Annotated in this window: 51 protein-coding genes and 5 pseudogenes (1 of these 56 running past the window's edge); 21 read left to right on the forward strand and 35 right to left on the reverse strand. The window is 68.3% G+C overall.

The features are described from left to right. Positions 1-17: 17 nt before the first annotated feature. Positions 18-587: an ASCH domain-containing protein gene (locus ACRXBZ_RS40845; protein ID WP_433883642.1), complete on the reverse strand. Its 570-nt coding sequence runs from the start codon at positions 585-587 to the stop codon at positions 18-20. Between the two features lie 141 nt (positions 588-728). On the opposite strand from ACRXBZ_RS40845, the gene ACRXBZ_RS40850 reads away from it, so the two are divergent. The 3 genes and pseudogenes from ACRXBZ_RS40850 to ACRXBZ_RS40860 all read left to right on the forward strand — a co-directional run bounded on the left by ACRXBZ_RS40850 (position 729) and on the right by ACRXBZ_RS40860 (position 2,083). After that, entirely contained in the window at positions 729-1,451 is a 723-nt protein-coding gene (locus ACRXBZ_RS40850; protein ID WP_168588803.1) for a 3-keto-5-aminohexanoate cleavage protein, read from the forward strand. Positions 1,452-1,494: 43 nt separating this feature from the next. Then, positions 1,495-1,713, forward strand: a pseudogene (locus tag ACRXBZ_RS40855) (PaaI family thioesterase); the annotation flags it as partial. Positions 1,714-1,756: 43 nt separating this feature from the next. Then, positions 1,757-2,083: an ArsR/SmtB family transcription factor gene (locus tag ACRXBZ_RS40860; protein WP_433883643.1), complete on the forward strand. Its 327-nt coding sequence runs from the start codon at positions 1,757-1,759 to the stop codon at positions 2,081-2,083. 389 nt (positions 2,084-2,472) lie between these two features. Here ACRXBZ_RS40860 and ACRXBZ_RS40865 read toward each other — a convergent pair whose 3' ends face one another. After that, positions 2,473-6,123 (reverse strand): AAA domain-containing protein, encoded by a 3,651-nt coding sequence (locus ACRXBZ_RS40865; RefSeq protein ID WP_433883644.1) that lies wholly within the window; start codon positions 6,121-6,123, stop codon positions 2,473-2,475. After that, complete coding sequence (locus tag ACRXBZ_RS40870; protein WP_433883645.1) at positions 6,120-6,506, reverse strand: hypothetical protein; 387 nt, start codon at positions 6,504-6,506, stop codon at positions 6,120-6,122. The genes ACRXBZ_RS40865 and ACRXBZ_RS40870 overlap by 4 nt, the downstream gene beginning before the upstream one ends. Before the next feature lie 306 nt (positions 6,507-6,812). On the opposite strand from ACRXBZ_RS40870, the gene ACRXBZ_RS40875 reads away from it, so the two are divergent. Then, positions 6,813-7,208, forward strand: coding sequence for a helix-turn-helix domain-containing protein (locus tag ACRXBZ_RS40875; RefSeq protein ID WP_433883646.1), 396 nt, complete (start codon positions 6,813-6,815; stop codon positions 7,206-7,208). A 211-nt stretch (positions 7,209-7,419) separates the two neighbouring features. Then, positions 7,420-7,749: a putative quinol monooxygenase gene (locus ACRXBZ_RS40880; protein ID WP_433883647.1), complete on the forward strand. Its 330-nt coding sequence runs from the start codon at positions 7,420-7,422 to the stop codon at positions 7,747-7,749. A 50-nt stretch (positions 7,750-7,799) separates the two neighbouring features. Here ACRXBZ_RS40880 and ACRXBZ_RS40885 read toward each other — a convergent pair whose 3' ends face one another. Continuing rightward, entirely contained in the window at positions 7,800-7,922 is a 123-nt protein-coding gene (locus ACRXBZ_RS40885) for a hypothetical protein (protein ID WP_256413592.1), read from the reverse strand. 138 nt (positions 7,923-8,060) lie between these two features. Between ACRXBZ_RS40885 and ACRXBZ_RS40890 the strand changes: the two are divergent. After that, positions 8,061-8,348: pseudogene (locus tag ACRXBZ_RS40890) on the forward strand (ArsR/SmtB family transcription factor); the annotation flags it as partial. Next, on the forward strand, positions 8,349-8,735 hold the full coding sequence (locus tag ACRXBZ_RS40895; RefSeq protein ID WP_433884121.1) for a VOC family protein: 387 nt from the start codon (positions 8,349-8,351) through the stop codon (positions 8,733-8,735). Positions 8,736-8,928: 193 nt separating this feature from the next. On the opposite strand, the gene ACRXBZ_RS40900 is transcribed toward ACRXBZ_RS40895, so the two are convergent. From ACRXBZ_RS40900 to ACRXBZ_RS40910, 3 genes are read right to left on the reverse strand one after another with little or no spacing between them, the layout of a single operon-like run. Continuing rightward, on the reverse strand, positions 8,929-9,444 hold the full coding sequence (locus tag ACRXBZ_RS40900; protein ID WP_433883648.1) for a cupin domain-containing protein: 516 nt from the start codon (positions 9,442-9,444) through the stop codon (positions 8,929-8,931). 31 nt (positions 9,445-9,475) lie between these two features. Beyond that, a complete protein-coding gene (locus ACRXBZ_RS40905; RefSeq protein WP_433883649.1) occupies positions 9,476-10,684 on the reverse strand; it encodes a cytochrome P450 in 1,209 nt (402 codons plus the stop codon). After that, on the reverse strand, positions 10,684-11,790 hold the full coding sequence (locus ACRXBZ_RS40910; RefSeq protein ID WP_433883650.1) for a type III polyketide synthase: 1,107 nt from the start codon (positions 11,788-11,790) through the stop codon (positions 10,684-10,686). The genes ACRXBZ_RS40905 and ACRXBZ_RS40910 overlap by 1 nt, the downstream gene beginning before the upstream one ends. A gap of 1,387 nt (positions 11,791-13,177) precedes the next feature. On the opposite strand from ACRXBZ_RS40910, the gene ACRXBZ_RS40915 reads away from it, so the two are divergent. Continuing rightward, positions 13,178-13,456 carry a hypothetical protein gene (locus ACRXBZ_RS40915; RefSeq protein ID WP_433883651.1) on the forward strand — a complete coding sequence of 93 codons (279 nt, stop codon included), beginning with the start codon at positions 13,178-13,180 and terminating at the stop codon, positions 13,454-13,456. 311 nt (positions 13,457-13,767) lie between these two features. Continuing rightward, positions 13,768-13,884: pseudogene (locus ACRXBZ_RS40920) on the forward strand (hypothetical protein); the annotation flags it as partial. Positions 13,885-13,944: 60 nt separating this feature from the next. On the opposite strand, the gene ACRXBZ_RS40925 reads toward ACRXBZ_RS40920, so the two are convergent. Both ACRXBZ_RS40925 and ACRXBZ_RS40930 read right to left on the reverse strand, forming a co-directional pair. Continuing rightward, entirely contained in the window at positions 13,945-14,910 is a 966-nt protein-coding gene (locus ACRXBZ_RS40925) for a leucine-rich repeat domain-containing protein (RefSeq protein ID WP_433883652.1), read from the reverse strand. Continuing rightward, positions 14,907-17,903: an alpha-mannosidase gene (locus ACRXBZ_RS40930; protein WP_433883653.1), complete on the reverse strand. Its 2,997-nt coding sequence runs from the start codon at positions 17,901-17,903 to the stop codon at positions 14,907-14,909. Before ACRXBZ_RS40930 ends, ACRXBZ_RS40925 begins: the two co-directional genes overlap by 4 nt. 177 nt (positions 17,904-18,080) lie before the next feature. Between ACRXBZ_RS40930 and ACRXBZ_RS40935 the strand changes: the two genes are divergently transcribed. Next, positions 18,081-18,341 carry a Prokaryotic metallothionein gene (locus tag ACRXBZ_RS40935; RefSeq protein ID WP_433883654.1) on the forward strand — a complete coding sequence of 87 codons (261 nt, stop codon included), beginning with the start codon at positions 18,081-18,083 and terminating at the stop codon, positions 18,339-18,341. Positions 18,342-19,716: 1,375 nt separating this feature from the next. Then, a complete protein-coding gene (locus tag ACRXBZ_RS40940; protein ID WP_433883655.1) occupies positions 19,717-20,487 on the forward strand; it encodes a putative protein N(5)-glutamine methyltransferase in 771 nt (256 codons plus the stop codon). Positions 20,488-20,497: 10 nt separating this feature from the next. On the opposite strand, the gene ACRXBZ_RS40945 is transcribed toward ACRXBZ_RS40940, so the two are convergent. Continuing rightward, the gene (locus ACRXBZ_RS40945; RefSeq protein WP_433883656.1) at positions 20,498-20,662 is read right to left on the reverse strand and encodes a hypothetical protein; all 165 of its coding nucleotides are present in this window, start codon (positions 20,660-20,662) and stop codon (positions 20,498-20,500) included. Positions 20,663-20,828: 166 nt separating this feature from the next. Here ACRXBZ_RS40945 and ACRXBZ_RS40950 point away from each other — a divergent pair, with 166 nt between their 5' ends. Further along, complete coding sequence (locus tag ACRXBZ_RS40950; RefSeq protein WP_433883657.1) at positions 20,829-22,058, forward strand: DUF4241 domain-containing protein; 1,230 nt, start codon at positions 20,829-20,831, stop codon at positions 22,056-22,058. Positions 22,059-22,119: 61 nt separating this feature from the next. Here ACRXBZ_RS40950 and ACRXBZ_RS40955 read toward each other — a convergent pair whose 3' ends face one another. The 3 genes from ACRXBZ_RS40955 to ACRXBZ_RS40965 all read right to left on the reverse strand — a co-directional run bounded on the left by ACRXBZ_RS40955 (position 22,120) and on the right by ACRXBZ_RS40965 (position 23,881). Then, positions 22,120-22,629 carry a gamma carbonic anhydrase family protein gene (locus tag ACRXBZ_RS40955; protein ID WP_433884122.1) on the reverse strand — a complete coding sequence of 170 codons (510 nt, stop codon included), beginning with the start codon at positions 22,627-22,629 and terminating at the stop codon, positions 22,120-22,122. 17 nt (positions 22,630-22,646) lie between these two features. After that, positions 22,647-22,862 carry a GntR family transcriptional regulator gene (locus tag ACRXBZ_RS40960; RefSeq protein WP_433883658.1) on the reverse strand — a complete coding sequence of 72 codons (216 nt, stop codon included), beginning with the start codon at positions 22,860-22,862 and terminating at the stop codon, positions 22,647-22,649. 365 nt (positions 22,863-23,227) lie between these two features. Continuing rightward, positions 23,228-23,881, reverse strand: a complete 654-nt coding sequence (locus ACRXBZ_RS40965; RefSeq protein WP_433883659.1) for a helix-turn-helix domain-containing protein — start codon at positions 23,879-23,881, stop codon at positions 23,228-23,230. A 110-nt stretch (positions 23,882-23,991) separates the two neighbouring features. On the opposite strand from ACRXBZ_RS40965, the gene ACRXBZ_RS40970 reads away from it, so the two are divergent. After that, the gene (locus ACRXBZ_RS40970) at positions 23,992-25,161 is read left to right on the forward strand and encodes an NADH:flavin oxidoreductase/NADH oxidase (protein WP_433884123.1); all 1,170 of its coding nucleotides are present in this window, start codon (positions 23,992-23,994) and stop codon (positions 25,159-25,161) included. 80 nt (positions 25,162-25,241) lie between these two features. Here the strand turns inward: ACRXBZ_RS40970 and ACRXBZ_RS40975 are convergent, their stop codons facing one another. Next, positions 25,242-26,774 (reverse strand): DUF6924 domain-containing protein, encoded by a 1,533-nt coding sequence (locus ACRXBZ_RS40975; RefSeq protein ID WP_433883660.1) that lies wholly within the window; start codon positions 26,772-26,774, stop codon positions 25,242-25,244. A 522-nt stretch (positions 26,775-27,296) separates the two neighbouring features. On the opposite strand from ACRXBZ_RS40975, the pseudogene ACRXBZ_RS40980 reads away from it, so the two are divergent. Next, a pseudogene (locus ACRXBZ_RS40980) lies at positions 27,297-27,590 on the forward strand (alpha/beta fold hydrolase); the annotation flags it as partial. A 1-nt stretch (position 27,591) separates the two neighbouring features. Here the strand turns inward: ACRXBZ_RS40980 and ACRXBZ_RS40985 are convergent. The 4 genes and pseudogenes from ACRXBZ_RS40985 to ACRXBZ_RS41000 all read right to left on the reverse strand — a co-directional run. Continuing rightward, positions 27,592-27,729, reverse strand: a pseudogene (locus ACRXBZ_RS40985) (IS982 family transposase); the annotation flags it as partial. A 362-nt stretch (positions 27,730-28,091) separates the two neighbouring features. Then, on the reverse strand, positions 28,092-28,250 hold the full coding sequence (locus tag ACRXBZ_RS40990; protein ID WP_433883661.1) for a hypothetical protein: 159 nt from the start codon (positions 28,248-28,250) through the stop codon (positions 28,092-28,094). A 307-nt stretch (positions 28,251-28,557) separates the two neighbouring features. Beyond that, the gene (locus tag ACRXBZ_RS40995; RefSeq protein WP_433883662.1) at positions 28,558-28,749 is read right to left on the reverse strand and encodes a hypothetical protein; all 192 of its coding nucleotides are present in this window, start codon (positions 28,747-28,749) and stop codon (positions 28,558-28,560) included. A gap of 724 nt (positions 28,750-29,473) precedes the next feature. Beyond that, a complete protein-coding gene (locus ACRXBZ_RS41000; RefSeq protein ID WP_433883663.1) occupies positions 29,474-29,620 on the reverse strand; it encodes a hypothetical protein in 147 nt (48 codons plus the stop codon). A 232-nt stretch (positions 29,621-29,852) separates the two neighbouring features. On the opposite strand from ACRXBZ_RS41000, the gene ACRXBZ_RS41005 reads away from it, so the two are divergent. Next, the gene (locus tag ACRXBZ_RS41005) at positions 29,853-30,767 is read left to right on the forward strand and encodes an aminoglycoside phosphotransferase family protein (RefSeq protein ID WP_433883664.1); all 915 of its coding nucleotides are present in this window, start codon (positions 29,853-29,855) and stop codon (positions 30,765-30,767) included. A 57-nt stretch (positions 30,768-30,824) separates the two neighbouring features. Here the strand turns inward: ACRXBZ_RS41005 and ACRXBZ_RS41010 are convergent, their stop codons facing one another. The 4 genes from ACRXBZ_RS41010 to ACRXBZ_RS41025 form a co-directional block, all read right to left on the reverse strand. After that, entirely contained in the window at positions 30,825-31,370 is a 546-nt protein-coding gene (locus ACRXBZ_RS41010; protein ID WP_433883665.1) for a DUF1697 domain-containing protein, read from the reverse strand. A gap of 379 nt (positions 31,371-31,749) precedes the next feature. Then, a complete protein-coding gene (locus ACRXBZ_RS41015) occupies positions 31,750-32,211 on the reverse strand; it encodes an STAS domain-containing protein (protein ID WP_433883666.1) in 462 nt (153 codons plus the stop codon). A 401-nt stretch (positions 32,212-32,612) separates the two neighbouring features. Next, positions 32,613-32,849: a transketolase C-terminal domain-containing protein gene (locus tag ACRXBZ_RS41020; protein ID WP_433883667.1), complete on the reverse strand. Its 237-nt coding sequence runs from the start codon at positions 32,847-32,849 to the stop codon at positions 32,613-32,615. Continuing rightward, entirely contained in the window at positions 32,804-33,073 is a 270-nt protein-coding gene (locus tag ACRXBZ_RS41025) for a thiamine pyrophosphate-dependent enzyme (protein WP_433883668.1), read from the reverse strand. The genes ACRXBZ_RS41020 and ACRXBZ_RS41025 overlap by 46 nt, the downstream gene beginning before the upstream one ends. A gap of 312 nt (positions 33,074-33,385) precedes the next feature. Here ACRXBZ_RS41025 and ACRXBZ_RS41030 point away from each other — a divergent pair, with 312 nt between their 5' ends. Further along, positions 33,386-34,273, forward strand: a complete 888-nt coding sequence (locus ACRXBZ_RS41030; protein ID WP_433883669.1) for a nitroreductase/quinone reductase family protein — start codon at positions 33,386-33,388, stop codon at positions 34,271-34,273. Between the two features lie 46 nt (positions 34,274-34,319). Here the strand turns inward: ACRXBZ_RS41030 and ACRXBZ_RS41035 are convergent, their stop codons facing one another. From ACRXBZ_RS41035 to ACRXBZ_RS41060, 6 genes are all read right to left on the reverse strand, one after another. Then, positions 34,320-36,707: an ATP-dependent Clp protease ATP-binding subunit gene (locus ACRXBZ_RS41035; RefSeq protein WP_433883670.1), complete on the reverse strand. Its 2,388-nt coding sequence runs from the start codon at positions 36,705-36,707 to the stop codon at positions 34,320-34,322. Between the two features lie 79 nt (positions 36,708-36,786). Continuing rightward, on the reverse strand, positions 36,787-36,909 hold the full coding sequence (locus ACRXBZ_RS41040; protein ID WP_433883671.1) for a hypothetical protein: 123 nt from the start codon (positions 36,907-36,909) through the stop codon (positions 36,787-36,789). A gap of 282 nt (positions 36,910-37,191) precedes the next feature. Then, positions 37,192-40,803: a DUF4132 domain-containing protein gene (locus ACRXBZ_RS41045; RefSeq protein ID WP_433883672.1), complete on the reverse strand. Its 3,612-nt coding sequence runs from the start codon at positions 40,801-40,803 to the stop codon at positions 37,192-37,194. Positions 40,804-41,285: 482 nt separating this feature from the next. Next, positions 41,286-41,561, reverse strand: coding sequence for a hypothetical protein (locus ACRXBZ_RS41050; RefSeq protein WP_433883673.1), 276 nt, complete (start codon positions 41,559-41,561; stop codon positions 41,286-41,288). Positions 41,562-41,959: 398 nt separating this feature from the next. Beyond that, positions 41,960-42,613 (reverse strand): phosphoribosyltransferase, encoded by a 654-nt coding sequence (locus ACRXBZ_RS41055; RefSeq protein ID WP_433884124.1) that lies wholly within the window; start codon positions 42,611-42,613, stop codon positions 41,960-41,962. A gap of 104 nt (positions 42,614-42,717) precedes the next feature. Beyond that, positions 42,718-44,475: an ABC-ATPase domain-containing protein gene (locus ACRXBZ_RS41060; RefSeq protein ID WP_433883674.1), complete on the reverse strand. Its 1,758-nt coding sequence runs from the start codon at positions 44,473-44,475 to the stop codon at positions 42,718-42,720. 375 nt (positions 44,476-44,850) lie between these two features. On the opposite strand from ACRXBZ_RS41060, the gene ACRXBZ_RS41065 reads away from it, so the two are divergent. Further along, entirely contained in the window at positions 44,851-45,624 is a 774-nt protein-coding gene (locus tag ACRXBZ_RS41065) for a lysozyme (RefSeq protein WP_168590488.1), read from the forward strand. Positions 45,625-45,692: 68 nt separating this feature from the next. Here the strand turns inward: ACRXBZ_RS41065 and ACRXBZ_RS41070 are convergent, their stop codons facing one another. Together ACRXBZ_RS41070 and ACRXBZ_RS41075 are read right to left on the reverse strand one after the other, a co-directional pair. After that, on the reverse strand, positions 45,693-46,835 hold the full coding sequence (locus tag ACRXBZ_RS41070) for an LCP family protein (RefSeq protein ID WP_433883675.1): 1,143 nt from the start codon (positions 46,833-46,835) through the stop codon (positions 45,693-45,695). A gap of 175 nt (positions 46,836-47,010) precedes the next feature. Then, the gene (locus ACRXBZ_RS41075; protein ID WP_433883676.1) at positions 47,011-48,267 is read right to left on the reverse strand and encodes an aspartate aminotransferase family protein; all 1,257 of its coding nucleotides are present in this window, start codon (positions 48,265-48,267) and stop codon (positions 47,011-47,013) included. 116 nt (positions 48,268-48,383) lie between these two features. Between ACRXBZ_RS41075 and ACRXBZ_RS41080 the strand changes: the two genes are divergently transcribed. Further along, positions 48,384-49,865 carry an NAD-dependent succinate-semialdehyde dehydrogenase gene (locus ACRXBZ_RS41080; protein ID WP_433883677.1) on the forward strand — a complete coding sequence of 494 codons (1,482 nt, stop codon included), beginning with the start codon at positions 48,384-48,386 and terminating at the stop codon, positions 49,863-49,865. 64 nt (positions 49,866-49,929) lie between these two features. On the opposite strand, the gene ACRXBZ_RS41085 is transcribed toward ACRXBZ_RS41080, so the two are convergent. The 4 genes from ACRXBZ_RS41085 to ACRXBZ_RS41100 all read right to left on the reverse strand — a co-directional run bounded on the left by ACRXBZ_RS41085 (position 49,930) and on the right by ACRXBZ_RS41100 (position 52,782). Continuing rightward, positions 49,930-50,622, reverse strand: a complete 693-nt coding sequence (locus ACRXBZ_RS41085) for a GntR family transcriptional regulator (protein WP_433883678.1) — start codon at positions 50,620-50,622, stop codon at positions 49,930-49,932. Positions 50,623-50,636: 14 nt separating this feature from the next. After that, complete coding sequence (locus ACRXBZ_RS41090) at positions 50,637-51,386, reverse strand: maleate cis-trans isomerase family protein (protein ID WP_433883679.1); 750 nt, start codon at positions 51,384-51,386, stop codon at positions 50,637-50,639. A 131-nt stretch (positions 51,387-51,517) separates the two neighbouring features. Beyond that, complete coding sequence (locus ACRXBZ_RS41095; protein ID WP_433884125.1) at positions 51,518-52,276, reverse strand: maleate cis-trans isomerase family protein; 759 nt, start codon at positions 52,274-52,276, stop codon at positions 51,518-51,520. Between the two features lie 11 nt (positions 52,277-52,287). Beyond that, positions 52,288-52,782, reverse strand: a complete 495-nt coding sequence (locus ACRXBZ_RS41100) for a DUF3830 family protein (protein ID WP_029535028.1) — start codon at positions 52,780-52,782, stop codon at positions 52,288-52,290. Between the two features lie 267 nt (positions 52,783-53,049). On the opposite strand from ACRXBZ_RS41100, the gene ACRXBZ_RS41105 reads away from it, so the two are divergent. Both ACRXBZ_RS41105 and ACRXBZ_RS41110 read left to right on the forward strand, forming a co-directional pair. Next, positions 53,050-54,027: a D-2-hydroxyacid dehydrogenase gene (locus tag ACRXBZ_RS41105; RefSeq protein ID WP_433883680.1), complete on the forward strand. Its 978-nt coding sequence runs from the start codon at positions 53,050-53,052 to the stop codon at positions 54,025-54,027. Then, positions 54,027-55,445, forward strand: coding sequence for an amidase (locus ACRXBZ_RS41110; RefSeq protein ID WP_433883681.1), 1,419 nt, complete (start codon positions 54,027-54,029; stop codon positions 55,443-55,445). Before ACRXBZ_RS41105 ends, ACRXBZ_RS41110 begins: the two co-directional genes overlap by 1 nt. 11 nt (positions 55,446-55,456) lie before the next feature. Here ACRXBZ_RS41110 and ACRXBZ_RS41115 read toward each other — a convergent pair whose 3' ends face one another. Beyond that, positions 55,457-56,422, reverse strand: a complete 966-nt coding sequence (locus ACRXBZ_RS41115; protein ID WP_433884126.1) for a YeiH family protein — start codon at positions 56,420-56,422, stop codon at positions 55,457-55,459. Between the two features lie 181 nt (positions 56,423-56,603). On the opposite strand from ACRXBZ_RS41115, the gene ACRXBZ_RS41120 reads away from it, so the two are divergent. Continuing rightward, a protein-coding gene (locus ACRXBZ_RS41120) for a LysR family transcriptional regulator (protein WP_433884127.1) crosses the window boundary here: on the forward strand, positions 56,604-56,717 show its start. It continues 801 nt past the right edge of the window; only the first 114 of its 915 coding nucleotides appear in the window; it begins with the start codon at positions 56,604-56,606; its stop codon lies beyond the right edge, outside the window.

Genomic DNA, 56,717 nt, shown 5'->3' on the forward strand with positions numbered 1-56,717 from the left:
GTCACAGGGCTCCGTTTCTAGGGACTGCCGAGGTAGGACTTTCCGCGCGGGGACAACCGGAATCCGGCCTCGTGGGGTTCGACGAGGCCAAGCTCGCGCAGCTGCCACACATCGGATTTACAGCGCGACACCGGCCGTCCATGGTCGGCTGCGAGTTCGGCGGCGCGCAGGCCAGGGCACCGCCGCAGTGCTTCCAGGACGGTCCTCGTCCACGGTCCGCGCGGGGCGGAGACGTCCAGCTGCGCCAGCTTCCGGTCGATCGCGGCCCGTTCGCGCGGACGCAGATCCACCGGTTGCGGCCGCAGCTCGGGTGCGGGGCCGCCGTAGCTGAGGACGAGGCGGTAGACCACGCCGCGGCCGTGCTTGTCCAAAGAGGACCGCAGTCCCGCGGCGGAGGTGAAGCCCGCGCGCTGGGCGTCGGCGTCGGTGATCCGGCCCGGATCGACCTCGGTGACCTCGCCGATGCCGATCAACCCGACCGCGGTGCGCAGCCACGATCCGGCCTGCGCCCGCGGGCTGGGCCAGCGCTGGAACGCCAAGGTGATCTCGCCGCTGGCCACGCCCCGCAGGATCCGGTTGCTCAACACCACACCACCACGCTAGTACCCCCGCCACACCACCAGGTGCCCGTGGTGTCGCCCATCCGGGCGAGGCGAAGTGGCTGTCGATGATCACGAATCGGGGTCGCCAACTTCCGCGCGCCCGCCGGATCGGGGGAGAATCGGCGCATGTTGCAGGTCTGCCTCAACGGCGCGCGCTCCCCGCGCGAGCACTTCCACTTGCCCGTGCGCCCGGAGGAGCTGGCCAAGGCCGCCGCGGACAGCATCGCAGCCGGCGCCAACGACATCCACCTGCACCCCAAAGCGCCCGACGGCACCGACAGCCTCGATCCGCACCTGGTCGCAGCCACGTTGCGCGCGGTGCGGGCCGCCGCCCCCGCAGTTCCCGTCGGGGTCACCACCGGCGCGTGGACCGCACCGGACCCGGCGGACAGGATCCGGGCCATCCGGGCGTGGACGGTGCTGCCCGACCACGCCTCGGTCAACTGGCACGAACCCGGCGCCGACGACGTCGCCGCCGTGCTGCTGGAGCGCGGTGTAGGCATAGAGGCGGGCATCTTCTCTGGCACCGACGGCGACCGCCAGTTCCTGCGTTCCCCGCACCGCGCCCGGGTGCTGAGAGTGCTGGCCGAGGTCACCGACCTGACCGCCCGGGGCGCGGCGACCACCGCCGAAGCGCTGCTGGAGCGGCTGCGCCCGGCGGCGACGCCGATCCTGCTGCACGGCGAGGCCGCCGGGGCGTGGCCGGTGCTCACCGTCGCTGCCCGCCGCGGCTTGGCCACCCGCATCGGCCTGGAGGACACGCTGCTGCTGCCCGACGGGCAGGTCGCCGCCGACAACGCCGAACTCGTCACCGCCGCAACCCGGATTCTCACCAAGGAGGCCCCGTGACCGCCGTCGACCACCAGCAGCTCGCCGCGCTCATGCCGTCGGCGCGGTCTGCGCGTTCCTGAACCTGCCCGAGGGCGCGCACACGGCCACGATCGAGTCGAAGACGAACTTCTTCCGCGCGCTGCGCGAGGGCGCTTTGCACGCGGTCAGCCGTCCGCTGCACGTCGGCCGCACGAGCATCGCGGTGCAGACCGAGCTGCTGGACGACTCCGGGCGCCGCATCGGGCACACCACCCAGACCCAGGCCGTGCTCACCGCCTGAGCCACCCACCGAAAACATATTTCCGGTCGGCTATATTGACGAGGTGGCAAGTACCTTCGAAATCCTGGCCGAACCGCACCGCCGGGACATCCTCGACCTGCTGCGCACCGGGGAACGAGCCGTCGGCGACCTCGTCGACCGCCTGCCGCTGAGCCAACCCACGGTGTCCAAACACCTCAAGGTGCTACGCGAGGCCGGGCTGGTCGAAGTCCGCCAAGACGCCCAACGCCGCTGGTACCGACTGCGCCCCGAACCACTGGCCGAGATCGACACCTGGCTGGCGCCCTACCGGCAAATGTGGCACGACCGGCTCGACACCCCGCAACACCACCTCGACAACATGTCCGACCCAGAGGACACCCAGCCATGAACACCGACACGACCCTCATCATGATCGGCGACCACCCGGTGCTGCGCCTGCAACGCCTGCTGCACCACCCACCGGAGAAGGTCTGGCGGACTACGCACAACACCTGCGCGACACCCCATGAGCTGAGGCGGGCGTCTGTAACGGAAACATCGTTCCCGTTACAGACCCCCGATCGGTCGTGCCCCAACGAAGTGCCAGTTCGCGTTAGGTGCGCGGGTAGTTCAGCGCCTCTCGTGCGATATCGGGAGGTTCGTCGGTACGCGGGCGATACCGCCTGGTCGATGAGAAGCAACAGGGAGGCCTTGCGGGTACGGTTGATCTCAGCTGAGTAATTGTCTTCCTTCCGAGGTCGGCCTGCTCGTGCCGGTGCACCTCTGTTTCAGTAGCGATCAGCTTGTGCGCAGCTCTTCGACAAGTCCGGGCAGGTCGTCGAAGCAGCGCCAGATCGGTATCCGGACGACCTTGCCGTTGGTGGCGTCGTCCATGAGTTCTTGGGCGGTGCAGAGCTGGCGGAGATTTCTCCCCAACGTGCCGGCGGAATCGGTGCCGGTTCCGCTTCGGTCGAGAAGCACCGCGACTGGCCCGTTGGCTGAGCGGATCATCAGGTCGGCGCGGTGGCCGCCGACGTCGGCACCTGTTTCGACCGGTACGCCCGCCACGATGAGGCGTTGGTACAGCTTGGCGAGCGGTTCGTCCATGTCGGGAACGGAAGCGTCTTGGATCTCGGCGTTCTCTGCTTGGGCGAGCAGACTCCGCAGCAAGCCACTGGTTTTCCGCCACAGGTTCGCATCGCCTACCACGATCAGCCGGGATATCGCACGGGTGAAAGCCACGTTCCAGAGATTCTGGTGGCTCGCGAGCCGTTTGACGGACTTCGGCACGGCGCCCTGCGAGAGGGTAGGAGAAAGCAAGATCACGTCACGCTCCCGGCCTTGGAAGGTGTGGACCGTGCCTACTTGCACCTCAGGGACACCGCGAAGGAGGTCGCGGATCCTCGCCCGCTGTGCTGCATACGGGCTGACAACACCGATGGATTTGGTTGCGTTCCCGGCGCGTATCTCGTTCACGACGGCCAGCACCCGCGCAGCCTCGTCGTCATTGACCCACGACCCGTCCGGAGTCCTTTCGCAGTTGCTGCTGAGGTGATCCCACCGCACAGGCTTGTCGTCGCCTGTCATGAGATTCGCCGGATTCGTGAGCACCCGGAGCCTGTTCCCGTAGACCCGTTCGTTCACCGTCTGGACGATTTCCGGGTGGCACCGGTAGTGCTCGTCGAGCCAGAGCACTTCGCCGGTCGCGGCGGCAGCAGCGTGATAGGCGGAGAACCGGCCGTGGTCGAACTGCCGACTTTGCAACCACTCGTCGGTAAGCCCGGCTTCCGCCGCGGCTCGGTCAAGGTGCCCCAACTCCAGCTTGGTGATGTGGCTGAGTTGGTGCGGATCGCCGATGATCAACGCCCGCTTGGCCCGGAAGAGCAGCGGGAGCACCTGCGCCACGGGGCACTGGCTCGCCTCGTCGATGATCACCAGGTCAAACAGGCCCGGCTTCGGCACGATGCTGGGCCGTGTCGCGAGCGTTGTGGTCGCCCAGGCAGGAACGAACTTAAGCAAGCGTTGGAAGCCCGCCCAGGGCTTCGCCTCCTGGCCGGAGAGGGCAGTGGCCCGATCAAGGATGACATCTTCACCAGCCTCGACTTTCGACCGCAGCGTCGAGCGCAACAAATCGGCACTCGCCTGCCTGTGGCTGTCCTGCGCCGTGCGCAACGCGCCAAGGACACTGCGCTCATCAGGGAGGCTCAGCAGATGTTGCTTGCAGCGTCGGACATCCAGCTCGGCGCTGATCAGGTCCCGCCAGGTGGGCAGTTGATCCATTTCGATGTTCAAGTGCCGGCGGAGCATCCATCGGTCCAGGAAGCCGAAGAGTCCCCAGTTCGAAGCTCGATGCTCCTGTCTCCGCCACCGGCCGAGCAGATAGTCGGAGAGCTCCACGAAGTGGAACTCCTCCAGCGGTGTCGCGTCCAGGAAAGGTAGTAGACGTGCTCGATCGAGCAACGTCCCAGCGAGTTTGTGCTCTGACTCGGCTCGCGCGTCGAGGTCAGCCATGCGGTCGGCGCATTCTTGCTGCCAGGCTTGCGCCGTGGCGCGCATGCCGCCGTTGAGCGGCGCGTAATCCTTGACGGCGGCGACCAACTCGCGCAGGCTATCGCCCACAGCGTTACGGAACTCTTTCTTTCCCGTTCGAACGACCGACCCGGTGGAATGCTGATTGCTCCGGTCGACTACGACGTCGACCGCGGTGTTGTTGGTGGACGCGATGAGAACGCTTTCCCCAGCGCTGGTCGCGGTGGCCACCAGGCCGGTGATCAGCTGGCTCTTCCCGGTGCCAGGTGGCCCGGTAGCCACAGTCAGCCGCCTGCTCATCGCGGCTCGGATGATGTCCTGCTGCGCTTCGTTGGTGGCGCTCGGTGTTACCAGCAGATCTGGTGCGCCACCGACGTTCTGCGCGCCTTGCTCTGGGCTTTCCAGACCAGCCAGCGCGGTTTGCGAGAACGTGGCGACCGCTTCCAACAGCTCCTTTTCGTAGTCCTCCAGGAGTTTCGCCATGATGGTCGACGATGCTTCGTCGGTGTGCAGCACCGCAGTGTTGTGCGCGCCCGCACGCGGATGGCGCATCTCCATGTCGTCAACTAACGCGGTCGGACGGATCGTCTGCAGCGCTCGGATCCCGGAGAAGCCGAGGTAGTGCCGCACCTTTTCGGCCAAACCACGGTGGTCACCCTGTGCCCAGTCAGCCTGGAATTCTTCGAGGAGCGCGTCGCGTTCCTGCGGGTTCCAGTCGATCCAGTGGTCTATCAGCTCAGCGTTCAAACTGACCTCACCGCTGCGCACGAGCCACCCGTCCGGCTGGACCTCGACATCGACCACCAGCAAGGGAGCCACCCTCCACGACGCCTTGTCGGACGTCTTGGCATTGGCATCCACGGTCACCAGGGGGTACCCGTAGCGCAGTCCGCGGCCTTCCGCCGCCGCGCGACGGGCGAGAGCAGCAGCCGACCCGTGCGGTTGAAGTGCCTCGACGGCGCCGACCAGAAGCTGTTCCTTCCCGGCACCGACGAGGGCGAACTGCTTGCCCCGGGAGGAGAGCTCCGGCATCGACGTTGTGCGCACTTCGCGCTCTATACACGTGCGATAATAGGTCAGCAGTTGACGCCACCGGTCGTGGTCGAGCGGTGCGTCAGCCGCCGACCTTGCCTCACCTGGGGTGGAACCGCCTGACTGATCGCGGCCGACCGTGCGGGGAGCCGCGCGGGTCAGCTTGATCCCGCCGACCACTCCCAAGCTGAAGTGGGTCGGCTGCTGCCGATTGGATCGCGGCACGACGATGTCCACGTAGCTGGCCAGGTCTTTGTGATCGATCCAGCCATCCCCGTCGCCATCCGACGCCTCGCCTTCAAGCGCGTCGACCACGGCTTGCGTGAAGATCGCGAGCCTCGGGGCGCCATCCTCGGACGGTGGTTCGAACGCCTTGCCGGCTTCTCCCGCCGCCGCGATGATGACGCTGCCCCGGCTCTCAACCTGCCGGAACATCTCATTGGGCGTCGCGCCGCCAGACCGGCTGCTAAAACCGTCTGCGTAAGCACCGCCGTAGCAGCAGTCGAGCAGGAGCATCTTGCTGCCGGCGTGGCTGTCGCGCGCAAGCCTGTGCAGCAGGTCGGCGGGGACGGCGCTGGTGGTTCGGAGCCGACGGGCGGAATCTATCTCGGCATCGCGCGGCAACAGGTGAAGCCGACCCCTGGTGTCCAGCTCGCCGTGCCCAGAGAAATGCACGAGCACGACGTCATCGGGACGCTTGCGGTCGAAGAGTTCGTCGAGAGTGGCCTCGACCTCCGCCTTCGTCCCGTCAACGACGATCTGAACCTGGAATTCGCCGCGGGTTCGCAGGACTTCCTGCAACCGTTGAACATCCAGCCTTGGCGCTTTGAGATCGTTCAAGTGCGGGCTGTCGTATCGGGACGTACCGATGAGCAGCGCATGCCTCATGCGTTGTCACGCCTGTTCCGGTAGAACGAGTCCAGCAGCTCTGCCGGGTCCGCAGCCGGGGAGCCGCTGAGCTCGAACTTGTCGCCATCGATCTCCACGACGATTTTGTCCTGTTCGTTTCGCCGCAACCAGGACTGGGCGAGTGAGACCAACGCGCTGAGCAGGGGTTTCGACAGCACCCCGGACACCGCCAGCGTGCCGATTACGACCGCGGCGTTCGACCGGCTTTCCGTCGAGTCGATCTCCTCGCGCTCCGGCTCAGCAACCAGGTCGATGGCCCTTATTTCGGCTGCCAGTTCTCTGGTCAGCCTGTTCAGCGCGTGACCGTCAAATCCTTCAGCAGCAACAACGGTCAGCGTCAGCGTGTCGTGAGCGGCGGTCATGAACTCCCCAGAACGTTCTTCGGTAGGTTGTTAGCAAGAACTGGAGGCACACGCTACGTGGCAGCAACCGGCGCGGGTGAAGCTAATATCGTGAATACCCGAACGGAGTAGAGATCTTGGAGTATTTGCCAGCTGACAGCGCTCACCACATTGCACATTCGACTTGCTTCGTGTGGCGCGGTGAGATGTTGCGGCATTCAGCTGCGCATCGACCGGCAGGGTTGCCCTGCCGGTCGACCTCTGAGCGGGCAGCGAGTACGGTTCGAATCAGGCGACCGTGCCTTCCCGGCCGCGCTATTACACCAAATGCCGACGCACGTGCTGCACCGGATGCGGTTGCTGGTGCGGCCGGACACGGTGCTCCGGTGGCACCGCGACCTGGTAGCCCGTCGTCACGCCGCCCAGTCCCGGTCCAAGCGCGGGGGTCGGCCGCGCACCATACACTCCGTCCAAGCGCTGGTGCTGCGCCTAGCCAGCGAGAACCCGAACTGGGGATATCGTCGCCTGCACGGTGAGCTGCTCGTCCTCGGAGTGAAGGTAGCCGAGTCAACAGTCTGGGAAATCCTCAAAGACGCCGGGATCCCACCCGCACCCGAACGCGTCTCCAACACCTGGGCGGACTTCCCGCGCTCCCAAGCAGACGCACTCCTCGTGTGCGACTTCTTCGAGACGATTACCTTGTCCTGTACATACTCGCGGTAATTGACACTCAAGCCGCCGTATCCTCATCCTCGGCGTGACCCGCACCCGTCCGCCTCGTGGGTCGTGCAGGCCGCCAAGAACTTGGTCATGGACCTAGCTGAGACCGGAGCTGCTGAATCGCCGACCAGCCCCAACGACCCTGCGAAAGGACACCTAGGATCTTCGGCGTTCCCGAACCCGAGCAACCCAACCGGTTGGAGGAGTACCCGCGATGATCTTCATCACCGCCAAGTTCCGAATCCGCCCCGAACACGCCGACCAGTGGCCGCAGATCGCCGCCGAATTCACCCAGGCGACCCGCGCCGAACCCGGCTGCCTGTGGTTCGACTGGTCCCGCAGCCTCGACGACCCCAACGAATACGTCCTGGTCGAAGCCTTCCGCGACGACGAAGCAGGCGCCGCGCACGTCCAGTCCGAACACTTCAAGAAGGCGCGGCAGACACTGCCCCCGCACCTCGCCGAAACCCCGCGGATCATCAACACGACCCTGGCTCAGCAGGACTGGTCCCTGCTCGGCGAAATGGCCGTGCCGCAGAACTGAACCGCCTGGGGGTCGAGTGCGATACCACCGCACCCGACCCCCAGCGCCCATCAGCCCGACGACCGCGCCAGACCCGCCAGTAGCGCAGCGAACAGGTCAGGGCCAGCGACGACGTCACGCCACGACCACGGCCCCAGGAAGCTGCCGTGCACCAGCCCCACCGTCGCTGCCATGCCCGAAGCCTTGGCAAGAACTCGCCGAGCCCGCGCTGTTCACCCCGCGCTGACCACCGCCTGCGAAACACAGACCGGGCCTTCGGGCGAAGCGAACCCAACTTGATAGGCAAGTCATGACTTGCCTATGCTGGGCGCATGGCGGAGGATGTCTTCAAGGCCCTCGCCGACTCCACCCGCCGACGCATCCTCGATGAGCTGGTGGAACGGGACGGCCAGACCCTATTCGAGATCTGCACGCGGCTCATGACCAAACACGGACTCGGACTCTCCCGCCAGGCGATCAGCCAACACCTGGCAGTACTGGAATCCGCAGGTCTGGTCCGTTCACGGCGCCAAGGCCGCTACAAATTCCACGACCTGAACACCAAACCCCTTGAGCGCATCATCACCCGCTGGCTCAAGCCGACACAACGGAGGAACCCCATGAAGATCCACCTCACCAGCGTCTTCGTCGATGACCAGGACAAGGCCCTGCGCTTCTACACCGACATGCTCGGCTTCGCGAAGAAACACGAGATCCCGCTGGGCAAGGACCGCTGGCTCACCGTGGTCTCACCAGACGACCTCGACGGAACCGAACTGCTGCTGGAACCCGACAGCCATCCCGCCGTGAAACCATACAAAGAGGCGCTGGTCAAGGACGGCATCCCAGCAGCCTCCTTCGCCGTGGAGGACGTAACCGCCGAGTTCAACCGACTGCGCGAACTCGGGGTCCGCTTCACCCAAGAGCCGCTGGAAATGGGCCCGGTCACCACAGCAGTCCTAGACGACACCTGCGGCAACCTGATCCAAATCGTGCACAGCAAGTAAGAAACCCGCGCCGATGCCAGCCACAACCGCATCCGCGGTCCGGTCGCGCCGGTCCCCGCCCGAGACCATCGATCCCACCCGAGGCCGGCGAAGACCGGCCCAACCAGCACGGTGCTGACATGAACGAGCACGGGACTGGCGCAGGTGCAGGGCGAACACCGAGATCTCGCACGCTCCTTGTCGTAGCGCCACCTCAAGCCTCGAACCGCAACGGCGTCAACTGCTCGATGTCATGACACAACCGCAGCTCAGCCACCGCAGCACGATCCACACCACCCGGCGCATCCAGAATCTCCAACAACTCCTCGAAATACCGCTCATGATGCGAAGGCGGCGAAGACTGGAAGAACATCCGCGCCACCACATCACCCCGATTGGCGAAAGCATGCGGACAACCAGGCGGAACGAACATGACACTGCCCGGACCAGCACGACACACACGCTGACCCGATTCCCCTTCCCACTCCGACCAACCATCCCCGCCGCGAACGACCGGTTCGAACGCCAACACCTCCAGCTCACCCTCCAGCACGTAGAACAACTCCTCGCTGCGGGCATGCACATGCGCACCGACATCGAAACCCGGCGGCACCACCACCTCGAAACTCGACGCCGCCATCGAATGCACCCCGGTGACCTTGAACGTCACATCCTGCGCACCCGTGACGATGCGCTTCCCACCACCAGGCGGAACAACGAAACCCTCCATCAACCCACCACCTTCCCCGAACCAACAACGATCACCAGGACACCGGCAGATCAACCGGACCACGGATCATGACGTCCCGCCGCCACCGCACCTCATCCGGAGAAACCGCCAACCGAAGCCGGGGGAGACGATCCAACAACACCCCCAGCAGAACCTGCGCCTCCATCCGCGCCAACAACGGCCCCACGCAGTAATGCGGACCATGCCCGAAAGCCAGATGCGGAACCTCCGCACGATCCAGATCAACCCGCTCCGGATGCGGGAACACCTCCGCATCCCAATTCGCCGCCACATAAGAGATGTGCACGACATCCCCAGCCCGGATCCGAACACCCCGAATCACGACATCCTCGGTGGCAACCCGCGGCTGCCCCACACCGCGCTTATGCGGAACAAAGCGCAGCAGTTCCTCCACCGCATGCGGAATCAGCCCCGGCTCAGCCACCAACCGCTCCCACAAACCCCGCTCGGTCAACAGCACGTACAGCATGCTCGAACTGTTGTAGCGCACCGCATGCCACCCGTTCAGCGACACCAGCACAACCAACGCACCCAGTTCCTCATCACCGATCTCGCCACGATCACGGGCATCCGCCAGCACCGTCACCAGATCATCACGCGGCCACGCACGACGCCGCGCCACCAACTTCTGGAAGTACGCGTACAACTCCTCCTTGATCCGACCGTTGCGGGCAACCTCCGCCTCATCACGAGCCATGCTGAACAACGTCTCCGCGCACCACATCAACCAGGACCGGTCAGCCACCGGAATGCCCACCACCTCACCGATCATCGTCATCGGAAACGGCGCCACCACGTGCTCGACCAGGTCAGCAGGCCGCCCCGCAGCCACTAGCGCATCCACCCGCTCGGCCACCACCTGCTCGGCATGCACCCGCAACCGCTCGACGTTGCGCTGCGCGAACACCTTCGCCGCCACCCGCCGGATCCGCGCATGCTCAGGCGGATCCGAATAGCTCACCGCCCGATCCAACGGGATAACGTGCTTGGTCATCCGCGGAAACGGACGACCCGCGATCGCCGCCCGGCTGAACCTCGGATCCGAGGTGACGAACTTGACGTCCTCGTACCGCGTCACCAGCCACGCCTCGCCCTCACCGAAGCGCATCCGGATCCGGGCCACCGGCTCGTCCCGGAGGAACCCGGCCAGATCCGGGTCGAAACCCACCCCGGAAATGTTCGGCGGATCGTAGGACCGAAGAGGGCACCCATCCGACATCAACGACCTCCCAACGACGGGACGGACTCACTCCGAGGACGGACGAACGACACCTGCGGATCCGGCAACCAACTGCCGACCGCCATCTCCGCGCTGATACCAGGACCGAAACCCGCGATCAGCCCACGCGCCCGAGCAGTCAGCGAATCCTCGTCGAACATCCGCAACAACGCATCGAGCACGACACCGCTGGCGATGTTGCCGTACTCGGTGAGCGTCGCCCGGCTGAACCGGAACGCCACCGGCGGCACCCCCAGGAACTTCGTGAGGTCATCGAGGATCCGCGGCCCACCGGCGTGGACGATGTAGAAGTCCAGTCCAGCGACATCCCACCGATGACGATCCACCAATGCGCGCAGCGCGGGCGCCAGCGGCTCCATCGTCGTCGGCACCCGCTTGTCCAACCGGAAGTGGAAACCCGTGTCCTTGACCTGGTAGGAAATCCACTCCTCGGTGTCCGCGATGATCGCCGAGGCGTTGCGTTCCAGGAGAACCCCGCTACCACCGGCACCCCGCACAACAGCTGCGGCGACCGCATCACCGAACAGCCCGTTGGACAACAATGAACCGATGTCGTGGTCGTCGGGCTGATAGCACAGCGAGCAGAACTCACAAGCGATGATCAGGGCGTTCGAGTCGGGGTAGGCGGTGCAGAAGTCGTGAGCGCGGTTGATCGCCGCACCGCCCGCGGCGCACCCCAACTGGGCGATCGGCAACTGCCGGGTGTCGTGGCGGAACCCCATCGAGTTGATCAGCCACGACGTCAGCGACGGCATCATGAACCCGGTGCACGACACGTACACCAGCAGGTCGATGTCCTCCGCGCGCAACCCGGAGTTGGCCAGGGCCCGGGCCACGACGGCGGGCACGCGCTGCTTGGCGTGCTCCTCGTAGATCCTGTTGCGCGCCTCGAACCCCGGGTGCTGCAGCGTTTCGGAGATGGGGCGGATGAGGTGGCGCTTGCGGACCCCGGTGTTGCTGATCAACCGCAGGACCAGGGGGAGTTGTGGATGGTCGGCGTGGACACGTCGGGCGAGTTCGAGGGTTTCCTCCGCCGTGATGACGTGTTCGGGAACTGCAACCGCCGGTCTGCACAGGACTGCCACTAATGCCTCCAGAAGTACGAGCGCACAGGTCTTGCTGTCGTGGAGTGGAATGGGTTCGCCATTCATCATCCGGCGGGGGCTGCATCGCTGCGACCGCCCGGAGCACCGTTTCCCCCGGCATAACCACTGATGGAGGGATTTCAGCCTTGGAAGCAAGGGGAGTGGCGTCAGATCGGCGGCCGATCGCCGGGCGGCGATCGGCATGAACAACCCTTTGTGCAGACCCGCTGATCTCGACGCGCTGCTCGAACGGGTGCCGACGCAACACAACCATCAAGAGGACCGCCGGCGTCGGTCGCAGTGGTGCTCGTCGATGTTGCACGCCTTCACGGCCTCGACCCGACACCCATGGAGTGTCCGGCTGGAGGAGGGCTTCTGCCCGTTCCCAATCACTTAACATAATGTACATTATCGGCGTTTGATCGACCTGCGGCGACGGGCCCCAGAAGGGCCTTTGCTGCGCCTCGTCGGCTCTGGCCACCTCGCCGCATCGGACGTCGACTTGCGTGACTTCATGCTGGGCGCCGACAGGACCGGCCGGTGACGCATTCGGCGCCGGACGCGAACCCTGAAGCCGCGTCGCAATGAGTCAACACTCGTGGTGCTTCGTTCTCGCAGTCGTCGCGCGGATGGCCGAGCTCGACGAGCCAGCCGACGGCGCGGCATGACGACCAAGCTCTCATGCAGCCAAGCAGGCTTCCGCAACCTATTAACGTCACAGTGACAAAAATAGGCGGGTGAAAGAGCGCTCGTCTGCAACATCGATGGAGCCGACTCGGTCCATGATGATCCAAATGGTCTGTAGCAGACCGATCTTGATTCCCAGAACGCCCACGCCGTCGGGGCGACTTGGCGGCATGATCAACCGACAGGCGCGCGATGCGCCGTCACCGGAGAAGCTCGCTGTGCATGCATTTGTGACAGAAGTTGATCAAGATGGGCGGGCACCCTCCATCCCCTGTGAAGGCCCCTGGGTTCACTCCTGTAGGCCCTTCTCCATTTGATGGATAATCAACATTATCCATCAAATGGAGAATATTTCCGTTGCACTGTCCAATGAAACTGAAACCCGAAGGCTCCCTTCCTCGCGCCGCATGCGGTTTGGCGCGTTGGTTGTCCCTGACCGCGGCGGGGACTCCAGTCCCCTAGAGTCCCCCTCATGCCGTGCTGAGAGTGCTCCTCTTCCCCCGCAGCCCACCAGTCTGCGGTCCCCTGCCGGCGCGTGCCACCACCCCCTGGTTGCCGTTGGCGGCCTAGCCCCCACCTGATGGCACTGGCGCGTTTCGGCGGGTTTCGGGTCAGTAACCACCTTTTCGAACCATTGCACCAGCAAGGATGCGCGAGCTAGATCACGGTCCGCACCTTCCCGGCCAACCTGGAGTCGGTCGTGGTGTTCAACATGGTCGACGGGCCCACCACGAATCCTGCGGTGCGCAAGGCGGTTCGACTCGCCTACTACCAGGGTGCGCTGCGGGCTTTCCGCGGCGGCGCGGACACCGTTTCCACCGGGCCGTTGCCGAACACGATGTCGTGCCGCCTGAACCTGCCTCCAGCTCATCGCGATCTTGCGGAGGCGCCGGCGGATCCTGAACCAGGCAGGTATCGGCCGGCTGACGTTGACCACGAGGTGACGCTGTTGCAGTCCAACTTGGCCGCGATCGGGTGATGCTCAACCTCGAGCCGATCGCTTTCGCGGATTACCTGTGGGACCGGATCGGCACGACCGGCACGGTGGGCGGGCATCAGGGTCGCCAGCGGGCGCTGTAACCGGGGCGGTCGGAATAGGGCAGGCCGAGCAGGGCCCGGGTGGGGCAGCCGCGCTCGTCTTCCGGCGGTCGGTTGCGCCGGAGATCGCGTCGATTGGCCGGCGCGGGAACCCTGTTCGGCGGCGGTTGACGTGCTCGACAGCAAGCCGGGAAGATCATCGTGCACCACATGGCGACGACACGTCGCAGGTAGCGCTCGCGCGCGGCGCAGGTGCTGTTGACCTCCTGCGGCCGTTACGTGGCCGCAGATGCGCGTTGCGGGGACCGGATGGGCACTGTGGTGCGGGAATTCCAGGCCTCGGACGGACTGGAAACCAAGGGTGTGGTGGACCCTGCCTTGATGCCCAGCTCCCGGGCGACCTGCGCGATCGGCTTAGGCCGCGGCGTTTCAGAGCAGGACCGCGCATCCCCGGTGGCGCAGTTCGTGGAGCCAGCCGGGGCGCTGGTCGAGTTTTGTCCAGCGCAGGTCGAGTTTGGTCAGCCGGGGCAGGGCCGCGAGGCTTTCGGGTAGTTCGCGAAGTGCGGTGGCGCGCAGGTCGAGGTGGGTCAGTTCGGTCAGCGCGCCGATGGATTCCGGCAGGCGCTGCAGTGGGTTGTTGCGCAGTTCCAGGTGTTGCAACTGGCGCAGACCGGGCAGGGAGTCCGGCAGCGCGGTGATCCGGTTGTTGCGTGCGTGCAGTTCTCGCAGCCGGCGCAAACCGCCCAGCGTGGACGGCAGTTCGGTCAGCGCGTTGTTGTAGAGCCGCAGTTCGCGCAGGTTTTTCATGCCGCTCAGGGATGCGGGCAGTTCGGTGAGCTGGTTGTCGGAGAGGTTGAGGTAGTCCAGGGCTTGCAGGTCGCCGAGTGCGGCGGGAACGTGACGCAGCTGGTTATTGCTGAGGTAGAGGTAATCGCTGAGCTGCGGTAGGTCGCCGACGGCGGCGGGGATTTCTTTCAGCTGGTTGTGGCCGAGGTCGAGCATCCGCAGCTGCGACAGCGCCCGGATGGTTTCGGGGATTTCCACCAGGTTGTTCTCGGCGAGGTTGAGGGCGTGCAGGGTCGTGGTCTGCCACAGGGCGTCGGGTAGTGCGGTCAGGTGGTTGCGGCCGACGCTGAGATGCCGCAGTGCGGGGCCGAATTCACCGGGCAGGCTGGTGAGGTCGTTGTCGTAGAGCAGCAGGGTGTGCAGCTGCGGCAGCGTCGCGACCGATGCGGGTAGGCGGCGGATGGTGTTGCCGTCGAGGTCGACGTGCCGCAGCTGCCGCATGCGTGCGATCGCGCCGGGGACCGCGGTCAGCCCAGCACCAGCAGCCAGTACCGCGACTGGTTGGCCGTCTTCGCGGCGGACCGCGTCGTCGGGGAGTTGTGTGGTCATTGGGTGGGGCGGGCGAAGCGCAGGGTGCGGATCTCGAAGGGACGCAGCCGCAGGTCCAATGCTTGGGGGTTGGCATCCGGTTCGGCCAGGGGACGTTCGAGCAGGTCGGTGCGGGTCACCGAGGTGGCTGGGAAGGAGATGGTCAACCGTGCCCGGGCCCGGCCGCCCCGTGACTCGTAAAGTCGCACCACGAGGTCGCCGCTGCGGTCGTCGGCGAGTTTGACCGCTTCGACGACCACCGCGTCGTTGTCCACGGCCATCAGCGGCTCCACTGGGTGGGAGCCGCTGATGGTGCGTTCGGGCAGGTTGATGCGGTAGCCCTCGCGGATGGCTTCGCCGATGTCGGCGCCGGCGACCAGGGCGTAGCGCAGCCGGTGGTGGCCGTGGTCGGTGTCGGGGTCTGGGAAGCGGGGCGCGCGCAGCAGCGACAGCCGTACGGTGGTGGTCGTGCCGCCGTCGGGGTGGGTGTCGCGGGTGACGTCGTGGCCGTAGGTGGAGTCGTTGACCAGGGCGTGGCCGTAGCCGGGTTCGGCGACGTGCAGGAAGCGGTGTGCGCAGATCTCGAACTTGGCCGCGTCCCACGAGGTGTTGGTGTGGGTCGGGCGCATGACGTGCCCGAACTGGGTTTCTGCGGCGGAGCGGTCGGCGTGCACGTCCAGCGGGAAGGCGGCCTTGAGTAGCTTCTCGGTTTCGTGCCAGTCGATGTCGGTGTCGATGTCGACGCGGCGGGAGTTTGCGGCGAGGCTGATGTGCTGGACCAGTGCGGACTTGCCGAAGCTGCGGCGAACTCGGATGGTGTCGCCGGCGAGGTCGAGCTCGTCGAGGTCGGTGAGGTCGCGGGTGTGGTGGCGGTAGAACGCGTCGAGGTCCCAGGCGTCCCAGGCGTTGGGGTGGTCGGCGTGCAGTTGCAGCAGGTTCGCCGGGCCGGCCAGTGCTTCGCGTTCGGCGGCGTGGTCGTAGACCGAGGTCAGCAGCCCGTGGTGGTCGATGGTGACGCGTAGCAGCCCGTTGTCGAGGGTGATGGCGCCGTCGGGGTGGCGGGTGGCGGTGGGTGCCGCGGTGTTGGTGTTGGTGGCGGCGCCCAGCGCGGGGACGCCGTGGCGGGTGTGCGGGGCGGCGTTGAAGGTCAGCGGCCGGGTGGGTTCGCCGGCGAGGGCTTGCAGCGCACCGTCGATGATCGTTTCGAGTTCGGTGGCGATGCGGGCGTAGGTGGCCTCGGCTTCGCGGTGCACCCAGGCGATCGAGGAGCCCGGCAGGATGTCGTGGAACTGGTGCAGCAGCACCTGCTTCCACAGCCGGTCCAGGGCCTCGTGTGGGTAGTCGCGGCCGGTGGTGACGGTGGCGGTGGTGCACCACAGCTCGGCTTCGCGCAGCAGGTGTTCGCTGTGGCGGTTGCCCTGCTTGGTCTTGGCCTGCGAGGTGTAGGTGCCGCGATGCATCTCCAGGTACAGTTCGCCGGACCACACCGCGGGGCGGGCGTGGTCGGTTTCTGCGTCGGTGAAGAACTCCTCGGGGGTGTCCAGGCGTACTCGCGGGGAGCCTTCCAGGTCGGCGGTGCGGTAGGCGCGGGCGAGCATTTCGCGGGTGGGTCCTCCCCCGCCGTCGCCGTGTCCGAAGGGCAGCAGGGAGCGGGTGGCGTAGCCGCGTTCGGAGAAGTTGGCTGCGGCGTGGGCGAGTTCGCCGCCGGTGATCTCGGAGTTGTAGGTGTCGGCGGGCGGGAAGTGGGTGAACACCCGGGTGCCGTCGATGCCTTCCCACCAGAATGTGTGGTGGGGGAACTTGTTGGTCTGGTTCCAGGAGATCTTCTGGGTCAGGAACCACCGCGAGCCCGACTGTGCGACCAGTTGCGGGAGGGCGGCGCTGTAGCCGAAGGAGTCCGGCAGCCACACCTCGCGGGTCTCGATGCCGAACTCGTCGAGGTAGAAGCGTTTGCCGTGGACGAACTGGCGGGCCATGGCCTCGCCGCCGGGCATGTTGGTGTCGGCTTCCACCCACATCCCGCCGACCGGCACGAACTGCCCGGTGTCGGCGAAGGTGCGGACGCGGTCGAACAACTGCGGGTGGTGCTGCTTGATCCAGGCCAGCTGCTGGGCCTGCGACATTGCGAAGTGGAAGTCGGGGTGTTCGGCCATCAGGGCAGTGACGTTGGAGGTGGTGCGGGCGACCTTGCGGATGGTTTCGCGCAGCGGCCACAGCCAGGCGGAGTCGATGTGGGCGTGGCCGACGGCGGAGATCACGTGCGCGCTGGCGTGGGCGGGCCGGGCCAGGGTGTCGGCGAGTTCGGCGCGGGCGGCGGGCGCGGTGGCGGAGATGTCGTGCAGGTCGAGGCGGTCGAGCATGCGTTCTAGGGCGCGCAGGATCTCGTGGCGGCGTGGGGAGTCCACCGGCAGTTGCCGCATCAGCTGGTCGAGGACCTCGGTGTCCTGGACCAGCTGCCACACCGGTTCGTCGAGCACGGCGAGTTCGGCGCGGCGCAGCCGGTACAGCGGCGGGGTCTTGGTGGTGGGTTGGCCGCCGAGTTCGGTGGGCTGGAATCCGTTGGGCCCGAGGATGATGGGGTTGGCGGCGGCCTCGACGTACCAGGTGCGTTCGCGTCCGGCGGAGTTCCGCCCGGCGGGCAGGTGGGTGTTGCGGGGGTGCAGTCCCTTGATCGGGGTGCCGTCGGGGCTGTAGGCGAGGCCTTCGCATTGGAAGCCGGGGCGGTCGTCGTCGAAACCGAGGTCGACGACAGCTTCGACGACGCGGCCGTCCCACTGCGGCGGCACGGTCGCGGTCAGCCGGAACCAGCTGGTGCCCCACGCCGGTCCCCAGGCCTCGCCGATGGCGGCGGGCGCGTAATCGGCGTGCAGTGCCTCCGCGACCGGCACCGGTTCGCCGGGCGCGTGCCAGACGGCGACCTCGCAGGGCAGTGTTTCGGAGTAGTAGGCAGGGCGTAGGCGTTCGGCCAGTACCCGGTCGAGGCGCTGTTCGACGATGTGGCGGTCGTCGTGCATGTGCTCCCCCGATTTCCTTCGGCGTGGTCGTGATCATGCTGGCACATCACGGCGGTCGGCGGGTGGCTGTGGCGCGGGCGGTGACCGGAATCCTCCGGCGGCGCGGTTGCTGACCCATAAGTAGGGCCGCATGCTGCGGGTGTCCACTCCCCTTCTTTTCCGCAGAAAGGCGACACCATGGGGACCTGCGAAGTCTGCGGCAACGAATACTGGATGACCTTCGAAGTGCACACTGTCGGCGGCGGAGTGCACACCTTCGACTGCTTCGAATGCGCCACGCAGCGGCTCGCACCGCAGTGCGAGCACTGCGGGACCCGGATTCTGGGGCATGGCGTGGAAGCCAGCGGCCGGTTCTTCTGCTGCGCGCACTGCGCACGCCAGTCGGACCTGGCCCTGGCCGGGGAACTGCGGGATACCGTTGGCGCTCACCCGGGCTGATGGTCCGTCCGGGGGATGCGCGCCAGCGTCCGCGAAAGACCCTCGGGCTTGCCCCTGTCGGCGGATGAGCACCCCATCCGAATCGTCGTTACCAATACGTTATGAATTGCCAGAAACGCGGGAACTACCTGCGACGACATGGCGGGTGAGACGGCTTCGTCCCGCCCGGTTCGCGCCGGTTGTCGTGAACGGGATTTAACAACGGGATGAAGGACCGTCGACTCATCCCTCGTAGTTAGTGGAGGACGCCCCGATGGCAGGTCTGGTTCGCTGGCTGGGCGGCATGGCGCGTGAGATGCAGCGGGCCCGCATGGTGATGCGGAACCCTGCGTCGAGCAGCCACGCCCGGCGCTGACCTTCGTCAGTACGCAACCCTGCCCGGCCGCTCGGCCGGGCGCGGTCGAGGCATCAGTCCGGCGGCCACGCGCCGCGACGCAACACCGGGGCAACCAACAACCGGGCGACTGATGCCAGAACCTGCTGGAGACACTGGTGCCGTGGCAGGCCTGCCACGGCACCAGTGCGTTTTCCCGGCCACCGTGGCGGCCGCATCGACTTCGGCGGCCGCACCCACTGGATGACCGCCGGGATGTGCGCCCTGCTCCCGCGCGGTGTCACCCACGCCATGCGCAACCTCTCCGGAGGAGCCGGTCCACGCGCTAGCGCCAGCGCATCGGCGACACCAGCGCGGGCGGCGGGGAGCAGCGGCGGGTTCTACTAGGTCCTGGAGGCCGGTCAGGCGCGGCCGGGTCGGCTGGGGGTTCCGCCGGCCTAAAGGCGCGCGGCAGCGACGCGGGCGGCGCGTTCTCGCTGCTGGAAATCGTCGTCGCCCAGGAGATCCCCCGGCACGTCCACCACGAAGCCGACGAGTGCATCCATGGCTTGAACGAGCGCTCACCGTCGAGTTCGGCGGGCGGAGCCACACCGCGACACGGGGCCGGTTCGTGCTGCTGCCGCACGGTGTTGCGCATGCCCTGCGGCCTGGATCCACACCGCCGCCGCGCGTGCTGCAGATTTCCTCGCCCGGCGGGTGGGACAGCTTCGCCGAGGACCTGATCGAGGACCGGGCTCAGGTGAGTGCCGCCGGCCGGCTGGACCCGCCTAGCTCGGCATCATCGCCGCGAAGTACCGCTTCACCTCCGAGCAGTGATGCGCGGTTCGTCCGGTGTGGACGGCGGTCCGGGTCCCGCTGGTGCGGCCGCCCGAGCCCGGGCCGGTGGCGCTGATGTAGTGTTCCCGAGCCGTGCGCGACCGAGGAGGTGGGCCCCATTACCGTTGTTGCAGGTCGGGCGCTTCCCTCCCGCGGCCGTGATCCGCGTCGGTGAGAGCGCTCGTCGGATCGAAAGGCGTCCCGATTTCTGCTTTACCGTCGTCGTTGTCGTATCCGGCCGTCGTGACCAGCCTGCGTGCCGTTGGTTGCGTGTTCGCTGAGGACGAGGCGCGGTTGCTGCTGTCTGCCGCCGCCGGCCCGGGTGAGCTGGCCGAGATGCTGCAGCGTCGTGTCGATGGTGTGCCGCTGGAGCAGGTGCTGGGCTGGGCGGAGTTCTGTGGTCTGCACATCGCCGTAACGCCCGGGGTGTTCGTGCCTCGCCGCCGCACCGAGTTCCTCGTCCGGCAGGCCGCTGCGCTGGCCCGTCCGCACTCGGTCGTGGTCGACCTGTGCTGCGGCTCAGGTGCGGTTGGCGCCGCCCTGGCCGCCGGGCAGCAGGTGGAGTTGTACGCCGCCGACGTCGATCCCGTTGCGGTGCGCTGCGCGCGCCGCAACCTCGCCGGTGCGGGTGAGGTATTCGAAGGTGACCTCTACACGCCTCTTCCGGTGGCGTTGCGGGGCCGCGTCGGGGTCCTGGTGGTCAACGCCCCCTACGTGCCTTCCGGCGAGGTCGATCTGATGCCACCGGAAGCGAGGCTGCATGAACCGCAGGTGGCGCTGGACGGCGGTGCCGATGGGCTGGACGTCCAACGCCGGGTGGTGACCGCGGCGCCGCGGTGGCTCGCGCCGGGCGGGCACCTGCTGATCGAGACCAGCCGCCGCCAGGCACCGCACACCGCGGAGCTCTTCTCCTACGCCGGGCTGGTACCGCGGGTGGCCAGTTGTGCGGAACTGGATGCCACGGTCGTGGTGGGGGCCAGACCCGCGACGCCGTAGCGCTTTCCCGCTACCGGCCTGGTTGTCGGCCGGGCAGCTCCCCACCGGCGGCGGTCTCGAAGCGGCGAAGGGACGTGTTCGTCAGCGCGAGCACCACGATGCCGACGACGCAGAGCACTCCGCCGGAGAGGGCCGCGAACGCCGCCGATGCCGCCGGATGCCGTTGCCGTGTCACACCGCTGCCCTTCCGGACCGTCCGCTCGGGTCTGCCGGGACATTCATCGGTGGATGGTGGCGAGCCAGGAATAGGTCGGCGGCTACGGTTGCCTCACCCGGTGTTGCCAAGGGGCATCCGTCTCCGGCAACCGGGGTTAGTGAAGGAAACCCCCGAAGGAGCGCTTGTGCCAGTGCCCGCCCCCGACTTCGAACGGCTCTTCGCTGCTGGAACGCGTCACACGCTGTCCCGCGGCGATGTCGCCACCGTCCGGCTGCGGCAGGACACCTCGCTCTGGCTGCCATCGGGGCGGGTTGTCGCCGGCGAGCCGTTCGGGTTTGACGATTCCGATGATGGGTTCGTCCAGCAGGTGCCGCCCGGCCAGTACCCGCTGGTGCTGGTGATCGCCATGTTCGCCAAGCGGGGCTACCTGCCTGCGCACGAGATGATCGCGGCGGCCCGGCTGGTGATCCGGGACGAGCCCGTCGTCTCATGGGAGATGGCCGTGTGCGAAGGCCAGGACGTCTCCGAACTGGGCGACGACGAGTTCTTCGGCTACCCGGTCGACGGCGGCACCGGCGGCTTCGCCGACGCGGCGAACATCGCGCCGCTGCGCGAGGACCACGACGACTACTACGACCGGTTGATGGCGGCTCGCAACGTCACGGGGTCCGACGACACCGCGCCCGGGACGCTGACTGATGACGAGGGCAGGCCGCTGCTGGTGGCGTTCTCTTGCGGCGACGGGGACGGGGACTACCCGACCTGGGTCGGACGTACCGCCGACGGTGAGGTGGCCTGCTACCTCACCGACTTCTTCGTCCTGACCGACGATGAGGACGGCGAGGACAAGGGAGACGATGAGCCACTCTCAGCTGATGGGGCGGGCGACGCGCTGAGCGAGGTGGCGCAGGGCCACGAGATGCGGGCCGGGCAGACGCTGCGCCAGCAAGCGCTCACCTCCCTATCCGGCACCTGCACGCTCGTCCACCAAAACGATGGAAACCTCGTGCTTTACAACAACGAGGGCCGGGGAGCAGTGTGGTCCAGCTGCACTCAAGGGCACGGGCCCGCCCGTTGCGTGCTGCAGGCCGACGGCGACTTTGTCATCTACGACGGCCAGGCCCGTGTCGTATGGTCCACCGACACGGCGGGCAACCCAGGCAGTGTGCTTGCCGTACGCGACGACGGCCTCGAACTGCGCGCCCCCGACGGCACCGTGCTCTGGAGCGTGCGGACCGCCCTCGGCACACCGGCCGCGCCACCGCGCCCGGAGAGTGCGCCCGTGGCACGACCGCTGTCTCCGGGGCAGCACCTGACCTCGGGTCACACCCTCTCCCGTCGGCTCCTCGAGAAGTCCCCGCTCGAGAAGTCCCCGGTGAAGCCGGCTATTGCCGCCGACGGGGCCGACGCCTAACCGGAAAGGGCAAGCGCGGCCTGCGCGGGTGATCGGAACTCCAGTGGCCCGCTTGGCGATGTCAGCTCAGGGCTTCGCGGTGTTTGGCGGCCAGGGCGATGTAGTGCTCGGCGGAGAGCTTCAGACCGGCCTGCTCCTCGTCGGTCAGTTCGCGGCGGACCTTGCCTGGGGTGCCGGCGACCATCGAGCCCGGCGGGATCCCGGTGCCCTCCAGCACCACCGCACCGGCGGCGATGAGGGAACCGGCGCCGATGCGTGCTCCGTTGAGCACGACCGCGCCCATCCCGATCAGGCAGTTGTCCTCGACGGTGCAGCCGTGCAGCACGGCTTTGTGGCCGACGGTGACGCCAGCGCGGATCTCGGCCGGGAAGCCGGGGTCGGCGTGCACGACGCAGCCGTCCTGGATGTTGCTGCCGGTGCCGACGCTGATGTTCTCCTGATCGCCGCGCAGCACGGCGTTGTACCAGACGCTGGCACCGGCGGAAAGCCGCACGCGGCCGATGAGCGCGGCGCCGGGCGCGACGAAGGCATTCGCGTCGACCTGCGGCGTGATCCCGTCGATGGTCAACATGACCGGGAGCCCTGAACTCACTTGTCCTCCTGTTTTTCGCCGTGCGTATCCCGTTGCCGCCGCAGCCACTGCAGCCGCACCAGGCCTTCGCGTTCCAGCACCCGCAGCGCTTCCCGCAGCGGCGGCCGGCTGATCCCCAGCTCGTGGGTCAGCCGGTTCTCCACGACGCGCTGCCCGCACAGCAGGTCGCCGCCGATGATCATGCGGCGCGGCGTCGCGGCCGCCAGTTCCACCAGGCCGGCGGGCCGACGATACTCGGGGCCCGGCGGGTGGCGGGGCTGTCTTCAACTGATCCGGTCACGACCAGCAGTCTCTCCTTCCAGGGCCCGGTGCCGGAACGGTTTTGCTTCAGCGGCCGGGCGCTGGCCCGCTTGGCACAACCTCGATGGACGAGCTTGTCGGCTTCCTCCTGTCTGCTGTCGTGCGGCTGAACCGCAACAAGCGGTCGGTGGCGCTGGATTTGAAGACCCCGAGGCAAGCCGCTGCTGGAGTTCTTGTTGGGCACCACCGATGTGCTGGTGGAAAACCTGCGGCCGGGTGCGCTGACCGGGCTGGGCTTCGGCTATCCGGCCGCGACGTGGTCGCGTCGACTGAACGTTCAGAACGAGGGCGGTGAGTTGACGCAGATCACGGTCGCCGGAACGTCGCCGATGTTCTTCCACCAGTGCGGGAGCGATGACTGGAACGTGACGGTGTCACCCGGCTCGAGAACGTGCGACGCGTGGGCGACGTGTACCTCGAACCTGCCGGTGAGGACGTGCACGGTGTCCTCGCCCTTGTGTTGGAACGGCCGGGCACTGCCCTCGAAGCCCACGGGTATCTCGCAATACAGCATCGCCAGGCCGCGCTGCAGATCGGGGGAGAGCAGCTCGTAGACGAGGCCCTCGAAGGGAATCACTAGTCGCTTGCGGTCGTCGGGTCGCACGACGGCGCACTGGTCCGGGCGCAATTCACTGTGTTCGGCCTCGCCGCCGTCGTGGCCCGCCGACGGCACCTGGTGAAACAGGTCGCTGAGCCTGATGCCGAGCGCGGCGGCGATCTTCTGCAAGGTGAGCAGTGACGGGTTGCCACTGCCGCGTTCGAACTTGCTGAGCAGGCCCTCGCTGATGCCCGACTGCGCGGCGAACGCCTTCAGCGACAGCCCGCGGTCGCGCCGCGCATCGCGCAGTAGCTGGCCCAGCACCGCGGCGTCGGCCAGTGCAAGTTCCGCCTCGCGGCTATTCGGGACGGACGTCGATGTCGTCGGACTCAAGAGACACCCTTCAGGGTCGGCAGCATCAGTATGTTGCGGAATCATTCACTATAGTGCACGCTTTCCTCGGCCGAGTCTCAACTGTCGTGATGGAGTCCCCCTTGAGTGTGATGGATGGTCGATCGTTGCTCTTCAGCCCGTTCACACTGCGCGGCGTGACGTTCCCGAATCGGATAGTCATCGCCCCGATGCAGATGTACAAGACAGGTCCCGACGGCCTGGCGACCGACTGGCATTTCCAGCACCTGGCAAAGTACGCGATCGGCGGCGCGGGAACCGTCATGACGGAGGGGCTCATCGTCGATCCCATCGGGCGGAACACTTACGGAGACTGCGGCATCTGGTCCGACGACCACGTCCCGCCGTTGCGGCGGATCGCCGACTTCCTGCACCAGCAAGGGACGGTGGCCGCAGCGCAGCTGCACCATGCGGGTCCGAAGTCTGCGCGCCAGCGCCCATGGGAGGGGCTCGGCCCGTTGGGCGAAGCGGAAGCGGCACGGGGTGAGCCGCCGTGGCAGCCGGTAAGCTCGAGCGATAGTCGCACCATCGAAGGCTGGCACCAGCCGCGGGCCATGACGGTCGCCGAGATCAGGGAGCTGGTGACCAAGTACGCGGACGCCGCCCAGCGGGTCGACGCGGCCGGCTTCGACGTGCTGGACATCCACGCGGCGCACGGGTACCTCATCCACTCCTTCCTCTCCCCCGTGGCGAACCACAGGACTGACGAATACGGCGGTGACCGCGACGGGCGGATGCGGCTGGCGCTTGAGATCGCCGAAACCGTACGGTCGGTGTGGCCGACCGAGAAGCCGATCTTCTTCCGGATCTCCTGCGTGGACTGGCGGAGCGACCTCGACGACAGGAACGACGGCTGGAGCATCGACGACAGCTGCGTCCTCGCACGCGAGTTGCACAGCCGCGGGATCGACCTGATCGACTGCTCGTCCGGCGGCATCCGAGCGGAGAACTCGCTGCTGGATTTCGCGAAGAAGAGGAAGAAGATGCGACGCGGCCACCAGGTGCCGTATGCGGAGACGATCAGGAACGCGACCGGTATCCCGACGATGGCGGTCGGCGTCATCCTCGACGGTCCGCAGGCCGAGGCCATCCTGGAAGCCGACCAGTCCGACCTGGTCGCCATCGGCCGCGAGGCGCTCACCGATCCGCACTGGGCCGTGCACGCGGCGCAGGCGCTCGGTGTCGACCCTGGGTGGGGGATGTGGCCGCCGTCTTACGGGTGGTGGTTGCATCTGCGCGAGCGCACCGGCGTCGCTGACTGAGCTCACCGAGTGAGCTCAGTCAGCGAGCTCAGATCGCACCGCCTATCCGCGGTTCAAGCGGGTGGTGTTTGTCCGTGAACTTAGTCCGCGGTGGAGGTTCGGAGCACTCCGTCGGGGTCGGCGGAGCGGCTGAAGTCTTCCCAACCCATGTTGGCGATCGAGAGTTGGATTTCAACGTCCAGCAGGGCATGCGGAGTGGCTCGGAAGGATCGCGGCTGGTTGCGTTCTGGGTCGATCTCCACGACGAGGACGGGATGCTCTGGGGAGGCGAGTGTGACCGCATCCACGGTTAGGAGCCGCTCGTGCTTGGTGTGTGACAGCAGGGTGGCGAGCTCTTCACCCGTCCAGCCTTCGAACTCGGGTATGGCAACCAGAGTGGCGTCGAGGACGACGTCGTCATCCCAGTATTCGCGGGGCGTGGTGAGGTCGCGCCAGGCGGTGTCCCAGGCGTGGTCGTCAGAGAAGTCGGTGCGCACGATCGGGGTGGCGTCTGCATTGAGCAGTGGCTTTAGGGCGGCGGGTGTGACCGTGCGTGGGGAGGCGGTCATGACTTCGTCGCCATGGTCGATCACGTGCTGGCCTTCGCGCCACAACACGGTGCCGTCAAAGGCACAGAGCCGGACTTCGCCGCCAGGTACCACGATGAGGTGGTCTCCCGGACCGGCCAGTTGTTCGACAACGCTGCCGTCGTCCGCCCGGACCTGAAGGAATCCTTCGTTGTCGAGGGTCAGGCTGGCGTCTGCGGCGCGGGAGTTGGGCGCATACCACAGTTGTATTCCGTCGGCGCGGATCAGTCTCGTTCCTTCACCGTTGCCTTCACCGGCTCGGTGGTACAGGACGGTGCCACCGTCGGCGGAGGTTAGGGATTGGTTGCGGAGTGTCTGTCCGCGTCGGAGAACGGCGCCGCGCGGCGGACTGTGCCCGGCTGCTGTGCAGGGCGCGTGGTGGTGAATCCGCCAGACGGCTGTTCCTGCGGCGTCCAGAAGGGCAAGGCTGCCGTCGTCGCGGACGGCGAGCCGCTCCACGCCCATATCGGCGGTACCTGACTGCCAGACCGGCGCGCCGCACGAGGTGCGCAGTACAAGGTCGCCACGCAGGGTCAGGTCGACCCAACTGTCGTCGAGCCAGCTCGTGTCGGTCGCCCAAACCGGGGTGTGGGTGGCGTTGCAGTAGAGCACCAGGTTTCCGTCGTCGTGGTGCAGCAGCGTGTGTGAGCCGGATGGGGAGGTCAGGGACTGAAGACGCAGACGCGACCCCAAGCCCATGACAGGTCCGCCGTAGTCGTATGACACAGCCGGTGGGGGCGCCACGGTCGTGCTGGCCGAGCTCTCGCGCCACAGCATGTTCCCGGCCTCGTCGACCAAGCAGAGATGAAGGGCCGTGCCCTGTTTCGTCGGAACTCGCTGCCAGGTCAGCACCGTGTTGTCCTGCTGCAGCCACCGTGCCAGCGGTGGACTGAGGAAGAAATGCCCCCACGAGGTGCTGACACGAAGCGTACCATCCGGTTCACGTATGACAGTGTCGGTCTCCGCGCCCTTGGAGCGGTTGCGGTACAGGTAGCGTTTGATGGTGATGTCGGCGGCCGGCGCGGAGCCCTTGAACGCCGGCTGCATATTCGATGATTCCTGCACGGTCCCTCTCATCAACTACGACAACCGGCGACGGGTCCCCGCCGACACACGGTGAGACGACCATAGTTACCTTTCAATCACGCCTCGCCGCATCCAGCGACAACTGGTCAGACAGACCCACGCAGATGCCCGGGAGGGCACCGGTGTGACGCGTGCCCACTCTCATAAATGATCAGTTGTGACAGTTCTGCGATCCGAGCCGAAGATCCGCAGGTCGCGATTCGCACAACACCTCGCATAACTGCCTCCTCTGGTTTTGACAGAGTTCTGCATGACTGGCGGCATGCAACTCGGACCCGACGACGCTGCGGCCGCAGTCGAACGCCACCTCTGCCCGCAGTGCGACGTTCCCGCCGGTAGCGCCTGCCGTATCGGATGGTTGGGTGTGCGTGGTGCAGGACCGAGGTCCGTGAGTGTTTTTCGGTGCTATGGCGCCCAAAATCACTCACGGCCAGGTGGCGGCCTTCGCCGCGGCGGCGCGTGGGGTCGGTAGCGGAAAGTCCGGCCGCCGACGTCCTGGCCCTGCTGGACCGGTTGGAGCTGCCGCAGGTCGTCCTGGGCGGATGCTCGATGGGCGGCTCCGTCGCGATGGCGGTGCCGCAGGCCGCGCCGCAACGGGTCGCGGGTCTGCTTCTCGTCGACACCAGGGCTGTCGCCGACAACGACGAGCAGCGTGCCCACCGCCTCACGGTCGCGGATCGAGCGGAACGCGAGGGCACCGCGCGCTGGCTCGCGGAGAGCACCCTGCCGAACCTGCTGGGAAGCACGACGCACGAACCACGGCCAGAGGTCGTCTCGCGCCGGTTGTGCAGTTGTGCCAGATGGCGGCGGTCATGGCCAGCAGGCGTTGGGCGATGCGGGTGAACACGCCTTCTGGGGTGCGTCCACTGTGTTGTTCGAGGCCGAGTGGGGCTTTGAGAGTCTGGTTGACCGACGTCAGCATCCGGCTCGGCGAACCACCCACACCGGTCCCAGAGCCCTTCGCCGGCCTGCTACAACAGCACATCCAGCAGCGGCTCAATCTCACGACCGCTACCAATCTCGACGCAAGCTGGCTGTTCCCAGGCGGCGCGGCAGCCAACCGAGGTCAACTTCGGACCGTTCGACCTGCTCGGGTTGCAGCTTTCGCCCCGCATCCGGGATCTGGGCAAGATCATGCTGTAGAGGGGGGCCGCCGGGATACGGGAGAAACCTGCCAAGCGGTCAGGTAGGTCCTGGTCAGGCGTCGTTGTCGGCGAGGGCGCGGTAGAGCGAGGCGACTGAGGGGTGTTGGCCGGCGTTCTTGCCGGTCTTCATGGTTTAGGCCACTCGGGGTTCCGGTGGCCGGCCTGTGGACTGGGACACCGACAGGTTGATGTCCCGGTCGACCAGCAACGGCACGAGGTCGGAGATGGTGAATATGCCAGGCGCGGCCATGACCTCACGCAGCCGCCACTGACAGCTGACCTCGCGTTTCATCGGCTCCTCCGGGTTGGTTCGTCGAGGCGGTAGCGAGATCGTCCGACACCACCGCCGGTCCTTCCGGCGAGTTGCTGTCTCAGAACCAAGGTTCCGAGACAGCAACGGGTGAAACCCTACGGGTCCCATATGCCCGTTTCACCGCGCATAACTCGTGTGTCGCACGGTGTGACTGACCGGGGAGGAAGTGCTCGGCTGAAGCGGTTCAGGCGATAGGCTTCTCGCACACGTAATACTGGAACACGTGATCCAGCCGGGGTCGTACGTGACGATGCCGGAGCGGGCGCGGAAGCCGGGGCCCAGTCGGTCACTCGCGGATGTGTGACTCGCCGAGGTTGAGGAAGTCCGCCCGCTCCGGGGACACAAACCAGCCCTCCTCCGGGCTACCGGTCTCCCTGCCCGGTTCCTCGTGCTTCGGGAAGGGGTGGACGAGCTCGGTCGTCGGGGTGATCGCCGCGAACGCGGCACCACGGGCAGAATGTCCAGCGGGTCGAAGCACACTCGCAAACCCATGGCGGAGGTACGCAGACCGGTCAACGTACCGACGACGTTGTGCCAGCGAATTCGGCTGCAGAACAAGCCCCGCATGCCGTGGTCGACGACGTAATCGGACACCGTCTTGAAGCCGACGTACCAGCGTCCGTCCAGCTGGAAGCAGAAAATCCGCTCCGGGGAGCCCGTCAACTCCTCGTCCCAGCAGTGCCCTGTCGTCCGCCGCCAGCGAAAGAAGTCGCCCGCGATCAGGTCTGCCCGTAAGGCCAACTCGTGCTCGACTGCCGCTGCCCCGCGCCTGGCGTTGCGATAGTTCCGCAAAACCTGACCACCAGGTCGTGTCAGCGGTCAGCGGTGCATGGCAGTCGAAGCCAGCGACGTGGGCCGCCCGCATCACCCGCGGCAGCAGGGACGTATGGGACTCGCTTTGGCGAGGTCACCAATTTCCCACTCCCAACACGCGTTACATGTCGCCGGGGCTGGACTCGTTGCCGGACTGCCACGACACCGTGGCCGACGGAGAGCAAGCACCGTGAGCACGCATGAACCATCGACAGCCGTGACCATCAGTTGCAGCGACGAACAGGCGCCGTGCACCCGCTGCGGCGTGCCGACCCCGCAGCACGTAACGCTGGTCGATGCGGCCGGGACGATCCAGGCATGCCGACCGATGTGCCCGACGTGCCACCATCACACTCGATACCGGCGGTGACCCCGCCACACGGCCGGATTCACGGGAACACCGGTATACGGTGCTGCTTGATGAACCATGCGAAAGACTCTGGCGGCCATCCGCTGAAAACAACGCGGTCATTCCCGGCCAGCCAGGCACGTAGGATCTCCCGCGCCTCGATCACATCAACCTCCTGGTACGCCATCCCACTGGACCTCCAAGCCGATCGACTTGGCTTGATCCAATGTGGACATTCAAAGGATCTCCCGGCACGACACGCCAGGTGGCCCCATTGCGTGGCGCATGGGAGACGATCGCCTGGGCGTTGGGCGGCCGGCCCGGCGCGCGGCTGGCAAGAGGCTTGGCGGTGCCGACCAGCCGGTGGATGCTGCTGCGACTGTTACGAGCTGCATCCCTGACGAAGGAGTGGTTCTGCGATGTCTCCTGCTGTGGTGGTTCCGGCCGAGTTGGCGGCCACCCATCGCAAGTTCTTCGGTGCTTCCCCGTGGATCGACGAGCTTCCCGAACTGGCCGAGAAGCAGCTTGCGGCGTGGCGGCTGTGCCCAGATGGCGCCGCCCGGCACGGCATGGTGGCGCTGGTGCTGCCCGTCGTGCGCGACGACGGCAGCGCTGCGGTGCTGAAGTTGCAGCCGGTCACCACCGACACCGCCGGGGAGCCGGTGGGGTTGCGGGTGTGGGACGGGCGGGGTGCGGTGCGGTTGCTGGAGCACGACCCGGTCTCGGGCAGCATGCTGCTGGAGCGGCTCGCGACGCGTTCTTTGTCCAGTGTGGACGATGATGTGGCGGCGGCGCGGGTCCTGGCCGGGCTGCTCGCACGGTTGAGCTCGGTGCCCGCTCCTGCTGGGCTGCGGAAACTGTCCGATGTGGCAGCCGGGATGCTCACCGGCGTTCCGGGCGCGTGCGCGCGGCTGGCCGATCCGGCGCAGCGACGGCTGCTGGAGCATTGTGCGGGCGTGGTCGCGGAGTTGCGCGGCGAGGCGGGTGACCGGCTGCTGCACTGGGATCTGCATTACGACAACGTGCTGGCGGGGCAGCGGGAACCGTGGTTGGCCATCGACCCGCAGCCGCTGGCCGGTGATCCCGGTTTCGAGCTGATGCCGGCGTTGCACAACCGCTGGGACGAGGTGGTGGCCTCTGGCGATGTGGCAGGGGCGGTGCGGCGCCGGTTCGAGGCGATGGTAGAGGTGCTGGGCCTGGACCGGCAGCGCTCAGCGGGCTGGACTCTGGGGCGGGTGCTGCAGAACTGCCTGTGGGACGTCGCCGACGGCGATGCCGGGCTGAGCGAGGTACAGGTCGCCGTGGCGGAAGCCCTGATCGCGTGGGGGCCGTAAGCGGGTCAGCGCCGGTTCACCGGGCCGGTGGCCTAGGGCAGGCCGCCGAGAGCTTGGTCATGATCGCTGCTGGGCGAGGTCGGCCAGTGCGGTGACGGTCTTCCAGTTGCGGGCGGTGATGGCGACCCCGAGCCGCTTTTCCAGGTAGGCGGCGGTGGTTTTGCAGCGGCCCGCCCCGGCCGGGTAGTGCAAGTACAGCTGCCGCCCGGTCAGCTGGAGTTCTTCGGGCGAGCCTTCAGGCACGCTCAGCTGCGCGGCGCGGTCGGCGTCGGGTTCGGTGGCCAGGAATGCCACATGCAGTCTGGCGTGGTCGCTTTGCCGGTCCTGGAACGGGTGGTGCGCAGCGATGCCGATGATCTCGGTGCCGGTGCGCACCATGACCGGGGTGTCCACGCCTAGTTCGTCGGCCAGCCGTTTGCCCAGGTCCGCGGCCAGTGCCTCGGGGTCGTCGTGTTCGGAGGTGAAGACCACGTTGCCGCTTTGCAGGTAGGTTGCCACGTCGCCGTGTCCTGCGGCGACGACGAGGGCGCGCAGGTCGGCCATGGCGAGGCGGCCGTGGCTACCGAGGTTGACCGCGCGCAGCAGCGCGACGTACGTGCTCATGGCGGAAATCCTGCCATCCTCCGGCGGAGCGCGGTGCCCCGCTCCCAGTCCTGGGGGCGCAGCAGGCCAGGGCCTGCCCTACGCGGGGCTGACCCGCCCGCTGACCCTGGCCACCATGCGGGTTCGCCAGCAACGCCGACACCGCGCGCCGCCTGGCCGCGCCGCTGATCGTCGGTGAGTTCGGCCTGGACGCCACCAAGCCGGGCGCTGGACTACGTCGACGACGTGCTCGCCGAAGCCGACCATACGAGCGCGAGCTGATGGTACTGGTCCAATGACCCGGGCAGCTGGAGCCCGTACGCCGCCGACGGCGGGTGGGCGTCGCTGGCCGATCACCTCGCCCACGGCACCGGCGGCTGAGCAGGGCGGAGCCCGGGGGTCACAAGCGCGCTTCGGCGACGGCTTGGACGGCGGATTCCCGGCACACGAACCGTTCGCGCAGCCGGGTGATCGTCAACAGCCGCAGCATCGCTCCGTGACCGGGGACCACGAACAGCTTGGTGCTGCGGTGGTCGGCGCGGCGCTGCGTATGCAGCAGTAGTTCGATGGCGGCGCTGCTGGCGAAGGACACCTCCGAGAGGTCCAGGACGATGGCCTGCAGGGCCGCGGCGGTCAGGCGCTGGCGGATCAGCTCGGTGAGTCTGGGCACCGTGGCCAGGTCTATCTCGCCACCGATGCGGACCACCACCACACCCGAGGCGGGCCATTCCACGGCCAGCCGCAACGCGGAAGCGCAAGTCGCGTGAGCGGCGACGGGATCCTCGGCGGTGTGTGGCGCGACGATCGCGTGGCCGCCGCGAGCCCACGCGGCCGGTGGCATGCCGGATCTGGAGACGATCACGCTACCTCCCCTGGTTGCGTATCGACGGTTCGGTTGGCCACGGGCCCGGGAACTCGCCGCTGCGCTCAACGCAAGAGGTACGCCGTGGCGGCTGCTCAACCGCACCTCCCACCGTAAGAGCCACCGGCCGAGCCAACAAGGCTCGCCACGTTCGTGTGGTATTTGGTCTCGATCAGGTGGCAGTGAGGTGGTGGCGCGCCGGGGATCTGCCTAGTTGGGCGACGATCCACCGTCCCTCAACGGGGCGTGTTGTAGCGCAGAGTGACAGCACTGTGGAGGTGGCAAAACCCGGGAACAACAGCGCCCCAGCCAGCCGATCCCGCAACCGGCCGACCGGGGCACCACCGGACTGTGACGGGCTCAGAGCCTGCTCAAGACCGCATGACTCACCAGCCGACCCGCTACCTCCACCCGATCCACCTCAGACCCGGCCTCCTCGGCGACCTCACCGCTGGCCAACTGCTCCCCGAGCCAGAGCCACCCCCAACGCGTCGCTTCAACGGCACCGGGGTGCGCGGGGCGGTGACCATCTCCACCGGGGCCCGCAGCGACGCGAAACCCGCCCCCGCCACCAGCGCCGAGATGCCAGTGGTCATGCTGCACCGCGGCGTAGCCTCATCCACGACCACCAGCCGCACCCCAGTAGCGGCCAACCACTCCGCCGGAACCCGGCCCCGGTCACCCGAGCCCGGAACCGACGCAAGCAGTCCAGATCCCGCCGCGCCCGCGAAACGTCCTCGCCCCGGCAGGCCTGCTGATCACCCTCGAAATGCCCGTAGCAGTGGGTCAACTTCACCTCGATCAACGTCGGCCCACCACCCTCCCGGGCCCGCGCGACCGCCTCCCCCGCGGCCTGGTGCACCCACAGCCGACAAACATCACCCGATCAGCGTGCCCCTGCCGGTGCTCGGCGAACGCATGGTTGAATACCGGCGTGCCGCGTGGCGCCGATTAGAGAGCAGTGGGCAGATCGACAACCGGGCGAGCACCTTCACCAAGGGGATCACGCCATGAACAGGCACTCCGCACCCCGCGCCTGACCCATACCATTCCGCGCGCAGCCCCTGTCTCCCGCAGCACCGGCATCCTCCCGCCAGCAGCTGCACCCTGCTCGATCGAGCTCCAGACCACGGGATCCCGCGCGCCCCAACACTCCTGGAGACACCAGCACAACATGTCCTTCAACCACACCATCATCGAAGAATTCCGCACCAACGCGGGCAAAGTCGGCGGCCCCTTCGCAGGCAACGACCTCCTCCTGCTCACCACCACCGGCGCGAAAACCCAACGCCCGCACACCGTCCCACTCGGCTACGTCCGCAACGGCGACCAGCTACTGATCACCGGCTCCAACCTCGGCGCACCCCACCACCCCGCCTGGTACCACAACCTCCTCGCCCACCCGCTGGTCCAGGTCGAAATCGGCACCGAAACCTTCGAAGCCATCGCCGTCCCCGCCGAAGGACCCCACCGCGACCAACTCTTCGAACACATCACCCGTACAGCACCCGGCTACGCCGACTACCAAACCCGCACCAACCGAACCCTGCCCGTGATCGCACTCCAACGCACCGAAAACCCCGCAGACGCCACACGCGAGATCACCAACCTCGCCGACAAACTCCTGCAGGTCCACGCCTGGCTACGCGCCCAACTCCAGCACGTCCGCACCGAAGCCCACACCCACCTCACGGCCCGAGCCAGCAGCGACCACCAACCACCTAGCCTCGGCATGCAGATCCGCCAGCACTGCCTGGCCTTCTGCGAATTCCTGACCTTCCACCACACCAGCGAAAACGACCACATCTTCCCCGCCCTCGCCCACCACCACCCGCACCTGCGCGACGCCCTCGACCGCCTCCGCACCGAACACCGCACCATCGCGCATATCAAAGACGAAATCCTCGCCCTGCTGGCCGACATCACCAACGCCGACCCCCACCAGTTCCGCACCGAACTCGACCGCCTCGCCCGAGAACTACACGCACACCTCGACTACGAAGAGCGAACCCTCATCCCCGCCCTGACCGAAATCCCCTGGCCCCCAACACCAGCCACCTGACCAGGAAACACTTTCCCGGCCACCCCGCCGGTTGACCGGGCAAGCCTCACCCGAACACGCCATGCCGCGCAACCGGCTGCGAACGCTCCACCGCACCCTCCACCGGCGCCGCATGCCGCCCACCCGACACCGGCTCCCACACCGACGTCACCACCAACGACAACTCACCATCCACCACATCCACCGACACCTGATCACCAGCCGACACCGCGCCCCCCAACACCATCGACGCCAACCGGTTGTCCAACTCCCGCGCGATCACCCGACGCAACGGCCGCGCCCCGAACTCCGGCTGATACCCCCGGTCCACCAACCAATCCAGACCGGCATCCCCCACGACCAACCGAATCCCCTTGGCCGCCAACTGCGCCCCCGTGCGCTCCAACAACAACAAAGCGATCCGCCGCAACTGCTCCGCCCCCAACGGCCGGAACACCACCACATCATCGATCCGGTTGATGAACTCCGGCCGGAAGAACGCCCGCAACTCCTCCAGCACCACCAACGCCGACGCCCCAGCATCCGCCCCCGCATCCAGCACCCGATCAGCCCCGATGTTCGAGGTCATGATCACCACCACGTTGCGGAAATCCACCAACCTGCCCTGCGAATCCGTCAACCGCCCCGCATCCAACACCTGCAACAACGTGTTGAACACATCCGGATGCGCCTTCTCCACCTCATCCAGCAACACCACCGAATACGGCTGCCGCCGCACCCGATCAGTCAACTGCCCCGCCTCGCCATAACCCACATACCCAGGCGGCGCACCCACCAGCCGGGACACCGTGTGCTTCTCCTGGAACTCCCCCATGTCCAACCGCAACAACCGCTGCACATCCCCGAACAACACATGCGCCAACGCCCGCGCCAACTCCGTCTTGCCCACCCCAGTGGGCCCCAGGAACAAGAAACTCCCGATCGGCCGATCCGGATCCGCCAACCCCGCCCGCGCCCGACGCACCGCCTCCGCCACCGACGCCACCGCCGCATCCTGACCGACCACCCGCGACCGCAACTGCTGCTCCAACTCCAACAACCGCTGCACGTCCTGCGCACTCACATCCGCCACCGGAATCCCGGTCCACGACGCCACCACATCCGCCACGTCCTCAGCGACCACCGTCGGCTCGAACACCGCCGACTCCCGCACCTCACCACCACGCCGCAACCGCACCCGCGAACAAGCCTGGTCCAGCAGATCCACCGCCTTGTCCGGCAAGAACCGATCCGCGATGTAACGCTGCGACAACTCCGCCGCCGCCGACAACGCCGAATCATCGATGCGCACCCGATGATGCCGCTGGTACTTCTCCCGCAACCCCTCCAACACCACCACCGCCTCGGCCACCGACGGCTCCGCCACCATGATCGGCGCGAACCGCCGCTCCAACGCCGGATCCTTCTCCACGTGCCGCCGGTACTCCTCCACGGTCGTCGCCCCGATCAACCGCACCTCACCCCGCGCCAACGCCGGCTTGAGCATCGTGCCCGCATCCATCGACCCCTCACCAGCACCGGCCCCCACGATGCTGTGAATCTCATCAACGAACACCAACACGCTCTCCCGATGCGCCCGGATCTCCGACAGCACATCCCGGAACCGCTGCTCGAACTCCCCCCGGTACTTCGCCCCGGCCACCATCCCCGCCAGATCCAGCGACACCACCCGCATGTCCGCCAACGACCACGGCACCGCACCCTCAACGATCCGCCGCGCCAAACCCTCCACGATCGCGGTCTTCCCAACCCCCGGATCCCCCACGAACACCGGGTTGTTCTTCGACCGCCGCCCCAACACCTCGATCGCCTGCTCGATCTCGGCATCCCGGCCCACCACCGGATCCAACTTCCCGGCCCGCGCCAACTCCGTCAGATCCAACCCGAACTCGTCCAACCGCGGCGTCACGCTCAACACCGACCGAACCCCACCCCGATCACCCAACTCGATCGCCCGCGCCAACGCCCGCCCGGCCACCGAATCCGCATCCACGGCCAACCCCAACACCAGATGCCGCGCCCCCACCACATCGGCACCCTCACCCAACGCCTGCTGATACGCCCCCAACAACGCCCGCCGAGCCGCCGACGACAACACCGGCCGCCCCACCACCCCCGAATCCTGCGCCACCACCGCCGACCGCACGGCAGCCGCCAACTCCTCCACCCGCACCCCGGAAGAAACCAGCAACTCCGCCGTCGCCGGCACCTGCGTCACCGCCCACAGCAGATGCGCACCGTCCAACTCCCGGCTGCCCCAGTCCACAGTTGCCCGAACCGCCCTCGACACCACCTCATGCGCCTGCGCATCCAGCAACGTGCCCAACGCCAAGCCGCGCTCCGACGCCGAAGCACCCCCCGGCGCCCCCGAGAACACCTCGCTGAACAGCGAATCAAAGGCGGCAGAGGAATCACCGACACTGCCGCGAACCAAAGGGGCCACCTCCACAACACACGCAGGCCCCGCCTGCAAACCGAACTCCAACACCAGACCAGCGCGCAACACCACCCACTCAGCGGGACCGGCCCCCGACCACCAACCCCACCAGCAGCACCGCGCTGATCCCCACGACCACGCCACCGAGCCGGTGCAACTCCGGATCACTGGCCGGACCCGCGAAGCACAACTCGATCATCGCAGCCGCGATGTTGGCACCAACATACTGAGACGTCCGGAACAGCCCCGCAGCTATCCGGCATCACGCGCCGACGCCTGCCGGCACAACGCCGACTGGCTCCCGATGTTGTAGAACCCGTTCGGCACCCCCGCACCGCCGCCACGGCCACCAACGCCACCACCCCGTGGTGCCGGGTTGCCGTAGTATCCGGGAAATTTCGGGCGCATATGGCCCGCTACGCCCGTGACCTGCCGTTTTGCCGCGTCGTCCTCGACCTGTGCCGTGCGGTGTGGTGCGTCGTCACCGCGCCACCAGCTCCGTGAGGTCGGCGAGCAGCTCGGACGCGGTCACCGGGTCGAGTTCGGCGAAGGCGAGCCTGGACAGCTCCCCGGGCGGGTTCCACGCACTGGGCTGCTCGGACAGCCCTATGAATTCCAGCGTCTGCTCGGTGGAAACGTCGACGGCGCCGATCGTGAACCCCTCCGACGGACTGACGATGATCCAGCGATCCTTCGCGACCCGCTTGGACAGCCAGCACTGCACACCCGCGAACATCGGCTCGTCGCGCTCCCAACCGCGCCGTTGCAGGCCGAGCAGCTTGCCGGTCGGCACGGTGATGTTCTCGAACCGCTCCAACCGGTCGCCGGCCGCCTCGTCGTCGGTAAGCCGGTGCACGGCGCGGCCGAGCTGCGGGAAAGGCTGCAGGATTTCCTGGTCGGCGAACAGCTCCTCCCACTCCGTCAGCTCCTCGCCGAGATGGAGCGGGTGCGCCAGCCGCACCGAGGCGCCCTCCGGCAACGTGAACTCCTCGTCCCGTACGTCGGCGAAAGTGCGGTCCTCCGCCACACGGAACGCCGTCACCGCACCAGCGCCGCTGGTGGCCACGGTCCCGTACAGAGCCCTCTCCGAAACCCCGGCCGGGACGCACAGCCACACCAGCCGCCGCACCAGATGCCACAGCAGGGGATGAGAGACGAACAGCTCGCGGAACTCACCGGTCGTCCAGCTGCGGCCCGCGACCATCGCGCCCTCCAGCCGACGCACCTGGTCCGCGGCCACCGTCCGCACGTCTTTCTTCAGCGCCAGGAACCGCTTGCGTTCCGCCAGCGCCAGCTCGGCGTCGTCGCGGGCACCCGGTTTGGGCAGGTCCTTGCGCCGCTTGCCGTCCTGGTCCAGGACATACGGCCGCAACTGCTCGTCGAAGCCCACGGTGAAGCGCCGGGGCCCGTAGTCGACGACGGTCGAGCCGTCCGCGTCCAGCCCGAAGTCCGGCACCAGCCGGTCGGCGAGTTCCTCGCCGGACAGCCCCAGATCGGCCGCCACCTGCTCGATCTTCTCCTTGGCGCGCGTCTTGAGCGCCTTGAATCTCACCCGCTGGGACACCCCGTGCAGATGCATCAAGGCCACGTCGCTGCCGATGGTGGCCAGCACGTCCAGGCCCTGCACGGCCCGCTGGTGCGCTCCCTCGCCGGGCCAGTTCCGCAGCACCGGTGCCAGCCGACGCACCGTGTCGTCGTCGCCGACCCACCCCAGGGCATGCAGCGCCCAGCTCTCCTCGGGCGGCATCCCGGACAGCCGCCACTGCTCGAACAGCGACCAGGCGAAGGTGGCCAGCGACTCGGGATCGCACGACTCCTTCACCATCTCCACGCCCGTATAGACCGCGCCCGGCCGGGAGATCGCCAGCATGGTCAGCAGATGGCGCACGGACTCCGACGGCAGCGCCGAGGCCCGGTCGCGCAGCAGCACGCGCGGCAGCAACAGGGGGTCCGCCCAGGCGGCGGGCCGCGGCATCTTCGACGGCAGCGCCAGCTCCAGACCGTCGGCCGACAGCAGGTCACGGACAGCATCGACCGCCTTGGGGCCGTGATCGGCCACCGCGTCGAGAACCGCGTCCTTGCCGTGCGTGGCGGCAATGGCCCGCAGCGCGTGCCCGGCGCCGTGGCGGGCGGCGCCCGCCGGACCGGCCGCGTCGGGCACCAGCAGCGCGGCGGCATCCGCGCCGTGCCGGGCGAACCAGGCGCGGGCCGTGACCGCGGCGGACTTCAGCCGCACGAACCAGTCGGCCATCAGCCGCGCGACCTCCAGCTGCCGGTACGGCAGGAGCAGTTCCCCGGCCACGGCGGGCTCCCGCGCCGCGGCGCGCAGCAGCGGCGGCAGCGCGTCCTTCTCCCACCGGGCGGCCACCGGCTTCAACTTCTCGAGCGGCTGCCACATGTACTCGGGAGTCCACTGCGCCAGCAGCGGGCGGTACGCGTCCGGGCCGTCGGCGAACAGGTCGGCCAGCTGGTAGCTGTCGAGGTCAGTGAAGCGCTCCCGCAAGGTCGCCACGTCGGGATACGGCTCGTTACGGCGGCGTCGCGCCCGCCGCTCCGGCTCCTCGACGGCACTCGCCCATGCCTCGCGCTCGCCGGGCTGCCACAGCACATGGGTCTCCTCCCCGGCTACGAGTCCCTTGACGGTTCTCGGCTTCGGCGCCGTCCGCCCGCTCGTCCACGGCGGGCTCACCAGCAGCTCGGGCAGCGCGTCGGCGGAGGCGTCGGCGACGGCCGGGTGCAGCAGCTCCCGCACCACCCCGGCGGCCCGAGGCGGGAACTGTGCGAGCCGCGACTCCAGCAGCTCACCGTGCGTGGCGACATGCGCGGTCAGCAACTGGCCCAGCAGGAAAGAGTTGCGGCCCGGGGCAGGCGCCGCCCGGCCTGCCAGCAGGCGGGCCGCGCGCACCGGATACCGGCGCACCGCCTCCAGCAACGCCGGACGTACCCGTTTGTCGTCCGCGTGGGACATCAGCAGCTCGAACGCCTCGTCCGTCGGCAACTCCGCCAGGACGCCTGCCTGTTCCTCCGCCGACCCAGCGTCGGAAAGCGTCCGGTGCCGCCAGATCTCCGCGATCAGCGCGGCGACGGCCGGGCCGACGCCCTCGGCGACGGTGGCCGCGGTGGAGAGCGTGCCGTCATAGGCGGGCACGCCGCCCGCACGCAGCAGGGCCCGCAACTGCTCCTCGTCGTACAGCGACTCGAACAACATGGCGCGTACGACGCGGTTTTCCCGGCCGCTCTCCCCCGGGTCGGCGCAGCACTCCGCGACCCAGTCGGTTTCGCTCGGCACCAGGTACGACACCACGATGCGGCGCCGGGCACCACCGCGGTGCGCCGCCAGAGCCGCCACCACCTCGCGGTACTGGTCCTCGCAGTCTCTCGACAGCAGCATCCGCACCCGGTCGGCGGCGCTCCGGCGCAACCACAGCCGTTGCCGCGGCGGCGAGTAGCCCTCGGGCAGGACGGCCAGCCTGGTGGTCCGGTCCTGGCCGCTCTCGTGGTCGAGCTCGAACAGCTCCACCGTGGCACGGGCCGCGAAGGCCGTTCCGTGCCGCAGATCCCAGGCGTCAACGACCTCTTCGTACAGCAGCTTCCCGCGGTCGGTGATCACGGCCAGGACCGCGGCGCCGACCGGATCCGCCGTCCCCTTCAGGTAGCGGCGTGCGGCGGCCGCGAGTTCGGGGTCGACGCCCGGGACGTCCCCGTCGAGAACCGTGCCGGTCCACTGCTCCGTCGCCGCCGCGAGCCGCCCGTCCCAGTGGTCGAGAGCCGCCCCGTGGGGGACGTGCGTGAACCGCTCGATGCCGCCCCAGCGCGGGCGGACCCTGTGCCGCCAGGCGACGGGCATCACGAAGGAGTCCTCGTCGGGTGCCGCCGCAGCATCTTTGGCATTTCCGGTGGCCCCGGCGTCCGGCGTGTGGCCGGCGCCCACGGGCGCGTATCCCTCGCGTTCCTTCTCTCGCACGGCCTCGGCTACGTACGCCTCCGCGGCCGTCGCCGAGCCGCAGTCCTCGACCCGCGTACGCCCGGGTGCACCGGCCTCTCCGTGACGAACCCTCACCATCGCGCCGTCCGCCCCAACCTCCCAGAACATGGTTGGGCTGTCTTCTCTCCCGTCAGCCAGCTCCCAGCGCCGCACGGCCGCCCCTTCTTCGGACCCACGCCGACCCCAGGTCAGCGCTCCTGTGATGAACCCGCCCGCGACATGGGCGATCGACGGGCCTCACAGTAGATCCGGTCACTGACAACGGCCGCTGGCGGCCCTGCACCGGGGTCCAGCCAAGAGATCTTGCGCCGATACGCCGGGTCGGACAGATAGCGGGGCCGCGTAGATCGTTCGCATGCCCGACTTCAACGAACCCGCGAGACGGAGCAGGTCGTCATTGTGCGCCGCGATCAGGTCGACACAGCACCGCATCGAAGGCGATCGTGAGCATCATGGGCCGCGACAAGGCCGCGACAACCGCCCACGCCACCACGTTCGTCGGCGGGACGCGGCACAGATCCGCAGCCGTCACCCGGCCAGCCTATGTTGTTAGCGTAACTAACTTCAAAGGTCTGACCGGAAACCCGACCTCAGCTCGCGCGCTTCTGCGCCTTCTCGATTGCCTCAGCCAACCGGGCCAACTCTTTGCCGATGTGCGACAGCCGCTCCGCCATCACGCTGGCGTGCCCGGACAGCGGGCCGGCGTGCCCCGCCGCACGCAGCCACTCTGTCACCCCAGCGCAACCGACGGACATACCCTCCACCGTCAGCGAGAACCCGCGCATGACCTGCTCGATCTCCTCGACGGTGTGCGCCACCGCCGGGTCGCGCAGGCGATCACCCAGCGCCGACGCAGCCTCTCCCACCTGCCACGAGACCTCGGCCGAGTAACCCGACTCGCCGGAATCGGCGCTCCGTCTCGTACCCGACCGCCGAGGTGGCGTGTGCCTACCCGCCTGCGGCGGCGTGTTGTCGGAAGGTCCAGCGGCAGTCATAACGAACCAATCAACCCGAGACGGACACCCATCTCCACCCCGACGCGCGAGAAGCCCCCCGACCGGTGGCCCAAGTCCACCCGATTCTCAGTTCTCCCCAGCGCAGGAGTAGGTGAGGCGAGGCTATCGCGTCGTGGCTCGTATTGGTGAAGGTTGGTCTGTAGGATTGGTTTTGATCAACACTGAAATCACAAGAACTATCAAAATATTGATGAGTGCTGGAGGTACCCGCGAAGGCCGAGAACTCCAGCTCGGCAAGTTCCGCACGGTCAGTCGAAGTCGTGCAGGATCTCGTAGATCTCTTCGTCGGTGGTGGCGCTGAAGTTGCGGTACCACTGCCCCACCGCCGCGAAACCGACCGGTTGCAGCACGCACACCACCACATCCGCCTCCGCGCGCAACGCGGTGACAGCGTCCGGAGCGCCCACCGGGACGGCCAGCACCACGTTCCGCGGTGACGACTCGCGCAGCATCCGCACCGCCGCGCGGGCCGTCGCCCCGGTGGCCAGCCCGTCGTCGACCAGCACCACGTCACGCCCGGCCAACGGCAGCGGCTCGCCGCGGTGGAACAACCGCTCCCGGCGCCGCGCCTCGGCCCGCTCCCGCTCACAGGCCGCCCGCAGGGTCCGTTCGTCGAGGTGGAACGAGCGCACCAGCTGCAGGTCGTAGCTCGCCGGCCCGTCCGCGGTCACCGCGCCGACCGCCAGCTCCGGCTGGCTCGGCGCGCCGATCTTGCGGGCAACGCAGACCCGCAACGGCGCCTTCAACTTCCGAGCCACCTCGGCGGCCACCGGCACCCCTCCCCTGGCCAACCCGAGCACGACGGGGTCGACCAGCTCAAGCCCGGTCATCCGCTGGGCCAGGACCTGGCCGGCGTGCCGGCGGTCGGCGTAACCGGTGGTGGTTCGTTCCGGGAAACTCATGCGAGGCATCGCTCGCCTCCCGTCCGCCGCGCGTGCGCACGACAGCACATCGGGGAAACCACTCGCCTCGATGATGCCCGCCCGCAGCCGATGGGCAAACCTCCTCAGGTTCGGAAGCCAGCGACCCGCAGCACCCGGAGCCGGTTCAGCGCGGCCGCCAGCTCGAAGCGCCGCGGCACGGCGAAGTCCCCCACGTAGTGCTCGTCGACGGCCGTGACACCGCGCTTGGCGACGTCCGCGGCGAAGGCGTCCAGCACCTCGGCGATGGTGCGGGTGCCGTCCAGCACCCCGCGCCGTGCGCAGCTGACCAGCGCCAGCCCGATCCCGGTGACCTGCGCGGGGTCGACCACCTGCTCCACCCCACGCAGTTCCACAGTGGACTCTCCCAGGGTCAGCGCGTCCACCCCCCGGGCGCGGATCTTCGGGCGGTCGGTGGCGATCGAGCGCGGATCCACCACGCGGTGCCGAACCGGCGGGAAGGCCTGGGCCTCGGAGTGGCGACCGGTGGGCGCCGCGGCCAGCTGCTTGGCGCGTTCGGTGACGTCGCGGGCGTGGTAGGCGTCCAGCATCAGCACCTGGTCGGCGACGTCCATGTAGTCCCCGGAGCCGCCCATCACCAGCACCGTCGACACCCCGTGCGCGGCCCGCAGCGGCCGGATCAGGTCCACGAACGGCGTCAGCGGCTCGGACTCCTTGGCCACAAGGGCCTGCATCCGGGCGTCGCGGATCATCAGGTTCGTCGCCGCGGTGTCCTCGTCGACCAGCAGCACCTTCGCCCCGGCCTCCACCGCCTCCACGATCGCCGCAGCCTGGGAGGTGGAGCCGGAGGCGTTGTCGGTGGAGAAGTCGGCGGTGTCGGCGCCGGTGGGCAGGTGGCTGACGAACGGGCTGACGTCCACGCGGTGCACCCGCCGCCCGTCCTCCGCGCGCACCTTGACGGTGTCCTCCCGGCACACCACCAGTTCCCGGCCGTCGCCGGGGATGTGGTCGTAGACGCCGAACTCCAGCGCCCGCAGCAGCGTGGACTTGCCGTGGAAACCGCCCCCGACGATCAGCGTGATCCCCTCGGGCACCCCCATGCCACGTACCCGGCCGCGGTTGGGCAGCTCCACCTCGACCCGCATCGACTCCGGGGAGGCGAACGGCACCCCGTCGGGCAGCGGCCGCTCGTCGACGCCACTGCGCCGGGGCAGCATCGAGCCGTCGGCGACGAAGGCCGCCAGGCCCAACCGCGGCAGCATCCGGCGCAGCGCGTCGGTGTCCTCAATGGAGTCCACGAACTCCCGCAGCCGGCGCTGATCGGCGCTCGCCCAGCGAAGCGCCGCCTCCACCACGTCGGGCAGCTCGTCGCACAACGCCTGCTCCGCCTGCCTGCCATCGATCGTCCGGCCCCGCCCCGGCAGGTCGATGCCCAGCCGGAGCACCACCGCCCCGCCCGCGATCTGGCAGGCACTTCGGTCCAGCACCTGCTGCCGACCGGCGTCCACCCGCAACCGGCTGTCGCGGAGCCTGCGGTGCGCCGCTCGCACCAGGTAACCGGCCAGCGCGCGCGCCCGCACCGGCGTGGACCACAACTCCGCTGGGAAGCCCGCGACCACCGGATCCACCCGGACCTCGCAGCGGCTGGCCGGCGCGTACGGGTCCGGCTGCACCCGCTGGACCTCCAAGATGAACCCGCCGAATGACCAGCGGCCGCTCAACGACTTGTAGCGGCCGTAGCTGGCGCCGTGCATGGCGCGCAGTTCCTGCCGCAGCGCCTGCTCGCCGCCACGGTCGCCGCGTGGCCGGTCGTCACGCCCGCGATCGCTCGGCCGCCGATCCCTGTATCGCCCCGCTCCGGGACCGCCCGTTCGCTGTGCCATGCCCGAGACCTACCTGACCGGCCGCCGATTCTCCAATCGGGAGACGTAGGTCACTCCAGATCGACCGCGAGGCTCGAGGCCGCCGACACCACAGTGGACGGCCGAGTGTCCACTCGGGGCAAAACCGGCGAATCGGCGCGTCGGAACCCGGCGCGCTCCCACATGCCGGGTTATCCTCCGAACGCGCAAGATCCAGAGCACCACCCGGTCCGACACCCCGAACGGCCGGTTCCACTCGACGACGCTGCCTGTGTTGGTGAGGAGGCGAGTGTAGTGCTTCGCAGATTCGGCGGTCCGGTCGACAGCAGTCACCGGCAAGGTCTGGGCCGCAGCGGTTCCCGCCGTCCACGTAGGACTTCCGCGCTGCTCGCGGCTGTGATCGCCGCGGCGGGCCTGGCCGGCGGCATCGCCCACGCCGACCCGGCGCCCACGGCCCCGCGGCTCAACCCCAACGACCCCAACGGGGCTTGGGCGGGCTACAGCGTCGAAGGCTCGCGCGACGCGCAGCCGCGCTACCGCCCCGCAGGCGCGGTGTCCGGAATGGACGTCAGCGGTCATCAGGGCGATGTCGACTGGCCGAAGGCCTGGGCCGACGGCGCCAGGTTCGCCTACGTCAAGGCCACCGAGGGCACCGAGTTCCGCAACGACCGCTTCGGACAGCAGTACGACGGATCGCACGCCGTCGGCATGATCCGCGGCTCCTACCACTTCGGCCTGCCGGACCGCTCCAACGGAGCGGACCAGGCCAACTTCTTCGTCGACAACGGCGGGGCCTGGAGGCATGATGGGCGCACCCTGCCGGGGGCGCTGGACATCGAGTACAACCCCTACGGGGAGGCCTGCTACGGCCTGGACCCGGCCGCGATGTCGTGGTGGATAGCCGACTTCAGCAACACGTACCACGCCCGGACCGGGCGCTTCCCGATCATCTACACCACCACCAACTGGTGGAACCGCTGCACGGCGTCCAATCCGGACTTCGCGCCGAACAATCCGTTGTGGATAGCCCGCTACGCCCCCAATACGGGCCCGCTGCCGGCCGGCTGGGACTACCAGACGATCTGGCAGAACAGCGACAAGGGCTCGTTCCCTGGTGGGCAGGACGTCTTCAACGGCAGCAACAAGCAGCTCAAGCGATTCACCTCCTGAGACCGTCCCTCCCAACGGCGATGCGGGCCGCTCCGGAATCTTCCGGGGCGGCCCGCATCGTTCGCGATCTACTTCGCCACCAGGTCCGGCGGGATGGGTTGGTCATTGGCGATCGCCTCGAACATCCGCTTGGCGCCGTCGGAGTCCCAGATGATCACCGAGCCGCCGTCGGAGTCCTTGCCGAAGCGGCCGAACGGCGCGCTGGTGGTGACGCCCTGACCGCTGCTGATGTCGCCCATCGCCAGCGCCAGCGACGCCAGGTGCCACAGGTGGTCGCCGTCGTTGACCAGGAACGTCTTGCTGGCCCCGGAGGCCAGCGGGAACAGCCGGAACGGGTTGAGCAGCGTTGCCGGGCTGGTGGCCTTGTCGACCAGCGCGGCCAGCAGCTTGCGCTGGTTCTCCGCACGCTCCAGGTCACCGCCCTTGAGCGAGTAGCGGGCCCGCACGAAGCCCAGGGCCTGCGGCCCGTCGAGCTCCTGGCAACCGGCCTGCAGGTGCGCGTTGGCCATCTCGTCGTCCATCGGCTGGTCCAGGCAGATGTCGACGCCGCCGACGGCGTCGACCAGGTCCGAGAACCCGCCGAAACCGATCTCCGCGTAGTGGTCAATGTGCACGCCAGTTGCCTGTTCGACGGTCTGCGCCAGCAACTGGGGTCCACCGAAGGAGAACGCCGCGTTGAGCTTCGTCTTGCCGTGCCCCGGGATCGCGACGTACGAGTCGCGGGGCAGGCTGATCAGCGCCGGCTGGCCGCCGCCGCTGGGGATGTGCACCAGCATCACGGTGTCGGTGCGGCGTCCGGCGGCGTCACCGGCCGACAGTTGTTCCCGCTGCGCCTCGTCGAGGCCATCGCGGCTGTCGGAGCCGACCAGCAGCCAGTTGGTGCCCGCCGAGTCCGGGGCCTGCCCGCCGAAGCCCAGCGCGTCGGTACGCTGCAGCATGCTGTCGAAGTAGATCACCAACCCGGCCAGGAGCAGGACCAGCACGACCAGCGTGATGCCGATGCGCCGGCCCCACCGCTTCTTCTTGCGGCGTGGCGGCAGCGGCGGTGGCTCGTCCACCGGCCGCCGGGGGCCGCGGTACGGAGGCGGTGGTGGCGGTGGTCGCCGTCCTGGCTGCGGCCCGTCTGGGGCCTCTCGGTAGTAGTCGTACCTCTCGCCGCCGCCTTGCGGTCTCCGGCTCCTCGGCGGTTGCCCCGCCGACCAGTCGCTCATGCGCACACCTGCGTCGGTTCGATCCGGCGCGCCCCGCACGCTCCGGGTTTGGCGTGAAGCATTCCAGACGGCTGTGCCGGAAGCACCCACCCCTACCGAGCAGTGATCGACAACCACCCGTTTTTGCTGGTGGCGGGCGCGAGCGCAAGCTCACACCCGCCACCAGCCGAGGTCGTCAGGCGTTGACGGCGTCCCGCACCGCCTCCGCCCACAGCCCGACCGCGTCGTCGACCTGCTCTGCGGTGACGATCAACGGCGGGATCATCCGCACCACGTTGCCGTGCGGGCCGCAGGTCAGCAGCAGCAGCCCGCGCTCGGCGGCGGCCTGGTGTGCCCGGGTGGCCGTCGCGGTGTCCGGCGTGCCATCGGGCGTGCTGAACTCGTTGCCGACCATCAAGCCCAGCCCGCGCACGTCGCCGATCACTGGGTGCTCGGCGGCGACCTTGCGCAGGCCCTCCTGTAGCCGGGCGCCCTGCTCGGCGGCGTTTTCGACGAGGTGCTCGTCGCGAACCACGTCGAGGGTGGCCAGCGCCGCCGCGGCGGCCACCGCGTTGCCTCCGTATGTGCCGCCCTGCGAGCCCGGCCATGCCTGGCTCATCAGTTCCTCCGGCGCGGCGATGGCCGACAGCGGGAAACCGCTGGCCAGCCCCTTGGCGGTGATCAGGATGTCGGGCCGGATCCCGGCGTGGTCGTGGCCCCAGAATCGGCCGGTTCGACCGACACCGGTCTGCACCTCGTCGACGATGAGCAGGATTCCGTGCCGGTCGGCGCGTTCCCGCAGGCCAGCGAGCAACGCCGGCGGTGCGGGGATGTAGCCGCCCTCGCCGAGCACCGGTTCGATGATGATCGCGGCGGTGTCACGCGGCGAGCTGACGGTGACCAGCAACTGGTCGAACTCGGCCAGCGCGTAGCGCACCGCCTCGGCCTCGCTGGTGCGGTGACGGTAAGCCTCCGGGAACGGGGTGAACACCACGCCGGGCATCATCGGGCCGATCCCGGCCCGCACTTTGACCCCGGAGCTGGTCAGCGCGCCCGCGCCCATCGTGCGACCGTGGAAGCCACCCTGGAAGGCCACGATGTTCTGCCGCCCGGTGGCCTGGCGGGCCAGCCGCACCGCCGCCTCGACCGCTTCGCTGCCGGAGTTGACGTAGAACAGCCGGTCCAGGCCGGTCGGCAGTACCTCGCCGAGTCGTTCGGTCAGCCGCAGTAGCGGCCGGTGCATGACGGTCGTGTACTGGCCGTGGATGAGGGTACCCACCTGGCGCTGGGCCGCCTCGACCACGCGCGGGTGGCAGTGGCCCGTGCTGGTGACACCGATCCCGGCGGTGAAGTCCAGGTATCGGCGATCCTGCTCGTCGTAGAGGTAGACGCCTTCCCCGCGGGCGGCTAGGACCGGCGTGGCCTGCTTCAGCACCGGCGAGAGCTCAGCCATGATCGACTCCAAGCTTCGAAGCGTGCAAAATGTAGGATTGTTGACAATCTCCGCTGACATGCAACCATCACCGAGCGTCGCTGTCCACCACCGAGGCAGAAGGGTTCGCCGTTGCCATGACAACCTCAACCGAACAGCACCCCCGAGAGGCAGTCGTCGTCGACGCCGCGCCGAAGCAACTGCTCATCGGCGGCAAATGGCGCAACGCCGACGGGGACCGCAGCTACGAGGTCGAAGACCCCTCCACCGGCCGGGCGCTGTGCTCGGTCGCCGACGCCTCCCCGCACGACGGGCTGGCCGCGCTGGCGGCCGCGGCCGACGCCCAGCCCCAGTGGGCCAAGCACCCGCCGCGCGAGCGCGGCGAGATCCTGCGGCGCGGCTTCGATCTGATCATGCAGCGGCACGAGGACCTCGCGCTGCTGATGACGCTGGAGATGGGCAAACCGCTGGCCGAGTCGCGCGCCGAGGTCACCTACGCGGCTGAATTTTTCCGCTGGTTCTCCGAAGAAGCCGTGCGCATCGGCGGCGACTACGCGGTGGCGCCCAACGGCAGCGGCCGGTTCCTGGTGATGCGCCAGCCGGTCGGACCGGCGCTGCTGATCACCCCGTGGAACTTCCCGATGGCGATGGGCACCCGCAAGATCGGCCCGGCCATCGCCGCAGGCTGCACCTCGGTGATCAAGCCGGCGCACCAGACGCCGCTGTCGATGCTGGCTCTGGCCGAGATCCTCGTCGAAGCCGGGCTGCCGGACGGCGTCCTCAACGTGGTGACCTCGCGCCACGCCGGCGAGCTGATGGAACCGATGATCCGCGACGGCCGCGCCCGCAAGCTGTCGTTCACCGGTTCCACCGCGGTGGGCCGCAAGCTCATCGAGCAGTCCGCCGACCAGGTGCTCAAGGTGTCGCTGGAGCTGGGCGGCAACGCGCCGTTCATCGTGTTCGACGACGCCGACCTGGACGCCGCGGTTGACGGCGCGATGCTGGCCAAGATGCGCAACATCGGCGAGGCTTGCACGGCGGCCAACCGGTTCTACGTGCACGCCGACGTCGCCGCGGAATTCTCCCGGCGGCTGGCCGAGCGGATGAGCGGCCTGCGGGTGGGCCGCGGCGTCACCGACGAGATCCAGGTGGGGCCGCTGATCGACGACGCCCAGCTAGGCAAGGTCACCGACCTGGTCGCCGACGCCGTGCGGCTCGGCGCGGAGGTCGTCACCGGCGGCGGCGCCCGCGACGGTGACGGGTACTTCTACCAGCCGACCGTGCTGACCAACGTGCCGCTGGAGGCCCGGATGGGGCGGGAGGAGATCTTCGGGCCGGTCGCCCCGATCACCACCTTCACCGACGAGCAGGCGGTCATCGCCCAGGCCAACGACACCGAGTACGGCTTGGTCAGCTATCTCTACACCCGGGATCTGCAGCGTGGCCTGCGGGTGTCCGAGGCGCTGGAGAGCGGCATGGTCGGGCTCAACCAGGGGATCGTGTCCAACCCGGCGGCGCCGTTCGGCGGGGTGAAGCACTCCGGCCTCGGCCGCGAAGGCGGCAAGTTCGGCATCGACGAGTTCCTCGAGACGAAGTACGTCGCCGTCGGCGGCCTCTGAGAAGTTCGCACGAAGGGGGCGGGCTCCCTCCGCGGTGGAGGGAGCCCGCCCCCTTTCTCGGGCGTCAGCTCGCCATGGAGCCGTTGAGGCGGTCCAGGGCGTCGTTCATGTGTTCCGTCAGCCGCCCCAGCAGCAACTGCTCGTCGCCGGCCTCGATCGCGTCGACGAGGCCCTTGTGCTCATCGACCAGCGCCTGCACGTCCGCGTGGTACTTGTCCTGCAGAGCGGTCAGGCACATCCGCTTCTCCACCAGCAGCGTCTGCGCCATCCGCTGCAGCCGGGGGCTGCCCGACACCCGCACCAGCGTCTCGTGGAACTCCTGGTCGGCGTCGGCCAGCTCGATCGAATCGCCCTTCCCGGCTGCCGCGACCATCCGGCTGTGCGCGGCGGTCAGCTCCGCCACCGCCTCCACCCGGTGGTGTCGCACGATCTGCTCGCACGCGGCGCGCTCCACCGCCAGGCGGGCCAGGTAGATGTCGTGGACGTCCTCGGCGTCCAACGTCATCACGAACAGCCCGCGGTGCGGTTCGCTGCGCAGCAGCCCTTCGGCGACCAGCCTCTGCATGGCCTCCCGCAGCGGCCCGCGGCTGACGCCCAACCGGGCGGCGAGCTCGGCTTCGCCAAGCTGATTACCAGGTGGCAGCGACCCGTACATGATCGCCGCCCGCAGCTGGTCGGCCACGATCGCCGCGGTCGACTTGCGCCGCACCGGCTCTAATTCACCCGGCTGCGGGTTCTGCTCGTCGGTCCCGAGCACCTGACACCATCTCCTCATTCCGGGGAGGCATTGCGCTCCCCTCCTGTTCCCTCGCGGAACAGCGTTCCCAATCCGTCGTGCACCGCGCGATCACCGGCTAGCCTCAGCGCTTCCCAGGCGCTGACCTGGTTGGCCGTGAGCACCGGCTTGCCCAGCCGGTCCTCCAGGTCGCTCAGCCACGCCGCGGTGTGCAGCGCGGTGTCCGGCATCAGCAGCGCATCGGCCCGGTCGTCGTCGTTGGCCGCGGCGAAATCCAGCACCTCGCCGCGCTCGAGTGTGCCGACCTCGGCGGCGGTGATGATGCCCCGGCTGGACAACCGCACCACTTCCAGGCCGGCGGCCTGCAGGAACTCCACGAACTTCGCCGCCACGTCGTCCGGGTAGGTCGCGGCGACCGCCACCCGCCGCAGCCCCAGGCCCGCCGCGGCGTTCACGAACGCGAACGATGTGCTGGAGGTCGGCAGGCCGGTGACCGCCTGCAACTTCTCCACCTGCTCACGAGCACCCTGCCAGCCGAAGACGAAGCTGCCGCTGGTGCACGCCCAGATCACCGACTGCACGCGGTGCTCCAGCAACTGCCGGGCACCGTCGGCGAGCACGTCGTCCGAGCCGATGTCCAGCAGCGCGTCGACGCGGTGCGCGTCCTCGCGCATCAGGGTGTGCGCCAGCGGCAGGCGGATACCGTCGCCGAGCAGTCGTTCGAGGGTGGGGTAGTCGTCTTCGGCGCTGTAGCCGGGGTAGAGAATTCCTGCGGTGTACGACACCGGGAGCTCCGTCCTTACATCGGTTTCCGACACCACCGCGGCGGTTCCGGACGCCAACACCGGACGACCGGTCGATTGTTGACAATGTTACCGCACGAGTCGCCACGGCTAACTCAATCTTGATGCGATCGTCACGCGGCCGGGGCGTCCACCATCTGCATCAACCGCTGTTCCGGGGCCATCGCCTGCAGGCCCATCTCGCGCAGCGCAGCCCAGATCGTGACCTGGTTGGCCGTCAACACCGGCTTGCCCAGCTCCTGCTCCAGCGGCCCGATGATGTCGTAGGTCGGCAGGTTGGTGCAGCTGATGAACATCGCCTCGGCCTCCGGCCGGTCCGCCGAGCGGACGATGTCCACCACCTGCCGGTAGTTGACCTTCCAGATCTGCCCGAGCAGACCCAGGCCGACGCTCGTGACCACCTCGACCCCGTGCTCGTCGAGGAAGCCGTGCAACCGCTCGGTCACGCTCTCCACGTACGGCGTGGCGATCGAAATCCGGCCGATGCCCAGCATCTGCAGGGCCCGCACCAGCGCGCCGGAGGCGGTGACCGCGGCGGGCGCACCCGCCTGCAGCATCACCTCGACCAGCGCCCGCTCGCCGGTGGCCCCGTTGACGAAACTGCCGGAGGTGCACGCGTAGGCGACCACCTCCGGCTCCGGAACCAGCAGGTCGCGGGTCGCGCCGTGCACCGCCGCCTCGTCGCTGACCAGACTGGCCTGCTCGACGGTCACCGGCACCGGTACGAACGCCGTGCGCGTCAGGTACAGCGAGACGCCCGCTGGGGTCCACCGCCACAATTCGCGGTCCAGCGCCAGGTCGAACGGGGCGATCACTCCCACGCCGCGTTGCGGCTCCGGGCCCGATACCGCCCCGAGGAAGTCAGGCGGCATGTGCACCCCCGTCAACCCTGGTAACGGTCGTAGCGGAGGGTTTCGCCGACGCTGCCGGAGCGCCACACGTCGTTGCACGCCTCGGCCATCCGGTCCAACCCCTCGACGATGGTGGCGTAGACGTTGCCCGGCACCCAGCCCACGTCGCCGTTGAGCAACAAATTGTTGCGCCCGTAGAAGATCGCCAGGTCGATCACGCCAGGCAGTTCGTGGATGTTCTTCTCCTCCTTGAACTGGCGGTCGAGCATGCCGCCCGGGAAGGAGAAGTACACGACGTCGCCGGGGATCGGAGTGACCGTCGGGTTCTCCTGACCTGGTTCCTCAGCCGCGAACCGAGGCACCATCGTATAGATCTCGTTGCGCGCGTACTTGGCGTGGTGCACCGGCCCGACCTGGGGCAGCGCCTGCCACACGGCTTCGCAGGTGCGGGGGGCGTCCTTGTCGAGCAGTTCCGCCACACACGACACACCGCGCTTTTCCAGGGCGATCGACAGGTACCTGGGCATCGTGATCTTCCGTTCGCAGGAGTGGGGACGTTGACTCTTCTCCTCCGGTCCCGGCCTCCACCCCGGCCCGGCCGGCGAGGTCGGGATTCGCCTCGTCGGCCGAGGGTACCCGTGGATTGTTGACAATCGTACGAACGCTTCTTAGCGTGTCAATGCCCCAAGCCGAACGCGTTTTCCCGTCCAGCGCTGGGGAAACAAACTCTTAACCGGCGCGCCCGACGATCACTGCTGCCCGGCCCCGCACGCAACAGCCCCTAAGGTCAGGTCATGATCAGCCGCACCCCCACCGTCGTCGTCCTGCACGACGGGAACCCGCCCGCGGAGATCGCCCGCATCCAGGATTACGCCGAGCTCCGCTACGCCGACGCCGACGAGCTAGCCACCGCGCTGCCCGGTGCCGACGTGCTGTTCGTCTGGGACTTCCGCTCCGACGCGATCACCTCGGCATGGCCGCACGCCGACGCGCTGCGCTGGTTGCACGCGGCCAGCGCCGGGATCGACCACCTGCTGTTCCCCGCCCTGCGCGACTCCGAGGTGCTGCTGACCAACTCCCGCGGCGTCTTCGACCGGCCGATGGCCGAATACGTGCTCGGCGCCGTGCTCACCTTCGCCAAGGACCTGCACACCACCCTGCGGCTGCAAGACCGCAAGCAGTGGCGGCACCGCGTGACCGAACGCATCGAAGACAAGAACGCGCTGGTCGTGGGCACCGGCCCGATCGGCCGGGCCATCGCCCGCCAGCTCACCACCGCGGGGCTGTCCGTGTCCGGTGCGGGGCGCGTCGGACGCAGCGGCGACCCGGACTTCGGCGACGTGCACGCCTCCAGCGACCTCGCCCACGTCATCGGCGCCTTCGACTACGTCGTGCTCGCCGCCCCGCTGACCGAGCAAACCAAGGGGCTCGTCGACGCCGAGGTCCTCGCCCACTGCCGCCCAGGCGCGAGGCTGATCAACGTCGGCCGCGGCGAACTCGTCGTCGAGACCGACCTGATCGCCGCCCTGCGCGCCGGGAAGCTGGCCGGTGCGGCGCTGGACGTGTTTGAGACCGAGCCGCTGCCGGGGACCTCGCCGCTGTGGGAGCTGCCCAACGTGCTCGTCTCCCCGCACATGTCCGGCGACACCGCCGGCTGGGTCGACGAACTCGTCAACCTCTTCCTCGCCAACCTGCGCAGCTACACCGACGGCACGCAGCTGCGCAACGTGGTCGACAAACACCGGGGTTACGTCAGCGGAACGGAGCACTGATGGGCAACACCCAGCCGGCCGCCCGAACGGCAGCCGACCTCACCGCCACCGAACTCCTCGCCGGCTACGCCGCCGGCGAGCTGTCCCCGGTGGAGGCGACCGAAGCGGCGCTGCGCCGCATCGCGGACGCGAACGAAGCGGTCAACGCCTACTGCCTGGTCGACGCCGATCGCGCGTTGGAGCAGGCCAGGGCATCCGAACAACGCTGGCAGCGCGGCGAACCCGCCGGACGGCTGGACGGCGTGCCGACCTCAATCAAGGACATCTTCCTGACCAAGGACTGGCCGACGCTGCGCGGCTCCCGAACCATCGACCCACACCAGCAGTGGACCGTCGACGCTCCAGCGGTGGCACGGTTGCGGGAGCACAACGCGGTGTTCATCGGCAAGACCACCACACCGGAGCTGGCGTGGAAGGGCGTCACCGACAGCCCGCTGCACGGCATCACCCGCAACCCGTGGGACCCGACTCGCACCGCCGGCGGGTCCAGCGGTGGTGCAGCTGCGGCCGTAGCGCTGGGCATGGCCCCCCTGGCCATCGGCACCGACGGCGGCGGCTCGGTGCGCATCCCTGCTGCGTTCTGCGGCATCGTCGCGCTCAAGGCGACCTACGGCCGGATCCCGCACTACCCCGCCAGCCCCTACGGCACCCTGGCCCACGCCGGGCCGATGACCGCCACGGTCACCGAGACCGCGCTGATGCTCGACGTGCTGTCCGAACCGGACAGCCGGGACTGGTCCGCGCTGGAACCGCCGAGCGGGTCCTTCGTGGACCGGCTCGACTCCGGAGTGTGGGGCCTGCGCATCGCCGTCAGCCTCGACCTCGGCTTCGGCACCTTCGTCGATCCCGAGGTGTCGCGCGCGGTCACCGCGGCCGCCCGGGCCTTCGAGGAGCTCGGGGCCGTCGTCGAGGAGGTCGATCCCGGCATCACCGATCCGGTAGAGGACTTCCACGTGCTGTGGTTCGCCGGTGCCGCGAAGTCCGTCGAGCACCTCACCGCCGAGCAGCGGGAGCTGCTGGACCCGGGCCTGCACGAGATCTGCCGGCTGGGGCTGACCTACTCCGCCCAGGACTACCTGGAGGCGACCAACACGCGGATGCTCATGGGACAGCGCATGGGAGCGTTCCACCAGACCTACGACCTGCTACTCACCCCGACCGTGCCGATCCCGGCGTTCGTAGCAGGCCCGGAGGTCCCGGCCGGTTCCCCCAGCCCGCGCTGGACGAGCTGGACCCCGTTCACCTACCCATTCAACATGACCCAGCAGCCCGCCGCGAGCATCCCCTGTGGACTTACCGCTGACGGGTTGCCGATCGGCCTGCAGATCGTCGGCCCCCGCCACGGCGACGCGAAGGTCCTCCGCGCGGCCCGCACCTACGAGCGGGCACACCCCTGGCAGCGCCCCAGAACCTCCTGATCGGAGCGACTTCACGCCAGGGTGAGCATGGTGGCGAAGCCGAGGCCCGTCACCAGAATCGTGGAGCAGACGCCGAGCGCGAAAGCCTTGGCGCCGTTTCGCAGCAGCGCCTTGATCCGCACCCCGAACCCCAGCGCGAACAGCGCACCCGTCAGCAGCAGGGTGGTCAGCTGCTTCGCGCCGTCCAGCACGGCCTCCGGCAGCACACCCCCGCTGCGAACCGCCACCGCGACCAGGAATCCGAGCACGAACAGCGGCATGATCGGTGGCCGCTTGCCACTGTCGGCGGCGCTGCGGCGGCGCTCCACCACGCTGACCGCAATCACCATCGGCGCAAGCAGGACAACCCGGCTGAGCTTAATGACCACTGCGACCGCCACCGCGGCCGCGCCGGCCGGCGACGCGGCGGCCACCACCTGCGCCACCTCATGCACGCTGCCGCCGGCGACACGGCCGATCTCATCGCCCGACAACCCATACCCAACGGCCACCGCGGGCAACACAAGCATCGAGATGGTCCCGAAAACCGTCACCATCGCCACGCTCGTGGCCACGTCCTCGTCATCGCGCTCGACCACGCTCTCCATCGCCGCCACCGCCGACGCACCGCAGATCGAGAAACCCGTCGCCACCAGCATCGACAACCCGCGCGGAACCCCCATCAACCGACCGATCAGCAACGTCCCCACGAAGGTCAGGGCCACAATCAGCAGCACAGCCACCACAGTGCCCGCACCGAGCCCCAGCACCTGCGTCACCGACAGCTGCAAACCCAGCAGCACCACCCCGACGCGCAGCAACTTCTTCGTCGACCACGCGATGCCCGGCCGCGCCGACGCCGGAAAACCCGGCACGTTGCCGGCCACGATGCCCACGACCACCGCGACGGTCAACGCGCTCACCGCCGGAAACCGCCCACAGATCGCCATGGACACCGCGATCGCCACGGCGGTGACCGCGAGACCCGGCCACAACACCGCAATGCCTGCACCTGACTGCTGCGAGCTGAAGGTTTTCGTCACCCGTTCAGGCTCGCCACGACGCCGCCCGCGCAGTAGCCATGATCTGCACAGGAGGTCATAGCCAAAGTGCATGCCCGACCAGCGAAACAGGCGGCAAGCAGCGGATTCACACCGGCTGCTGACCTATCCTGAGCGCATGACCCCGCCCGACCCCGAATCGCTCCGGCTCCTGGTCCTCGTCGGCGAGCTCGGCAGCATCGGAGCCGCAGCGGCCGAGCTGCGGGTCAGCCAGCCCTCGGCGAGCAAGCGC

The sequence above is a fragment of the Saccharopolyspora hattusasensis genome (assembly GCF_050972075.1).
GTDB classification, from domain to species: domain Bacteria; phylum Actinomycetota; class Actinomycetes; order Mycobacteriales; family Pseudonocardiaceae; genus Saccharopolyspora; species Saccharopolyspora hattusasensis.

Excerpts from the sequence above, each read along its gene's own strand:
- ACRXBZ_RS40850 (WP_168588803.1), top strand. The coding sequence starts at position 729 with ATGTTGCAGGTCTGCCTCAACGGCGCGCGCTCCCCGCGCGAGCACTTC.
- ACRXBZ_RS40865 (WP_433883644.1), bottom strand. The coding sequence starts at position 6,123 with ATGAGGCATGCGCTGCTCATCGGTACGTCCCGATACGACAGCCCGCAC.
- ACRXBZ_RS40870 (WP_433883645.1), bottom strand. The coding sequence starts at position 6,506 with ATGACCGCCGCTCACGACACGCTGACGCTGACCGTTGTTGCTGCTGAA.
- ACRXBZ_RS40875 (WP_433883646.1), top strand. The coding sequence starts at position 6,813 with ATGCCGACGCACGTGCTGCACCGGATGCGGTTGCTGGTGCGGCCGGAC.
- ACRXBZ_RS40880 (WP_433883647.1), top strand. The coding sequence starts at position 7,420 with ATGATCTTCATCACCGCCAAGTTCCGAATCCGCCCCGAACACGCCGAC.
- ACRXBZ_RS40885 (WP_256413592.1), bottom strand. The coding sequence starts at position 7,922 with ATGGCAGCGACGGTGGGGCTGGTGCACGGCAGCTTCCTGGGGCCGTGG.
- ACRXBZ_RS40895 (WP_433884121.1), top strand. The coding sequence starts at position 8,349 with ATGAAGATCCACCTCACCAGCGTCTTCGTCGATGACCAGGACAAGGCC.
- ACRXBZ_RS40900 (WP_433883648.1), bottom strand. The coding sequence starts at position 9,444 with ATGGAGGGTTTCGTTGTTCCGCCTGGTGGTGGGAAGCGCATCGTCACG.
- ACRXBZ_RS40905 (WP_433883649.1), bottom strand. The coding sequence starts at position 10,684 with ATGTCGGATGGGTGCCCTCTTCGGTCCTACGATCCGCCGAACATTTCC.
- ACRXBZ_RS40925 (WP_433883652.1), bottom strand. The coding sequence starts at position 14,910 with ATGACCACACAACTCCCCGACGACGCGGTCCGCCGCGAAGACGGCCAA.
- ACRXBZ_RS40930 (WP_433883653.1), bottom strand. The coding sequence starts at position 17,903 with ATGCACGACGACCGCCACATCGTCGAACAGCGCCTCGACCGGGTACTG.
- ACRXBZ_RS40935 (WP_433883654.1), top strand. The coding sequence starts at position 18,081 with ATGGGGACCTGCGAAGTCTGCGGCAACGAATACTGGATGACCTTCGAA.
- ACRXBZ_RS40955 (WP_433884122.1), bottom strand. The coding sequence starts at position 22,629 with ATGTTGACCATCGACGGGATCACGCCGCAGGTCGACGCGAATGCCTTC.
- ACRXBZ_RS40970 (WP_433884123.1), top strand. The coding sequence starts at position 23,992 with ATGGATGGTCGATCGTTGCTCTTCAGCCCGTTCACACTGCGCGGCGTG.
- ACRXBZ_RS40975 (WP_433883660.1), bottom strand. The coding sequence starts at position 26,774 with ATGCAGCCGGCGTTCAAGGGCTCCGCGCCGGCCGCCGACATCACCATC.
- ACRXBZ_RS40990 (WP_433883661.1), bottom strand. The coding sequence starts at position 28,250 with ATGAAACGCGAGGTCAGCTGTCAGTGGCGGCTGCGTGAGGTCATGGCC.
- ACRXBZ_RS41000 (WP_433883663.1), bottom strand. The coding sequence starts at position 29,620 with ATGGCGTACCAGGAGGTTGATGTGATCGAGGCGCGGGAGATCCTACGT.
- ACRXBZ_RS41005 (WP_433883664.1), top strand. The coding sequence starts at position 29,853 with ATGTCTCCTGCTGTGGTGGTTCCGGCCGAGTTGGCGGCCACCCATCGC.
- ACRXBZ_RS41010 (WP_433883665.1), bottom strand. The coding sequence starts at position 31,370 with ATGAGCACGTACGTCGCGCTGCTGCGCGCGGTCAACCTCGGTAGCCAC.
- ACRXBZ_RS41030 (WP_433883669.1), top strand. The coding sequence starts at position 33,386 with ATGTCCTTCAACCACACCATCATCGAAGAATTCCGCACCAACGCGGGC.
- ACRXBZ_RS41040 (WP_433883671.1), bottom strand. The coding sequence starts at position 36,909 with ATGATCGAGTTGTGCTTCGCGGGTCCGGCCAGTGATCCGGAGTTGCAC.
- ACRXBZ_RS41045 (WP_433883672.1), bottom strand. The coding sequence starts at position 40,803 with ATGTTCTGGGAGGTTGGGGCGGACGGCGCGATGGTGAGGGTTCGTCAC.
- ACRXBZ_RS41055 (WP_433884124.1), bottom strand. The coding sequence starts at position 42,613 with ATGAGTTTCCCGGAACGAACCACCACCGGTTACGCCGACCGCCGGCAC.
- ACRXBZ_RS41060 (WP_433883674.1), bottom strand. The coding sequence starts at position 44,475 with ATGGCACAGCGAACGGGCGGTCCCGGAGCGGGGCGATACAGGGATCGG.
- ACRXBZ_RS41070 (WP_433883675.1), bottom strand. The coding sequence starts at position 46,835 with ATGAGCGACTGGTCGGCGGGGCAACCGCCGAGGAGCCGGAGACCGCAA.
- ACRXBZ_RS41075 (WP_433883676.1), bottom strand. The coding sequence starts at position 48,267 with ATGGCTGAGCTCTCGCCGGTGCTGAAGCAGGCCACGCCGGTCCTAGCC.
- ACRXBZ_RS41080 (WP_433883677.1), top strand. The coding sequence starts at position 48,384 with ATGACAACCTCAACCGAACAGCACCCCCGAGAGGCAGTCGTCGTCGAC.
- ACRXBZ_RS41095 (WP_433884125.1), bottom strand. The coding sequence starts at position 52,276 with ATGCCGCCTGACTTCCTCGGGGCGGTATCGGGCCCGGAGCCGCAACGC.
- ACRXBZ_RS41100 (WP_029535028.1), bottom strand. The coding sequence starts at position 52,782 with ATGCCCAGGTACCTGTCGATCGCCCTGGAAAAGCGCGGTGTGTCGTGT.
- ACRXBZ_RS41105 (WP_433883680.1), top strand. The coding sequence starts at position 53,050 with ATGATCAGCCGCACCCCCACCGTCGTCGTCCTGCACGACGGGAACCCG.
- ACRXBZ_RS41110 (WP_433883681.1), top strand. The coding sequence starts at position 54,027 with ATGGGCAACACCCAGCCGGCCGCCCGAACGGCAGCCGACCTCACCGCC.